Origin of the sequence: Streptomyces kanamyceticus, assembly GCF_008704495.1 — a bacterium.
GTDB classification, from domain to species: Bacteria; Actinomycetota; Actinomycetes; order Streptomycetales; family Streptomycetaceae; genus Streptomyces; species Streptomyces kanamyceticus.
This window is the reverse complement of record NZ_CP023699.1, coordinates 4,352,194-4,407,715: the sequence shown is the minus strand read 5'-3', so window position 1 is coordinate 4,407,715 and position 55,522 is coordinate 4,352,194. Positions and strand designations below refer to the sequence as shown.

The following is a 55,522-nucleotide window of genomic DNA, read 5'->3' as shown; positions in this document are numbered from 1 at the left end:
ACGCCACCGCGCTCGCGCTCCTCAAGGAGCGACGCTTCCGCGCGCACACCGCGGGCACGGACGCGGGGTCCGGCGCGGGCGCCTCGGTCGCCGCCGAGAAGGGCTATCTGCGCGAGACGGGCAACCTGCTCTTCCACGTCGCGCTGATCGTGATGCTGATCGCCTTCGCCGCCGGACAGCTCTTCAAGTCCGAGGGCGGCAAGCTGGTCATGGAGGGCGACGGCTTCGCCAACACGCTCTCGCAGTACGACGACTTCAAGTCCGGCAGCCTCTTCGACTCCGGTGAACTGGCGCCCTTCAGCTTCAAGCTCGACGACTTCGAGGGCACGTACCAGAAGTCAGGACCCAACCGCGGCACGCCCCGCACCTACCGGGCCAACGTCACCTACAGCGAGGGCGCCCACGGTCCTGAGAAGAAGAAGGCCATCGAGGTCAACAAGCCCCTCGAGGTCGACGGCTCGAAGGTCTACCTCATCGGCCACGGCTACGCCCCCACCGTCACGGTCCGCGACCCCAAGGGCAAGGTCGTCTACACGGCCTCCGTGCCGCTGCTCCCCATCGACCAGAACGGCACCGCGACCGGCGCCGTCAAGGTCCTGGACGGCTACAAGAACAAGAGCGGCAAGAAGGAACAGCTCGGCTTCAACGCCTTCTTCGTCCCGACCTTCGCGGGCGAGGGCAAGGGCCAGATGTTCTCCCAGTTCCCGGCCCCCGACTTCCCGGTGCTCGCGCTCTCCGCGTACCACGGCAGCCTGGGCGTCGACTCCGGCGTCCCGCAGAACGTGTACCAGCTGGACACCCGGAAGATGACCAAGTTCAAGGACTCCAAGGGCGAGCTGTTCAAGAAGCGGCTGCTGCCCGGCGAGACCATGAAGCTGCCGAACGGCGCGGGCTCGATCACCTTCGAGAAGGGCATGAAGGAGTGGGCGACCTTCCAGATCTCGCAGCAGCCCGGTTCCGGCTGGGCGCTCGGCGCCGCGATCGCCGCCATCGCGGGCCTCGCGGGATCCCTGTTCATCCAGCGCCGCCGCGTATGGGTGCGAGCGGTGCGGGGCGCCGACGGCGTGACCGTGGTGGAGATGGCGGGCCTCGGCCGCAGCGAGTCCGCCAAGGTGCCCGAGGAACTGTCCGACCTCGCCGCCCTGCTGCACGAGAAGGCGCCGACCGCGCCCGAGTCCGCGCCCGAGTCCGCCAAGGACACCGACCCGGAAGCCTCTTCGGCCTCCGACTCCGACCCCGATGTTGTTCCTGCCGAAGGGGCTGAGAAGTGAATCTCGCCACCACCCTGGCCGCCGAACCCAACGAGAACCTCGCGCACATCAGCAATGTGCTGATCTACTCCGCGATGGCCGTCTACCTCCTGGCCTTCTTCGCGCACATGGCGGAGTGGCTCTTCGGCAGCCGCAGCAAGGTCGCCCGCACCGCCGCCGCGCTCACCCCGAGCAAGACGGCCGCCGCCGCGCCCGCCGTCGCCGTCCAGGCCAAGGGCGGCACCGCGACGCTTGAGCGGCCGCAGGTCGTCACCCGGTCCGTCAGCGGATCCCGTGACGTGCCGGACGGGCCAGGCGCCGCGGCGGGCGACGAGAAGGGCGACCTCTACGGCCGCATCGCCGTCTCGCTCACCGTGCTCGCCTTCCTCCTGGAGTTCGGCGGCGTCCTCACCCGCGCCCTGTCGGTGCAGCGGGCGCCGTGGGGCAACATGTACGAGTTCAGCATCACCTTCTCCACGGTCGCGGTGGCCGTGTACCTGGTGCTGCTCGCGCTGAAGAAGAACATCGCCTGGCTCGGCCTCCCGCTGGTCACCACGGTCCTGCTCGACCTCGGTCTCGCCGTCACCGTCCTGTACACCTCCAGCGACCAGCTGGTCCCCGCCCTGCACTCGTACTGGCTGTGGATCCACGTCTCCACCGCGATCTTCTGCGGCGCGGTCTTCTACGTCGGCTTCGTCGCGACGCTGCTCTACCTCTTCCGGGACAGCTACGAGTCGAAGCTGATGCGCGGCGAGCAGCCCGGCAAGTTCGCCACCTCCGTCATGGAGCGGCTGCCCTCGGCGGCCTCCCTCGACAAGTTCTCCTACCGCGTGAACGCCGCCGTCTTCCCGCTGTGGACGTTCACGATCATCGCGGGCGCGATCTGGGCGGGCGACGCCTGGGGCCGCTACTGGGGCTGGGACCCCAAGGAGGTCTGGTCCTTCATCACCTGGGTCGCCTTCGCCTGCTACCTGCACGCCCGCGCGACCGCCGGATGGAAGGGCCGCAAGGCCGCCTACCTGGCGCTGATCGCCTTCGGCTGCTGGCTGTTCAACTACTACGGCGTGAACATCTTCGTCACCGGCAAGCACTCGTACGCCGGAGTCTGACCCGTCTTACCCCGGGGCCGCCTCCCCCGAACCGCGCGCAACGCGTGCGGAACGGGGCGTACCGGGCGAGGCTTGTGCCATGACCGCGACGATCGGACAGGGCACGAGCCGGACCGAGGGCCCCACGCAGCACCTCCACTTCGCGCTACGCCTTCCCCACCCGGTGGGGAAGGTCTGGGCGGCGGTGGCCACTCCCGGCGGGCTGCCGGGGTGGCTGGCCGCCGCCGACGTGTTCGAGCCGCGGCTCGGCGGAGCGGTGACGCTGCGCTGGCTCAACGGCGGGGACGCGGCGGTGCACTCCGGGCTCGTCACGGCCTGGGACCCCGACGTCGTCGCCGAGTACACGATCGACCTGCACGGCCGGTGCCGCTTCCACTTGGAGCCGGTGGGCGGGGCGGCGACCACGGTGCGGTTCACCAACGAGTTCGACGGGGACGACGCTCTGCGCCTGGACTGTCTGGCCGGGTGGCACGACCACTTCGAGCTTCTCGCGGACGTGCTCGACGGCCGCCCCAAGGACTGGTCGGCATGGAGCACGGACCGCTGGCAGGAGCTGCGGGACGCGTACGAGAGCGCTAAGAGCTGACCCGAAGCAGCAGCTTGCCCGTCGTCGTACGGCCGCCCATCAGGCGGTGCGCCTCGGCGGCCTCCGTGAGCGGGAACTCGGCGGTGACCGGCAGGGCGACCGTGCCGTCGGCGACCGTACGGAAGGCGCGCTCGGCGAGCGCGCGCAGCTCCCGGGGGGCGGCCTGCGCCAGCGTCAGGATCGAGAACCCGGAGACCGTGGTGGCCCCGGGGTAGAGCTCGGGCTGGCCCACCCGCCACGGCTCGGCGGCGCTCGCGTTGCCGAAGGAGACCAGGCGGCCGAAGACGGCGAGCGCGGCGAGTCCGGCGCGGAACGCGTCGCCGCCGACCGGGTCGAGCACGAGGTCGACGCCTCGGCCGCCGGTGGCGCGGCGGGCGTCGTCGGCGAAGGCGTCGCCCACGAAGACCTCGTCGTAGCCGTACTTGAGGGCGTACTCGGCCTTGGCCGCGCTCGACACGACGCCGAACACCCTGGCGCCCGCCGCCTTCGCCAACTGGCCGACGACGGTGCCGACGCCGCCCGCGGCGCCCTGCACGAGCACGGTCTCGCCCGCCTGGAGGCGGCCCACCTCGTGGACCAGGGCGTGGGCGGTCGGCAGCACGGTGGGGAGGGTGGCCGCGGTGCGCAGGTCGACGCCTTCGGGGAGTGCGAACACGGTGTCGGCGCTCGCGACGGCGACGTCCGCGTAGGCGCCGCCCGCGGTGAGCGCGGCGACCTCCTGGCCGGGGGCGAGCCCCTCGACGCCCGCGCCGAGCGCGCGGACGCGGCCGGAGACCTCAAGGCCCGGTACGTACGGCAGCGCGGGCACGCGGTACCCCTCGGCGCGGGCCTTGAGGTCGGCGAAATTGACGCCCGCGTAGGCGACGTCGACGGTGACCTGGCCGGGGCCAGGGTCGGGGACGGCCGTGTCCACGACGTGGAGGACCTCGGGTCCACCGGTCTGCTCGAACCGCACTGCGCGCATGGCTGTGCCACCTCACCCATCGACTGTTCAACGAAAAGCGAACACTCGGGAGTGTATGGTTTTCATCGAACACTCGGCAAGACGGAGGCACGGAGCATGGTCAGTCACCGCGCGGCGCCGGTGCACACGCACCCCGACGAGGTCTCCGTGCAGACGGCGCTCGCCACGCTCGCCGATCCCGTACGCCTGTACCTGGTAAGGGAGTTGGCCTCGTCCGACGACTGGACGAGGTCCTGCGGCAGCTTCGACGTCTCCGTCGGCAAGGCCGCCCTGAGCCACCACTTCACCGCGTTGCGCGCCGCGGGTCTGGTCGAACAGCGCGACGAGGGGCCTCGCCGCGTCAACCGCCTGCGCCGCACGGAGTTCGAGACCCGCTTCCCGGGCCTCCTGGCACTGGTCCTGCGCGACGACTGACCCGCACCGGCGCCGACCCGCCCCTACTCCGCGGCCCCCGGCACCGTGATCGCGTCCAGCTGCCCCCGCAAGTACACGTGCGAGTCGACCCCACGGACGTCCGTCCCCGGGTCGCACTCGTAGAAGTAGACGAGCGACATCAGCTCCTCGGCGGGCAGCTCGGCGGGTGGCGGCAGTACCCGGTGGCGCCCCGACCGCCACCGTCCGCCGGTCCAACGCGCCATCAGATCCCCGATGTTGACCGTGAACGCGTCCGGGTCGAACGGCGCGTCCTCCCAGCCGCCCTCCTCCGTGAACACCTGCAACCCGCCCCGGCCCGCCTGCCGGTCGAGGACCGTGACCGTGCCGAAGTCGGTGTGCGGACCGATGCGGAACTGCCCCGGCTCCGGCGGTCCGACGACCTCGGTGCCCGGGTACCAGTTGATGTTGAAGCCCCACGTGGGGTGCCCCGTATGGCGGGTGAAGAAGTCCTCCTCCTCGCCGAGCGCGACACCGAGGAGTTCGAGGAGAAAGCCGGAGAGTGACCGCATCTGCGCCAGATAGGTCTCCACCAGGGCCCGCAGCCCAGGCGTCTCCGACGGCCACGTGTTCGGCGCGAACCACTCCGCGTCCACCACCGCGTCACCCGTCGGCTCGTCCGCGGCGAAGGACAGCGACTCCTTCAGGTCGGGCGGCGCGGCCGTACCCTCCGCGTAGCTGTTGGCCTCCGCCCCGGGCCCGAGCCACCCGCGCCCGCCCACCTTCACCGCGTACGCCCGCTTCGCGTCGTCGGGCAGACGGAAGAACCCACGGGCCGACTCCCTGATCGCCGAGCGCAGAGCCGGATCGACCCCGTGCCCGGTCACCAGGAGGAACCCGGCGGTGCGCAGGGCCCCGTCGACGGTCCGCGCCGTCCGCGCGCGGGCCTCGGGATCGCCGGAAAGCCAGGGCCGCAGGTCGACCGTGGGGATGCGGGATGCGCTGCTCATGCCTGACATGGTGCCCACACGAACCCCCTGTCAGGCCTTATCGACAGCGCCGATCGGTCCATCGGCAGGACGCCCCACTGGCCCGTGGACCAGCACATACGTCCGCTCGTACGTTCCTGCCATGACCACAAGGAACGCCCTGGAGAACCGGGGCACAGCCCAGCTCACCGCCGCCATGATGCTCTCCGGCACCCTCGGGATCTTCGTCGTCGAGTCCGGCGCGAGCGCCTTCAACGTCGTGTTCTTCCGCGTCCTGTTCGGCGCCCTCGCCCTGGGGTCGTACGCCTTCGCCCGCGGCTACTTCCGCGACCACGGACTCACCCTCAAGAAGCTCGGACTCGCCGCGCTCGGCGGGGTGTTCATCGTCTTCAACTGGGTGTTCCTCTTCAAGGCGTACGAGGCCACCTCGATCTCCCTGGCCACCGTCGTCTACCACACGCAGCCGTTCTTCCTCGTGCTGCTCAGCGCCCTCGTCCTGCGTGAACGCCTGACCCGCGCCCAACTGGGCTGGCTGGCCACCGCGTTCGCCGGTCTGCTCCTGGTCTCGGGGGTGCGCCCCGGTGACGCGGGCTCGCTCGCGGGCATCGGCCTCGCGCTGCTCGCGGCCGTCCTCTACGCCCTCTCCACCCTGGTGACCAAGCGCATCACCGGCGTACGCCCCCACCTCATCGCCCTGGTCCAAGTCCTCGTCGGCATCCCGCTGTTGCTCCCCTTCACCGACTTCGGCGCGATGAGCGGCACCGGCACCGGATGGGCCTGGCTCGCGGGGCTCGGTGTGATCCACACCGGCTTGATGTACGTCCTGATGTACGCGGCGTACGCGAAGCTGCCCACCGCCAAGATCGCGGTGCTCGCCTTCACCTACCCGGCCGTCGCGATGGTCGCCGACTGGGCGGTCTACGGCCACCACATCGGCCTGGTCCAGGCGCTCGGCGTACCGCTGATCGTCCTGGCGAGCCTCAGGGTGACGCTTGCTCCCGCACGAGCCGCACGGCCTGCTCCACGAACAGCCGTACGTGGGAAGGAAGCCGCTTCCCCGACCGCCACGCGAGCTGCGTCCACAGTGTGAACGGCGGGTCCCACGGCAGCCGCACCAACGTGCCGTCCGCCAGCTCCCGCGCCACCGCGGCGGCGGGCAGCAGCGCCACCCCGAGCCCGCCCGCCACACCTTGCTTGGTCGCCTCGATCGTGCCGAACTCCATGAAGGAGACCCCGTGCGAACCCCAGCATCCGAGCTCCCGCTCGAACAGGTCGCGGTACGCGCAGCCCGGCTCGGTCGCGAGCAGCGACACCTCGGTCAGCTCGGCCGTGGTCACCGCGGAGCGGGCGGCCAGCGGGTGCGCGGGCGCGGCGACCAGGGTCAGCGGCTCCTCGGCGAGCACCTCGCTCTCCAGGCCCGGGTGGACGCGCTCGGGCTCCATGAGGAAGCCCACGTCGTAGGTGCCCTGCCGCAGCGCCTCCTTCGTGGCATCACCGATGGTCGTACGCAGCGAGAGCCGCACGCCGGGGTAGCGGTGGTGGAAGAGTTCGAGGAGCGGCGGAAGGCGGTAGGAGGTCAGCGACTCCATGGTGCCGACCGCGATGGTGCCGGACGGTTCGTCGGCGCCGACGACCGCGGCCCGTGCCTCGTCGGCGAGTTCGATGATCTGCCGGGCGTAGGGCAGCAGCCGCTCGCCCGCCTCGGTCAGCCGGATCCGGCTGCCGAGCCGGTCGAAGAGTTCGGTGCCGAGGGAGGTCTCCAGGGCGCGGATCTGGCTGGTGACGCTGGACTGGGCGTACTTCAGCTCGGCGGCGGCGCGGGTGAAGCTGAGGACGGTGGCGACCTTCTCGAAGGTCGCGAGCAGCCGGAGCTCCATCAGCTCTCGCTGCCCTTGTCCCGCTTCTTCTTCTCGTCGTCGCCGTCGTCGCCGTCGTCGCCGTCGTCGTTCTTGTCGGGGTTCTTGCTGGGGTTCTCGTCCCTGAGGGACTTCAGGAACTCCGGGTTGTCGTCGGGCGCCACCCACTGGGTGCGGCCCCTTCCGGCGCCGCCCGCGCCGGGTGCCCGGCGCTTCTTGCCCGTGACGAACCAGGCGATCGGGCCGAGGAGGACCTCGCCGAAGAGCAGCACGAGGATGACCCACACCACCTTGGGGAAGTGCCTGACTTCCTTCTCCGGGGTGTTCAGGACATCGATGAAGGCATAGATCCACACCGCCAGGACCAGCAGGAACGGCAGATACCTGAGCATGGTGGTGCGATCCCCCAAGCGGTGGTGGCTGGAGGCGGTGCGAGCCCCCGGTGACGGGGCCAGGGTAGCCGGTGCCGGATACTGGAGCGCATGGCTTATGACGATCTTCGCTCCCTGCTCCGTGCACTGGAGCGCGAGGGCGATCTCAAGCGCATCAAGGCCGAGGTCGACCCGTACCTGGAGGTCGGTGAGATCACCGACCGCGTCCAGAAGGCCGGCGGCCCCGCGCTCCTCTTCGAGAACGTGCGCGGCTCGGCGATGCCCCTCGCGATGAACGTGTACGGGACGGACCGGCGCCTGCTGAAGGCGCTCGGCCTGAAGTCGTACGGCGAGATCAGCGAGAAGATCGGCGGCCTGCTCAAGCCGGAGCTGCCGCACGGCTTCGTCGGGGTGCGCGAGGCGTTCGGGAAGCTCGGCGCGATGACGCACGTACCGCCGAAGAAGGTGAAGTCCGACAGCGCGCCCGTCCAGGAGGTCGTCCTCACCGGCGACGACGTGGACCTGGAGCAGCTGCCCGCGCTCTTCACCTGGCCCGAGGACGGCGGCTCCTTCTTCAACCTCGGCCTGACCCACACCAAGGACCCGGACTCCGGGGTGCGCAACCTCGGGCTCTACCGGCTGCAGCGCCACGACAAGCGCACCATCGGCATGCACTGGCAGATCCACAAGGACAGCCGCAACCACTACCAGGTGGCCGCGCGGCGCGGCGAGAAGCTCCCCGTCGCCATCGCCTTCGGCTGTCCGCCCGCCGTGACGTACGCCTCCACGGCGCCGCTGCCCGGTGACATGGACGAGTACATGCTGGCCGGGTTCATCCAGGGCAAGCGCGTCGAGATGGTCGACTGCAAGACGGTCCCGCTCCAGGTCCCGGCGCACGCCGAGGTCGTCATCGAGGGCTGGCTGGAGCCGGGCGAGATGCTTCCGGAGGGTCCCTTCGGCGACCACACCGGCTTCTACACGCCGCAGGAACCGTTCCCCGCGCTGAAGATCGACTGCGTGACGATGCGGCGGCGCCCGCTGCTCCAGTCGATCGTGGTCGGCCGCCCGCCGACGGAGGACGGCCCCCTCGGCCGCGCGACCGAGCGCTTCTTCCTCCCCCTCCTCAAGGTGATCGTCCCGGACATCGTCGACTACCACCTGCCGGAGTCGGGCGGCTTCCACAACTGCGCGATCGTCTCGATCGACAAGAAGTACCCGAAGCACGCGCAGAAGGTGATGCACGCCATCTGGGGCGCGCACATGATGTCCCTGACGAAGCTGATCATCGTGGTGGACAAGGACTGCGACGTGCACAACCTGCACGAGGTGTCCTGGCGCGCGCTCGGCAACACCGACTACGCCCGCGACCTCACCGTCGTCGAGGGCCCGGTCGACCACCTCGACCACGCCTCCTACCAGCAGTTCTGGGGTGGCAAGGCGGGCATCGACGCGACGAAGAAGCTGCCTGAAGAGGGCTACGTACGGGACGGGGGCTGGCCGAACATGGTCGAGTCCGACCCGGAGACGGCGTCGATGGTCGACCGCCGTTGGAAGGAGTACGGACTCTCGTGAGTTCAGCATCAGCCGCGATCCCGCAGCCGGGACGTACCAAAGCGTTCCTTCGCCTGGTCATGATCGAGCACTCGGTCTTCGCGCTGCCCTTCGCCTACATCGCCGCGCTCACCGCGATGTTCCAGCTGGACGAGAACATCCACTGGGGGCGGCTGCTCCTGGTCACCATCTGCATGGTGGGCCTGCGCACGTTCGCCATGGCGGCGAACCGGATCATCGACCGCGAGATCGACGCCCGCAATCCGCGCACCGCGCACCGCGAGCTCGTCACGGGCGCGGTCTCGGTGAAGTCCGCCTGGACCGGCGCGCTGATCGCGCTCGTGATCTTCCTCGGCTCGGCCGCGCTGCTCAATCCGCTCTGCCTGGCGCTCGCGCCGGTCGCGGTGGTCCCGATGGTCGTCTATCCGTACGGCAAGCGGTTCACGAACTTCCCGCAGGCGATCCTCGGCATCGCGCAGGCGATGGGCCCGGTCGGCGCGTGGATCGCGATCACCGGCGAGTGGTCGGGGCAGGCGGTGATCCTCGGCCTCGCGGTCGGCGTGTGGATCGGCGGCTTCGACCTGATCTACGCCTGTCAGGACGTGGAGACGGACCGCGAGGTCGGCGTGATGTCGGTGCCCGCGCGGTTCGGCATCCCGGCCTCCATCTGGGGCGCGCGCGCCTGCCACCTGGTGACCACGGCGCTGCTCGTCTGGTACGCGGCGGCCAGCGACGCGGGCGGGTTCTTCTGGTTCGGGCTCGCGATCGTCGCGGGTGCCTTCGTGTACGAGCACTCGATCGTGAAGCCGAACGACCTGTCCCGGCTCAACCGCGCCTTCTTCCAGGTGAACGGTTTCATCGGAATCGCCCTGTTCGTCTGCGCGCTGCTCGATCTGCTCGTACGCGGGCTCACCGTCTGAACGGCCCGGGGATAGGCTTCACAGCGTGAACCCAGGAGATACGCAGCGTAGGCCTTGGATCGTGGGGGTGTCGGGTGCCTCGGGTACCCCGTACGCCGCCGCCGTGCTGCGTGCGCTGCTCGCGGCGGGGGAGAGCGTGGACCTCGTCGTCTCGCGCGCCTCACGGCTCACGCTGCTCGACGAGACCGGCATCTCCTTCCGGGACGCGCACTGGCGCGACGACCTGGCGGCGTGGCTCGCGCGCGGCGCGGACGGGAAGCCGGGGACGTTCGACGTACGTCCCGAGTCGCTGGACGGGGTGCGGTACTGGGCCGCGGGGGATCTGGCGGCGGGGCCTTCGTCGGGGTCGTACGCGACGAAGGGGATGCTGATCGTCCCGGCGTCCACGGCGTGTGTGGCCGGGGTGGCGCTCGGACTCTCGAAGGATCTGCTGCAGCGGTCGGCGAGCGTGACGCTGAAGGAAGGCCGACGTCTGGTGGTCTGCGTACGCGAGACGCCGCTGAACGGGCAGACGCTGAAGCACTTGGTGAGCCTGGACGAGGCGGGCGCGATCGTGCTGCCCGCCTCTCCGGCGTTCTACGCGGGGGCGACGCACATCCAGGACTTGGTGGACTTCGTCGCCGGGCGGGTGCTCGACGCGGCAGGGGTGCCGCACGGCCTGTACCGCCGTTGGGAGGGCGAGCTCGGCTCCGGTTCCGGAGGCGGCTCGGGCTCCCGGGGTGATTAGCGCTTCTTGGCGGCGCGCTTCTTGAGGGCGCCGGCCTTGCGCGCGGTGGGCTGGTGGGCACGCGAGCGGTTGGCCAGGTCCTGAAGCTCGCGCATGCGGGCGTAGGCCATCTCGATCGAGTACACGGTGACACGCTCCTGAAGGATCGTCGTTGATCGGCTGAAATTGAGAAAGATTCACAGGGCGTGAACCCTTCTACGCCTTAGATTCTACACATAGACTCGCGGTATCGCTGAATAATGAAAGGCATCGCACCTATGGACGCCGTGGACAGGCAGCTCATCCAGGCCCTGCGGGAGAACGGCAGGGCCTCGTACGCGGAACTCGGGCGGCTCGTGGGCCTCTCAGGCCCCAGCGTCACGGACCGGATCAACCGCCTCGAAGCGGCCGGTGTCATCACCGGCTACCGCGCCACCGTCGACTCCGCCTCGCTCGGTCTCGGTGTCATCGCCCTCATCGGTATCTCGCTCTCCGACGCCGCCGACCACGAGGACGTGGCGCGGCGCCTGAAGGACCTGCACGAGATCGAGGACTGCTGGTTCATCGCGGGCGACGACTCGTACATGCTCAAGGTCAGGGCCAGTGACGTGGACGGCCTGGAGAAGACGATCCGCAGACTCAGCGGCACCCGCGGGGTCTCGCGCACGCGGACCACGATCGTGCTCTCCACCAAGTGGGAGAACCGGGTCGGGGAGCTTCCCGAAGAGGTGTAGGCCGCACCGCCCGCCCGGAGGGCGGGGGAGTACGGTTGGCGGAGTTTGTGGCAGGGCGCGCAGGTCGCGGTGAGAGGTAAGGGCGAAGGCATGGACGCAGGTCTCAAGCGCGATCTTGAGCAGAAGGTCCGCGACGGCGAGCGGCTGTCCCGCGAGGACGGCATCGCGCTCTACGAGTCGGACGACCTGGCCTGGCTCGGCGGCCTCGCCCACGAGGTGCGCACGCGCAAGAACGGCGACGTCGTGCACTTCAACGTCAACCGCCACCTCAACATGACGAACGTGTGCACCGCGTCCTGCGCGTACTGCTCGTTCCAGCGCAAGCCGGGCGAGAAGGACGCGTACACGATGCGCATCGAGGAGGCCGTCCGCCTCGCCAAGGCGATGGAGGGCGAGAACCTCACCGAGCTGCACATCGTCAACGGTCTGCACCCGAACCTGCCGTGGCGCTACTACCCGCGTTCGCTCAGCGAGCTGAAGAAGGCGCTGCCGAACGTCTCCCTGAAGGCGTTCACGGCCACCGAGATCCACCACTTCGAGACGATCTCCGGCATGTCGGCCTCCGACATCCTGGACGAGCTCATCGAGGCGGGTCTCGAATCGCTGACCGGCGGTGGCGCGGAGATCTTCGACTGGGAAGTGCGCCAGCACATCGTCGACCACCGCACCCACTGGGAGGACTGGTCGCGCATCCACCGGCTCGCGCACGAGAAGGGTCTGAAGACCCCGTGCACGATGCTGTACGGCCACATCGAGGAGCCCCGCCACCGGGTCGACCACGTGCTGCGCCTGCGTGAACTCCAGGACGAGACCGGCGGTTTCCAGGTCTTCATCCCGCTGCGCTACCAGCACGACTTCGTGGACATGCAGGACGGCAAGGTCCGCAACAAGCTCCAGGCGCGCACCACCATGGCGTCCGGCGCGGAGGCCCTGAAGACCTTCGCGGTCTCCCGCCTCCTCTTCGACAACGTCCCGCACGTCAAGGTCTTCTGGGTGATGCACGGCCTGCAGACCACGCAGCTCGCGCTGCAGCACGGCGCGGACGACATGGACGGCTCGGTCGTCGAGTACAAGATCACGCATGACGCGGACAACTTCGGTACGCCGAACAAGCTGACCCGCGAGGACCTGCTCGACCTGATCCGCGAGGCGGGCTTCCGCCCGATCGAGCGGAACACGCGCTACGAGGCGATCCGTGAGTACGAGGGTCCTGACCTCACGCTGCGGGACACGCCGCAGGCGATGCGGGTCTGACCCGCTGCCCGTCCCCTGTTCGAGCCCCGGCCCCTAGCGGCCGGGGCTCGTTGCGTTGTCCGGGATGCGGGATACGGTTGAGGCGCCGCACGAGTAATAGTTACTCTGGCTCTATGGCACTTACATTTCAGCTGGACCCCGAGGTCGACCCGGCGCTGCGCGACGGCGTCCTCGCGCTCTGGGCCGACGTGTCCAACGCGGGCGGGGCCGTCGGCTTCGTCCCGCCCGTGACCGTCGACGAGATACGCCCGGAGTGGATCAAGCGCCTGGCTGAGCTGAGCGAGGGCCGCACCCGGCTGCTCGTGGGGTACGACGAAGAGGGCGCCGTCGCCGCGACCGCCTTCCTCGCGTACAACCAGCACCGCCTGATGGCGCACTGGATCTGGCTGTACGTCGTGATGGTGCACCCGCGCCACCAGGGCAAGGGGTACGGGCGCGACCTGATGGCCGCCGCGGCGGACGCCGCCCGTGGTCTGGAGGGCGTCGAGGCGATCCGGCTCACCTGCCGGGGCGGCACCGGCGTCGACCGCTTCTACGCCTCCTGCGGATACAAGGAGGTCGGGCGGGTGCCCGGCGCGATCCGGGTCGGTCCTGGCGACGACCGCGACGACATCACGATGCTGCTTCCGCTGCCGTAGGACTGCCGCGGGACGGGGCACCCCCTTGCCGGACGCGGGCCCTCCCATGCTTCACTGGATAGGCTCGTCCAGCTCGGGCCCATTTCGGAACGGAAGAGTGGATTGACATGCTCCGCTACACGCTGATGCGCCTCGGGATCTTCGTGGGTTGCTTCTTGGTCGTCTGGGGCCTCGTCTACTCCGAGATCCTGCCGCGCGGGCTCGGCGACTCGAACATGCTGTGGGTGCTCCTGCTCTCGCTGGTCATCTCCGCGCCCATCAGCTTCGTCGCGCTGCGCAAGGAGCGGGACCGCGCGTCGGCCACCGTCGTCGCGCGCGTGGACCGCACCAAGGCCAACCTGGAGGCCAACCGCACCCAGGAGGACGAGGCCGACGACGTCGCCCGCGCGCGGACGCAGGGCTGATGACGCGGCGCTGACCGAGCGGGGCTCGTAAGCTTCGTCACACACTTCTCAGGACCCCGGTCCCGGAGCGCATCGCTCCAGGGCCGGGGTTCCGTGCGTCGCGGGGCAGTTGGGGCCCCCGGGGGACGGGTCAAGCGGGGTGGGCCCCTCCGCTTACCTCAAACAAGACCTTTGATGTTCTCAAAGTACAAGTGTTAACGTGTTCGACATGAAGACAGCAGCAGCGCACCGCCACGCCATGAGCGTCCCGCTCGTGGCGCGCCTGCATGTCGATCTCTGCCGCTGCATGTCCGCGGCCTGTCACGTCTGATCGTGACCCCCGCTGCAGTGGCGCCGCTGACCCTTCGCGGTCGCCGCTCCCGTACGTCCCCAACCCCCTGACTTTCCTCACCGGAGTGTGTCCGTGTCCGCGAATTCCGCGTCCCCCGCCGACCAGGTCGGGCAGCCCGAGAAGCCCCAGTCCGGCTTCCGGATACCCAAGTTCCTCAAGATCCCCTTCTGGGCGCAGATCCTCGGCGGCCTGGTCCTGGGTGTCCTGCTCGGCTGGATCGCCCGCAACCAGGACGTCGACTGGCTCGTCACCACCCTCTCCAAGGTCGGCGACACCTTCATCGGGCTCCTGAAGCTCGCGGTCGCCCCGCTCGTCTTCTTCGCGATCCTCGTGTCGATCACCAACCTGCGGAAGGTCAACAACGCCGCGCGCCTGGCCACCCGCACCCTGCTCTGGTTCATGATCACGTCGCTGATCGCGGTGGCCATCGGCCTCGCCATCGGCCTGATCACCAACCCGGGCTCCGGCACGGGCCTCACCCCCAAGGACGGCAAGGCGCCCGACCACGCGGGCTCCTGGATCGACTTCCTGACCGGGATCATCCCGACGGACGTCATCACGCCCTTCACGCAGCTCAACGTCCTGCAGATCGTCTTCATGGCCGCCGTCGCCGGCATCGCCGTGCTGAAGATCGGTGACAAGGCCCAGCCGATCCTGGAGCTGAGCGAGTCCGTCCTCGCCCTCCTCCAGAAGGCCCTGTGGTGGGTCATCAAGCTCTCCCCGATCGGCACCATCGGCCTCATCGGCTTCGCCATCGCGGACTACGGCTGGAACCTCATCAGCAAGTACGCGACGTTCACCGCGGACATCTACATCGGCTGCGCCCTGGTGATGTTCGGCGTCTACCCGCTGCTGCTCGCCTTCGTCGCCAAGGTCAACCCGCTCCAGTTCTTCAAGGGCGCCTGGCCCGCGATCCAGCTGGCCTTCGTCTCGCGCTCCTCGGTCGGCACCATGCCGATCACCCAGAAGGTCACCGAGCGCCTCGGCGTCCCGAAGGAGTACACGTCCTTCGCGGTTCCCTTCGGCGCCACGACGAAGATGGACGGCTGCGCCGCGATCTACCCGTCGATCGCCGCGATCTTCGTCGCGCAGATCTTCGACGTGAACCTGGGCATCAAGGAGTACCTGCTCATCGCGTTCGTCTCGGTCGTCGGCTCCGCCGCCACCGCCGGTCTCACCGGCGCCACGGTCATGCTGACGCTGACCCTGTCGACGCTCGGCCTGCCGATGGAGGGCGTGGGCCTGCTGCTCGCCATCGACCCGGTCCTGGACATGATGCGCACCGCCACCAACGTGGCAGGACAGGCGCTGGTCCCGGTGATCGTCGCGGCCCGCGAGAAGATCCTCGACCACGAGGCGTACGAAAGCGCTTCGGCGTCCCCGCTGGACGACTTCGACGAGTCGCCCTCGTCGCGCGCGGTGCCTGTGGCCGCCTGAGTCGGCCTGAGTCCCCGGGTCTCCTCGTGACCCCTGGAGCCCCGCCCCGGAACCCTTCCGGAGCGGGGCTCCGTCGTTTGTGTGCACGGCCTTGACGGTTTCATGGGCGGGTTTAATATGACCCTCAAACAGCGGCTCGGATCAGTTCTGAGGGGCAGTTTCCCAGGAACACCAGCGGGGTTCGCCTCGCCATTTATCCGGCATGTGACAGAAGAGGCGTAATGACGTCTTCCGACATCGAGGTCGAGGCAAAACAGAAAGTCACGGACGCGCTCCAGTTCATTGAGAACCTGGAACTCGATCAGCCCGAAATGCGCTATGTGCCACCCGGATTGGCGCTCCAGGAAGAGGAGTCCGCCGCGGTCGTCGCGGGCAGCATCGTCGCCTTCACCGACGGTCTGAACGGGCAGCAGAAGTCCGACGTGCTCAACGCGACGCTGATCGCCCAGCTCGCGGCCAACAAGAAGTACGACCGCGACGAGAACACCAAGAAGTGGTACGACTACTACCGCTCCGTCCTGGAACAGGTCGGCTGGGTCGTGCCGTCCTTCAGCTTCGCCAAGCTCACCGTCGCGGGGTCACGGTTCACCGTCGACCGCGCCGTCATCGCACTGCTCCAGGCCATCGCCTCACCCGGCGAGATCTCGGTGGCCAAGGCCGCGATCGGTTCCCTGAAGTCCCTGCCGGACAAGGACCGCAGCGTGGTGCTCTTCGAGAGCAACGCGCACAGCGACAAGCTGGGCAACTTCCAGATCGCGGCGTGCGGCGTCTCCTCGGGCGACACCGTGGTCATGAAGATCGGCATGTTCTACTTCACCACCACGGAACGCGTCACCAGGGTGCTGTTCTTCAGCTTCCCGCGCGCCAGTACGACGATGCAGCAGGCCCGCCAGACGATGACGCTCAACGAGGACGTGTACGCACAGGTCCGCGAGGCCGTCATCAAGAAGCTCGGCGACAAGGCGAGCCAGTTCATCGACGACCTGGAGATCTGAGGTCCCGGTGCCGCGGGGCGAGGGGCGCGTCGTCGTCGCCGCAGGCGGGCTCGTCGTCTTGACGGCGGGGGTTTCCGGGCGGCAGGGAAATGATGTGCTGCATTCGCTGCTCCTCGCGCAGCTCGTCGCCAACAGGAAGGTCAACCGGTTCACCGAGGCGGAGAATTGGTACGAGGTCTTCGGGGAAACTCTGGAATCGATCGGTTGGATCGTGGAGAGCCACGAGGGCTTCGTCCGGCACCGGGCCAGCGCCTTTCCCTACCGGGTCGACGCACCGGCCCTCGCGGCACTCGGCGGAATTTCTGACGGGCCTGCTCTCGGTCTGGCCGCCGCGGCGCTTCGGGAGCTGTCCGGGCTTTCCGCGGACGACCGGGCCTTACAACTCTTCGAGGAGTACGGGCAATTCGGGGGACGCGGAAATTTCCAGGTCGCGGTGGCTGAGGTCGATACCGAGGCCGCCGATGGTCTCCTTGCCGTACGGCTCGGGCGGTTCCGGTTCCGCGTCGAGGACCCGGCGACCGTGCTCGGGCGGCTCCTTCGGACCGATTTCCACGCCGGTGACGTGTTCTTCCGCGGGGCTCAGACGCTCCGTCTCAACGAGGAGGTGTACGGGCCGCTGCGGGACGGGATCGCCGCCAAGCTGGGGGCCAGGGTGGAGGCGCTGATCGCGGCGGTGGGCGGGGAGGTGGCGTGAGGGACGTCCCCGCCCTCCGTTAATCGTGGACGGGCCTCCGTTGACCGTACGCTGACCTCGGACGGGGCTGTGAGGGAAGACGGGGGCCGACGTGGTCGACAAGCAGCGGCAGAAGGACGTGTCGCGGCAGAAGGCCGCGCCGCGACAGAAGATCGTGTCGCGGCAGAAGCGGATGCCGCGTGCCGTGCGCGAGCAGCAGATGATGGACGCCGCGGTGCGGATCTTCGGGCAGCGGGGGTACCGGGCCGCCTCCATGGACGAGATAGCCGAACTCGCCGGTGTCTCCAAGCCGTTGGTCTACCTGTACCTGAACTCCAAGGAACAGCTCTTCACCGCCTGCATACGGCGGGAAGCCGCCGCGCTCGTCGCCGCGGTGCGCGAGGGGGTGTCGGCGACGGAGCCCGCCGACCGGCAACTCTGGTCCGGGCTCACGGCGTTCTTCGAGCACACCGCGGAGCGGCCCGACGGGTGGGCGGTGCTGCACGCGCAGGCGCGGACCAACGGGGCGCCGTTCGCCGCCGAGGTCGCCGGGATGCGGGAGGAGATCCTCGCCTTCGTGACGGTCCTCATCGCCGAGGCGGCGCGGGAGGCGCACCGTAACCCCGCGCTGCCCGACCGCGAGGTGGCCGGGCTCGCCCAGGCGCTGGTCGGGGCGGCGGAGTCGCTGGCCGACTGGGCCAACACGGACGCGTCCGTCTCCGCGAAGGAGGCTGCGGCGACCCTCATGAACTTCGCCTGGGCGGGGCTCGGTGACCTCATGGAAGGACGGCGCTGGACCCCGTGAGGTGCAGCCTGCCGGTGGCGGCGGCCCGTAGTTCGAAGGCGGGGCCGCGGGGCGTGTAGGTCACGGTGGAGGGGAGCAGTACGGGGGCCTTGAAGTCGACGTGGACGTGGAGCCGGGCGTCGGGGCCCGCGTCCCGTGTCGGCTCGTGCTCCGCGAGGCAGCGGGCGGCGGTCCACATGCCGTGGGCGATGGCGCGGGGGAAGCCGAAGGGGCGGGCGGCCAGTGGGTGCAGGTGGATGGGGTTGCGGTCGCCGCTGACGGAGGCGTAGCGACGGCCGAGGTCGGGTGCGAGGTGCCACTCGGTTCCGGGGGCGGGTTCGGGTTCGGGTTCGGCGGCCGGTGCTTCGGGGCGGGTTGTCGGTGCCTTGTGGCGGGCCAGGTACGTGCTGTGTGACTCCCAGCGGAGGGTGCCGTCGGTGTCGCGCGCCTCGGTGGTGAGGGTGGCTTCGGTGCCGCGCCTGTGCGGGGCCAACTGTGTTACGTGTACGTCGAGTTGGAGTGCCTCGGTGGGGTGCGGGGCGTGGTGCTGGGTGATGTCGATGGACGTGTGCACGAGGCCGAGGAGGGGGAGCGGGAAGTCTCGGGCGGACATCAGGCGCATGGCCAGGGGGAAGGCGAGGACGTGCGGGTAGGTGGGCGGGAGGGTGTGGGGGTCGTCGGTGAATCCGCAGAGGTGCTTGTAGGCGGCGAGGTGCGGGGGCTTGACGTGTACGACTTCGTGGAGGCGGGTGGTGGGGGGTTGGGCGTTGGGGTGGGGCGCTTGAAGGGGGAGGCGAGGGCGGCTCGGATGAGGGACATCTGGTCCTTTCGGAGTGGGGTTTCTGGCGGGGGCGCCTTGGGCTGGGGTCTGCGCCTTGGGTTCGTCTTGGGGGCGGGGCCGCGGGGGTATGTGCGTACTCGCCATCCCGGGGCGGGGGCTAGTAGGGCTTGCTTCCTTGCCCCGGTCTCCACTGTGCTCCGTTCGCACATACCCCCACGTCCCCTCGGGAGCGCGGGCGGCTGCGGGCCGGTGGGGGTTCCGTCCCCCCACCGGCGCCGTGGCTTGCGCTCCCGTCCTCGCTCCTCGGCGCCGGGGGCTGTGCCCACCCGTGCCGCCCAGCGGCACGATTGCCCACAGCAGCGCGGACCTGCCCACCGGGTCCGGCCCATCGGCGCGGTCGCCCACAGCGGTAGCCCACCCGCGCGCGGTCGCCCGCAGCGGGAGGCGGGGGCGGGGCGGGAGCGGCCCGCAGTCGCCGTCCGGTCTGAGGGGACGTGGCGGTATGTTCGCCCGGAGCACTGGGGGCCTCGTTCCGAGGTGCCCAAGCCGTGGCGGTGCGCCTGGGACGGCGAGGACGGACATACCGCCGCGGCCCCGCCCCACGGCAAGCGAGGCGGCTCCTACAGGAAGGGCCCGTCGCGGAGATACGGGTGGGCGGGTGGGGATAATCCGCCGCGAAGCGGCGGGGTAGTCGCTCCTACAGGAACAGCGCAGCGCTACGCGCCCAACAGGCTCTGGCCGCAGGTTCGGATCACCTGGGCGTTCATGCCCCCCGTCGCCAGCCAGGCGGCCGTCTCGGCGACATCGATGGGGAGCCCTCCCTGGGACAGGGAGTTCATGCGGCGGCCCGCCTCGCGGATCAGGAGGGGGACCGACGCCGTCATCCGAGTCTCGATGAAGCCGGGGGCCACCGCGTTCATCGTGACGCCGTGCTCCGCGAGCGCGCGAGGCGCGAGGGAGCGGGTGAGGCCGATGATCCCGGCCTTGCTGGCCGCGTAGTTGGTCTGGCCCGCGTTACCGGCGATCCCCGCGATCGAGGAGGTGGCGACGATCCGGCCGCCGGGTCGCAGCACCCCGGTGCGCAGGAGCGTGTCCGTCGTGGAGAGGACCGCGCCGAGGTTCACGTCGAGCACCGCGTTCCAGCGTTCGCGCTCCATGTTCGCCAGGGTGCGGTCGCGGGTGATGCCCGCGTTGTGGACGAGGACGTCCAAGCCGCCGTCGGTGGGCAGCGCCGCGACGATGCGGTCGCCCGCGTCGTCCGCCGTGATGTCCAGGGGCAGCGCCGTGCCGCCCAGGCGATCCGCCACGCGGACCAGGTCCTGTTGGGCCGAGGGCACGTCGAGGAGCACCACGCGCGCGCCGTCACGGACCAGGACGTCCGCCACCGCTTCGCCGATGCCGCGTGCGGCGCCGGTGACCAGTGCCGTACGTCCGGCCAGGGGGCGTTCCCAGTCGTCGGGGTCGCGCACCGCCGCGTCGGGGCCGGTCTCGATCAACTGGCCCGTGACGTAGGCGGACTTGGGGGAGAGGAGGAAGCGCAGGGTGGAGGAGGCGGAGCCGGTCGGGCCGGGGACGCGGACCAGGTTGGCGGTGCGGCCGCGGCCGAGTTCCTTGCCGAGGGAGCGTACGAACCCTTCGAGTGCCTGCTGGGCCGCCGCCTGGTGGTGGTCGTCGGGGTCGGGCGGGGAGCCGAGCACGACCACGCGGCCGTTGTCCGCCACCGAACGCACCACGGGATGCAGCGCGGTGTGCACCTCGGTGAGGTCGGCGACGCGGGCCGCGCCCGTCGCGTCGAGGACAACTGCCGCGGGCCGCCCGGAGGTTGTGGCGGGCGGCAGGCCCTGGGCCGTGAGGAGTTCCACGAGGGCGTCCGTGTGGCGGGAGCCGCCCGTGGTGAGGAGCAGCAACTCGCCGTCCAGGCGTGGATGTTCGGGGGACCAGCGGCGTAGTGGGACCGGTCGGGGCAGGCCCAGGCGGCGGGTGAGGAAGCGGCCGGGCGCCGTGGCGGTGAGGTTCAGATAGCGGTCGGCCATTGTCCAACTCCCAGCTGAGTCCTAAATTTACTTCTGAGTAAGGTTACTCAAGAGTCAGGAGTTGGTCGAGACATGAGCCTTCCTTCCGTACGACGCGTGGCCGTCATCGGCGGCAGCCGCATCCCCTTCGCGCGCTCCGACGGTCCGTACGCGACCGCGTCGAACCAGGACATGCTCACCGCGGCCGTCGACGGTCTCGTGGCGCGCCACGCCCTGCGAGAAGAGGGATCCGTGGGGGAATTGGTTGCCGGGGCGGTGCTCAAGCACAGCAGGGACTTCAACCTCGCGAGGGAGGTCGTCCTCGGGTCGACGCTCGATGCCCGGACGCCCGCGTACGACATCCAGCAGGCGTGCGGGACCGGCCTCCAGGCCGTCATGGCCGTCGCCAACAAGGTCATGCTCGGGCAGCTCGAGTCCGGCATCGCGGGCGGCGCCGACACCGCGAGCGACGCGCCGCTCGGCGTCAACGACGAGCTGCGCCGGATCCTGCTCGCGACCCGGCGCGCCACCTCCCTCGGCGGGCGGCTGCGCGCGCTCGGCCGGATACGGCCCCGGCACGTCGTGCCGGACGTCCCGCGCAACGCCGAGCCGCGCACCGGGCTCTCCATGGGCGAGCACGCCGCCGTGACCGCGCGGGCGTGGGACATCGCGCGCGAGGCGCAGGACGAGCTGGCCGCCGCCAGTCACCAGCGGCTCGCCGCCGCGTACGAGCGGGGGTTCTTCCAGGACCTCGTCGTACCGTTCCGTGGCCTTGCCAGGGACCAGAACCTGCGGCCCGCCTCCACGGTGGAGAAACTCGCCCGGCTTCAGCCGGTGTTCGGTCTCGACGGGCCCAACCCGACGATGACGGCGGGCAATTCGACGCCGCTGACCGACGGGGCCGCCGTGGCGCTGCTCGCCAGCGAGGAGTGGGCCGCGCGGCGCGGCGTCGAACCGCTCGCGTATCTCACCGCGTGCGAGACGGCCGCCGTGGACTTCGTGCGCGGCGACGTCGCGGGCGGCGGCGACGGGCTCCTGATGGCGCCCGCCCACGCGGTGCCCCGGATGCTGGAGCGGGCCGGGCTCGGGCTCGGCGACTTCGACTTCGTGGAGGTGCACGAGGCGTTCGCCTCGCAGGTCCTCGCGACGCTCGCCGCGTGGGAGAAGCGGGGCATCGGCACCGTACCCAGGGAGCGGCTCAACGTCGCCGGGTCCTCGCTCGCCACCGGGCATCCCTTCGCCGCCACCGGGGCGCGCATCGTCGCGACGCTCGCCCGGCTGCTCGCGGAGCGGGGGCGGCCGGGGCGCGGTCTCATCTCCGTCTGCGCGGCGGGCGGGCAGGGCGTCACCGCGATCCTGGAGCGGGACTGAGGGAGGGAGGGGCGAGCTTCCGTCGCGGAGGGTGATCGGCATGTGCGTACGGTGACGGGGCGCTGAACGGGCGGTGCCCGTGCCCGGCGCTTAGGGTGAGCGAGGGGAACACCCTGGGAGGTTGCCGTGCGCGGAGCCTGTGCTTTCGCCGGCGTCACCGTGCTGATCGTCGTGGGAGCGGGCGTGCCGGGGCTCTTCCCGGCCGCCGCGGCCGACGCGGACGGCGGGCGGCCCGATCTGTCGCGCTACTACACGCAGAAGATCAAGTGGTCCGCCTGCAAGGGCGCGACCGGGGACGTCGCGGAGGCCTCCGGCCACGCCAAGGACGTCCGGTGCGGGAAGGTGACCGTGCCGCTCGACTACGGGCGGCCGTCGAAGGGCACCGTCGACCTCGCGATGATCAAGCTGCGGTCGAGCGCGAGCGGCGAGCCGCGCGGCTCCCTGCTCCTGAACTTCGGCGGCCCCGGCGGTCCCGGTGTCTCCGCGCTCGCCGGTTCGCAGAAGGAGTTCGGATACCTCGGCAAGGGGTACGACGTGGTCTCCTTCGATCCGCGCGGGGTCGGCGAGAGCGCCCCCGTCAGCTGCGGCGACGCCGCGGACGCCACGGACGCCACGGACGACACCGGGACCGGCGAGGGGGGACAGGACGACCCGGGCGCCCTGCTCGCCGAGTTGCGCGAGGTCGCCGCGGAGTGCGCGGCCAAGTCAGGTCCCGTCCTGCCGTACATCGGGACGGTCAACGTCTCCCGCGACATGGACGTCATGCGCCAGGCGCTCGGCGACAAGAAGCTCAACTACCTCGGTTTCTCGTACGGGACGCGGCTCGGCGCCGTCTACGCGGCGCAGTTCCCCAAGAAGGTCGGGCGGATGGTGCTCGACGGAGTGGACACGCTGACCGAGCCGGTCGCCGAACAGTCCCTGGCCACCGCCGAGGGCAGGCAGACCGCCCTCGACAACTTCCTCGCCTGGTGCACGGGCAACGCGGGCTGTGTCTTCGGCACGGACGCGCGGGCCGCCCGGCAGGGCATGGTCCAGCTCATCAAGGACATGGACGCGATGCCCCTCCAGGCCGCGGACGGCGGGGAGTTCACCGGGCAGGACGTCGTCGCCGTGCTCAGCCAGGCGCTGTACAGCAGGCAGGCGTGGCCCGCGCTCTCGCAGGCGCTCGGCGGGCTCCTCGCGGACGGGGACCCGCGCGCGCTGATCCGGATGAGCGGTGGTCTCGGCAACGGGCCGGTCGGCATGTCCTGGCGTGCCGGGGGCGTGCCCGCCGAGGACGTGTCCGCCGGGGACGTGCCCGCCGACAACATGACCGCCGCGCTCATGGCCGTGAACTGCGCCGACGACCCCGACCGGCCCGACGCCGCCCGTATCGAGAAGGAGATCGGCACGCTCCAGGAGGAGTTCGACGAGGCGTCGCCGGTCTTCGGCAAGTCGATGCTGATGCCGGTGCTGCTCTGCTTCGGGCGCCCGGCGGGCACCGACTACATCCGTGCGGACGTACGGGACGTGAAGACGCCCAAGATGCTGCTCGTCGGCACGCGCGGCGACCCGGCCACCCCCTACCGGTGGACGGAGGAGACCGCGAAGCGCCTCGGTTCGCAGGCCGTCGTCCTGGACAACAAGGGGGACGGGCACACCGGTTACCTGGGCTCCACGTGCGTGCGGGACAAGGTCGACGGGTTCCTGCTGTACGGGGAGACGCCTATGGCGGGGACTTGTGCGGCGGAGTGAGCGCGGGAGGGTTGGGGGGCTGGAGGGCTGGGGGGGCTGGAGGGCTGCCCGTGTGGGTTACCCCTGCGGGGACAGGCGCAGCATCGCCGCCTCGTCGGGCGTGCCCTCCGGCGCCTGGTAGACCACCATGCGCTGGCCGCCCGTCCTGGCCAGCTGCATCACCTCGTACGTCAGGGTCATCGCGCCGACCTTCGGGTGGGCGAACGACTTGCTGCCGCCACCGCGCTCGCGGACGTCGTACCGCTCCCAGAGACGGGCGAAGTCCGGTGACTTGAGCAGGAGTTCACCGACCAGGACGGTCAGCTCGGGGGAGTCCGTGTCGGCGCCGCCGACCGCTCGCAGATGGGCCACGGACTGGGCGACGGTCTCCTCCCACGGCTGGTAGAGCTCCCGGCCCACCGGGTGCAGGAAGACGTAGCGGGTGACGTTGCGCTGCTCGGGGGGCCAGTCCCACAGGCCGGGCATCAGGGCCCTGCCGGGGGCGTTGGCGGCCAGCATGTAGCTGTGCCTGCTCACCACGTACGCGGGCAGCGGGCTCAGCGCCTCCAGCATCCTCAGGGTGGACGCGCGGACCGTCTGGTCGGTCGTGGGATGCGGCTCCGTGAGCCTGCCCGAGGCCAGCTCGGCCAGGTCGTGCAGGCGGTCGTGGGCGTCGCCCGTCAGGCGCAGGGCGCGGGCCAGCGCGTCGATGACGGCGGCCGACGGGTTCGTCTCGCGGCCGCGCTCCAGGCGCGTGTAGTAGTCGACGCTCACCCCGGAGAGCGTCGCGAGTTCCTCGCGGCGCAGGCCGGGCGTGCGGCGCAGGCCCGTGCCCGCGGGCAGGCCCGCCTCGGCGGGGGTGACGCGGGCGCGGCGGGCGCGGAGGTACCTGCCCAGTTCCGTGCCGGTGGTCGCCACCGTGGTGGGCGCGCTCCCTGTGCTTTCGGTCATCTGTCCATTGTCCCTGGTGCGGGAGGGGCGTGGGGGGTTGTGTCGTGGGGGGGTGCCTCTATGACTTCGGTCAAGGGGCAACGGGGGTTGGTGGTTGGTAGAAGGTCCCGTCGCGGAGCATCGCGAAGAGCACGTCGGCTCGGCGTCGGGCGAGGCAGAGGAGGGCCTGGGTGTGATGCTTGCCTTCCTTGATCTTCTTGTCGTAGTAGGTGCGGGAGGCGGGATCGGACAGGGCGGCGAACGCGGAGAGGAAGAAAGCCCGCTTGAGCTGCTTGTTCCCTCTCCTGGACTGCTGTTCGCCGCGGATCGAGGAGCCCGAGCTGCGGGTCGTCGGCGCGAGTCCCGCATAGGCGGCGAGGTGGGCGGCTGAGGGGAACCTGGTGCCGTCGCCGACGTCGATGAGGAGGCGGGCCGCGGTCCTGACGCCGACGCCGGGCATCGACGTCAGGACCTGGGAAAGAGGGTGTGTCTCCAGCAGCTCGTCGAGTCGTTTCTCCAGCAGACGGCGCTGGTCGAGCACGGCGGTCAGGGACCGGGCGAGGCTGGGAACGATCAGTGCGGCCGCCTCGGTGCCCGGGACGACGACGGTCTGTTCGTCGAGCGCGGTGAAGACGTCCTCGGTCAGACGGGCCGCCATCCGCGGAGCCTTGGGCCGCAGCAGGTGGGTGACCTTGCGGCGTCCGGTCTGGCGGATCTGGGCGGGCGAGCCCAACCTCTCCAGCAGGACCAGGACGGCCGGGTGCTGCATGCGCGGGCCGAGCACCCGCTCCAGGTGCGGGTGGACCTGCGTGAACAGGCCGCGGAGCCGGTTGGAGAGCCGGTTGGCCTCAGCGACCAGGTCGTCGTCGAACCCGACGAGCATCTCCAGCTCGGCGACGGTCTCGTCGTCCAGCTCGATGGAGCGAAGCGTGTGCGGCATCGCCCTGGCGGCGTCGGCGATGATGAACGCGTCGCGGGCATCGGTCTTGGCTTCGCCCGGATAGAGGTCGGCGATCCGCCGCATCGTCAGTCCGGGCAGATAGGCGACCTGGCAGCCGACGGCTCGGGCAACGGCCAGCGGCAGGGCTCCGATGGAGGCCGGCTGGTCGACGACCACAAGCACGATGCCGTGCTTGGCCTGGAGTTTCGTGAAGACCTCGCGGAGCTTGGGTTCGCTGTTGGGCAGGCGTTTGTCGAGGGCCTTCTTCCCGGCCGATGTGACAGCGGTGGCGTGGTGTTCGCCCTTGCCGACGTCCAGGCCGAGGAAGACGTCGATGTCGCTGATGTCGATCACGTCGTGGTTCCTTCGGTGCTGTTCACCCGGCCTCGCCACGGCACTGATCGCCACATCCACATTACGAAGAGCCTCCCGACCTGGGGAAAGGCCGGTGGTCATGCCTCTAATCAGCGGTCTGTCAGTGCCTTCGGAGCCGGTGACACCACCCCCCGGGCCATGCACTCGACAAGGGGAGGTAGTCATGCCAACTCCGAAGGCCGGTAGTCCCGTTGCGGGACTACGAGAACGGTAATGGGGGGGGTGTGTCAGGGCCTGGAACGCGGGGGCCCGGTGAAGTGCGGCCTGCCACTGCGTGGGGCTTGGGCGGAGAGTGGGGCTTGTTGCGGGCGGCTCGGGTGTCGGGGTCCAGGGGGTACGAGTTGCCGGGCCGCGGCCTTGACGTCTGTGCCGCCCGCACGTGGCTGGTGTTTCTTCGTCGCTCCGCGACGGGGTGCCCACCCGCCCACCCGTATCTCCGCGCCGAGCCCCGCCTGTAGGGGCCTTTCCCGCCCGCCCACCCGTATCTCCGCGCCGAGCCTCGCCTGTAGGGGCCTCTCCCGCCCGCCCACCCGTTTCTCCGCGTCGTGCCTCGCCTGTAGGGGCCCTGCCCGCACCGCCGTATCTCCGCGCCGAGCCCCGCCTGTAGGGGCCTTTCCCGCCCGCCCACCCGTATCTCCGCGCCGCGCCCTGCCTCTAGGAGCACCATGTCCGTCGTCCTTGATCCGCCCCGTGTCCGGTCCAGCCTCTCCGCCCCCTCCTCCCCCGTCGCCCTCATCGCCGCCCTGCTCGGGTTCACCGTCATCACCATCGACGTCACCGCCGTGAACATCGCGCTGCCCGACATCCGTGACTCCCTGCACGGTGGCATGGCCGGGCTGCAGTGGGTCGTCGACGCGTACACGTTGATGTTCGCGGCGCTGATGCTCTCCGCGGGGGCGCTCGCCGACCGGGCGGGGGCGCGGCGGGCGTACGCGTGGGGCGTGGGGCTCTTCACCGTCGCCTCGCTGGCCTGCGCCCTCGCGCCGGGCATCGGGTCGCTGATCGCGGCGCGCGTCGCGCAGGGCGGGGCCGCCGCGATCGTGATGCCCGCCTCGCTCGCGCTGATCCGGCAGGCGTACGACGACCCGCGCCGCAGGGCCCGCGCCATCGCCCTGTGGACGGTGGGCGGTTCGGTGGCCGTCGCGGTCGGGCCCGTGCTCGGCGGCGTCCTCACCGAGACCGCGGGGTGGCGTGCCGTCTTCCTGCTCAACCTGCCGGTGGGCGCGCTGATCCTGGCCCTCCTGACCCGTACCGCCGCCTCGCCCCGCAGGCCCGCGCCCCTGGACCTGGTGGGTCAGGTGACCGCCGTACTCGCCCTGGCGGGGCTCGCGTTCGCGGTCATCGAGGGCGGGCACCTGGGGTGGACGAGCGCGCCGGTGCTCGCCGCGTTCGCCGTCGCCGTCGGCGCCGGATTCGCCTTCCACGCCGCCGAGAAGCGGCACCGCGCGCCCATGGTGCCGCTGGAGCTGCTGCGCAGGCGGCCGGTCACCGTGGCCCTCGCGGTCGGCTTCGCCGTGAACGCCGGGTTCTACGGCGTGACCTTCCTCCTCGGCCTCTACTACCAGCAGTTGCGCGGCATGTCGGGCGTCGAGGCGGGCCTCATGTTCGTGCCGCTCGCCGTGCTCATCACCGCCACCAACCTGATGTCGCCGCGCGCCGCCGAGCGGTTCGGGCGGCGGCCCGTGATCGTCGTGGGGCAGGCCGTGCTCGCCCTCGCGATGTTCGCCCTGCTGCCGCTGGGCGCCGAGACGCCGCTCTGGCTCGTCCTGTTGCTCCTCGTGCCGACCGGACTCGGCGGTGCCTTCGCGGTCCCCGCGCTGACCGCGCAGCTCATGGACAGCGTGCCCGGCGAGCGCGCGGGTACGGCGTCGGGGCTGCTCAACTCCCTGCGCCAGACCGGCGGTGCGATGTCCGTCGCCCTGTTCGGCGCGCTCCTGGCGGGCGGCGGCTCCGGCTTCTCGCTCGCGGGCATGCACCTGGGGCTCCTCGTCGTCGGACTCCTCCTGTGCGTCACCACGGCCCTCGCGGCCTGGCTGCTGCCGCGCGGCTGAGGCGGGGCGCCCTTCCCCGGTACGGGACGGTCAGTGGGCCCAGGCGCGGGCCAGTTCGGCGAACGCGCGGGCCGCCGCCGTCTCGTACGCGTTCTCCCTGCGCAGCAGCGTGACCGTGCGGGGCGGCAGCGCGGGGGACAGCGGCACGGGGTGCAGGTGCGGGTGGTCGCGGGTCAGCGCGTCGGGCAGCACCGTGGCGAGCGGGGTGCGCCGGACGATCTCCGTCAGCGCGCTGATCGAGTCCGCCTGGACGGCGATGCGCGGCTGGACGCGGTGCCCGGCGAAGTGCGCGTCGATGTGGTCGCGGGTGGCGAACCCGGGGCTGAGCAGCGCGAGCGGGCAGTCGGCGAGTTCGCGGACCGGCAGCGGGCGCGTACGGCCCGCGTGCGGGTGGGCGTCGCCGACGACCAGGCCGAGCGTCTCGGTGAACAGGTCGGTGCCGGTGACGCCCGCCCGGTGCGGCCGCGGCCCGTCGAAGGCGATGCCCAGGTCGAGCTCGTCGGCGAGCAGGCCGCTCTCGATGTCGTCCTGGGACCTCTCCCTGACGTCGAGGGCGATCCCCGGATGCCGTTCGTGCAGCCGGGCGGCGAGCGGGCCGACCAGATAGGCGGTGAACGTCGGGGTCGTCGCCAGGCGGAGCGTGCCGCGCGAGAGGTCGGCGACCTCGCTCAGGGCGCGCTCGGCGGCGGCCAGGTCCTGCAGCGCGCGGCGGGCGTAGTGGGCGTAGGCGCTCCCCGCGTCGGTGAGCCGGACGGCGCGGCCCGTGCGGTCGAGCAGCTGCGCGCCGACGGCCCGTTCGAGCTGCTTGATCTGCTGCGACAGGGTCGGCTGCGAGACGCGCAGCTCCTCGGCGGCGTACGTGAAGCTGGCGTGTTCGGCGACGGCGAGCAGATAGCGCAGATGACGGAGTTCCGGGGCCATGCAGCAACTATAGATGTGGTCGATAGAAGTCATCCGTAGTACGTCTTGGACGCTATAGGCGCAGGTCATGCATGGTGGATCTCAGGCCGGTCCCGCACGGGAATCCCGGTTCGGCACGGAAACCCCTGTTCCGTGCGGAGCCCCCCGGCGGGCCCGGCCGCCACCGAAGGGAGTGACCACGTGACCATCCACGACCTCGGCGAGGGCGTCGCCCGATTCCAGCGCGACGTCTTCCCCGGCAAGGCGGACCTGTTCGCCCGCCTGGCGACCACGCACCGGCCCGGCACGCTGTTCATCAGCTGCTCCGACGCCCGCGTCGTGCCCGAGCTGATCACCCAGCGCGAGCCGGGCGAGCTGTTCGTCATCCGTACGGCGGGGAACCTCGTGCCCCCGTACGGCCCTGGCGCCGACGGGGTTGCCGCGAGCATCGAGTACGCCGTCGCGGTCCTCGGCGTCGACGACGTCGTGGTCTGCGGGCACTCGGGCTGCGGCGCGATGACCGCGCTCGCCGAGGGGCACGACCTGGGCGCGCTGCCCGCCGTCGCCGACTGGCTGCGGCACGTGGATGCCCTGCCGACGCACGACGTGGCCGCCCTGGTGCGTGCCAACGTCGGTGCGCAGCTGGCCAATCTGGCCACCCACCCCTCGGTGGCCCGCGCCCTCGTGGCGCGGACGCTCACGCTGCGCGGCTGGGTCTTCGACATCCCCACCGGATCGGTGGAGGACGTCGAATTCCCAAGTCGCGTCGCCGGTACGCCTGTTCACCAGTAGGCACCCACCAGTAGAACCACGAGATCCATCCCCCCCCGTAAACCCATGGAAGGAAACACCCTCATGCCGCACGCCCAGTTCGACCCCGCCGCCCGTCAGGCCCTCGCCATCGCCGCCGTCGATGCCAAGACCCGCAAGGACCTGTCCTGGCAGCAGATCGCCGACGTGACCGGCGGCCTCTCGGTCGCCTTCGTCACCGCCGCCGTGCTCGGCCAGCACGCCCTGCCGGACCACGCGGCCGACGCCGTCGCCGAGCTGCTCGGCCTGGACGCGGACGCGGCGATGCTGCTGCGGACCATCCCGACGCGCGGTTCGCTCGACGGCACCGTTCCCACCGACCCGACGATCTACCGCTTCTACGAGATGCTCCAGGTCTACGGCACCACCCTGAAGGCCCTGGTCCACGAGGAGTTCGGCGACGGCATCATCAGCGCCATCAACTTCAAGCTGGACGTGAAGAAGGTCGCCGACCCCGAGGGCGGCGAGCGCGCGGTCATCACGCTGGACGGCAAGTACCTGCCGACCAAGCCTTTCTGACCTCTCAGCCCGCGACCGTGAACGCCACCTCGTGCACCGAGTTGCGGGCTCCCGGCGGCGGCTGCACCCGGCCCGCACGGTCCCTCGCCCGCGAGCGGACCGTGTGCGGTCCCGGCGGCAGCGGGCGCATCAGGTGGAAGCCCTGCCAGGTCGGTTCGGAACCGAGCACGTCGAGGTGGGCCCGTTCCCACGGGCCTTCGTCGACGGAGACCTCGACCGAGACGACCTCCGTGCTGCTCCACGCCCGGCCCCTGAACACCTGGGTGCCCGGGCCGAGTTCGGCGGCGGGCGCGGGCGAGAGCAGCTTGCTGCTGACGTCGATCTCGCGCACCGGCTGCGGGGTGTCGTGGCCCGGCAGGACGCGCGTGTAGAACCGGGTGGTGAACGTGTGCTCGGGGCGGGTGTCCGTGAGGACGATCCGGGTCAGCCACTTCACCGAGTTGGTGCCGAACATCCGCGGTACGACGGCGCGCAGCGGATACCCGTGCCGGGGCGGCAACGGCTCACCGTTCATGCCGTGGGCCAGGAACACGTCGCGCCGCGCCGTGGCCAGGGGCAGGTCCTTCACGTACGAGACGCCGTCGTCGCCCTGGAACGAGCCGGTGTCCGCGCCCTCGAAGCGCACGTGCCGGGCCCCGGCGAGCGGCACCGCGCGGTCCAGGAGCGCGGCGAGCGGCAGGCCCGTCCACTCGATGTTCGCCACCGCGCGCGTCGGGGTGTCGGGGCGGAACGGGCTGCCGAAGCACTCGTGCACCGCCGTGAGCTGCTCGGCGGGCAGCGCGCGGAGCGCGGCCAGGTCGAGTCGGAAAGGCCGCTCGACCAGGCCCTCCACCGACAGGGTCCAGGTGCTCGCGTCGATCTCGGGCAGGCCCATGTGCGCGCGTACGAAGACGTTGGCCACCGGCGTCACGAAGTCGGGTCCCGGCGCGGGGTCCGCCAGCGAAGGGTCGCCGGGCGGGGGCGTGAGCGGCGCGGAGCGCACGGACGGTGCGGAGGGCGCGGAAGGTGTGGTCGGTGCGGACGGTGCGGACGGTGCGGTCATCGGGGTGTGGCTCCCCTTCCGGGTCCCTCCGGTTCCGCCGCCGGGTCCGCCGTGCGGCGCTGCGGCATCGCGTCGGACGCCTTCATCGCCAGGACGAACAGGGCCAGCATGGCCAGAGACAGTGCGGTCGGCGCTATGAGCATGACGAGTAGTTCCCCCCGGTCTCCAAGTCCTGCGAACCTCAAGATCCTATGAGGGGCGGGGCGGACCCGCACAGTCCTTTTCCGGGGCAAGGGCGCGGCAAGGGCGCGGCAAGGGCGCGTGGGAGCTGCCGGAGCAAGCCCCCACGCACCCCCACGCGCCCGCAGGTGAAACCCGTACCCAGCTCAGCAGTTGCCCCGCACCGGCTTCCCCGCGAAGCGGTCCGCCAGCCACTGCGCCGCGAACGGCGACTGCGTGATGACGCCGCTCACGTGCTCGCCGACCGGCACCGTGTGCCACTCCACGTTCGCCCCCTTCGCACACCAGTCCGTACGGACCTGCTTGCCCACGCCGTACGGAATGAGCTCGTCGAGGAGCGCGTGGTAGAGGTAGACCGGCGCGTCCGGCTTGTGCGTGCCGACCCCGGACTCCCGCAGGCGCTGCTGCCAGTCGGGCTGTTCGAGGGGGTTCTTCGTCGTCATCGACGCGATCGACTTGAACGAGCCGAGCACCGCGCCGTCCGCCACGCAGCTGTTCCGCATGGCGCCGATGAGCGCCTTGCCCGCCGGGTTCAGGTACGACTCCAGGTTCAGCTCGGGGAAGGCCGCGTTCTGGCCGATGGCCGCCATGAAGATCAGGCCCGAGCCGTACGAACCGTCGTTGAAGGCGGCGACCTTCTCCAGGTCGCCGGGGACGCCGCCGGTCGCCGTGCCCTTGACGTCGAGGTCGGGCGCGTAGGAGTCGTGCAGCTCGGCCGCCCACGACGAGGCCTGGCCGCCCTGCGAGTAGCCCATGATGCCGACCGGGGTGTCCTTGCCGAGGCCCGCCTGCGGCAGCCGGATCGCGGCGCGGGCGGCGTCCAGCACGGCCTGGCCCTCGGCGCGGCCCACCGTGTAGGTGTGGTCGCCGGGCGTGCCGAGCCCCTCGTAGTCGGTGACGGCCACCGCCCAGCCGCGCAGGGTGAGCTGCTGGATGAGGTTGGCCTCCAGGGTGGTGCCCTTGGGGAAGCCCGCGCTGGGCGCGCAGTGGTCGCCCACGCCGACGGTCCCCACGGCGTACGTGATGAGCGGGCGCGGCCCCTTCCTGCCGTCCTGCGGCACGATGACGGTGCCGGAGACGGTGTTCGGCTCGCCCTTCGCGGTGCTCGAACGGTAGTTGATCTTCCACGCCTTGGTGTTCGTCGGCTGTCCCGGCAGGGGGTGGAAGCTGCTCGGCTCGGAGCTCACGAGGTCGCCGGGGGACAGGCTGCCCCCGGCGCTCGCGCTCGCGCCCGTGCCCGGTTCGGCGTGGGCCGCGGTGAGCGGGGCGATGACCGAAAGGCCGAGTGCGACGGCCACGGCCAGGGCTCTGCGGCCGGTGCGGGTGTGCATGCGGCTCTCCCAACTGTCGTCGGTGGCTCTGCTGTTCCTTCTGGACTCTGCTGTTCCGTCGAAGAACGTAGTGACTCATGAGTAAGTAACGGGCTGACCGGGACGCTCACCTTCGTTGACCCCGGCACGCAGGTATCCAGGCGAGCGGCCCGGCGCTACGTTCACAGAGGGGGAGCCGCGGGCTCTGGAACGATGGGGGTGATGGCGGTGCTCGACGACGCCATGACAGCGCTGGCGGCCGCAGGAGGAACGGCGGTCGTACAGGCCGCGGGCACGGACGCCTGGACGGCCGTACGGGCCGCGGTGGCCCGCTGGTTCGGCCGCGGTGACGCCGCGCGCGAGCGGGCCGAACTGGCCAGGCTCGACCGGACGGGCACCGCGCTCTCCACCGCGGAGGGCGAACCCGGCAGGCGGCTGCGGGACGACGAACGGATCTCCTGGCGCACCCGCTTCGAGATCGCCCTCGACGACCTGGACGAGACCGTGCGCCAAGAGCTCGGCGACGAACTGCGTGTCCTGGTCGAGGAGTTACGGCAGACCATCGCCAAGCGGGCGCCGCACGTCACACAGGTCTCGGCGTCGGGGCCCGGCGCGCAGGCCGCCGGGCACCTGGTGACCTACGGCAACGCGGTCAACATCGACAAGATGTACGGAAACCTGGGCCTCGACCGCCCTTCGCCGCCGGATCCGACCGAGGGCTGAGCGGACCGGCGGGCCCGAGGCCGCTCACGCGGCGCAGCCCGCACATCGTCGGAGTGCTGCCCCAGGAGGCGCACTGTTTCCAGGACCGCGGCGCGGGCAGAACGCTCGCCCGGGAGATGGCAGGGGGCGGCACCGCCGTGCTCGGCCAGGTGCTCGCGGGCACCGGCGGGGTCGGCAAGACCCAGCTCGCCGCCCGCTACGCCCGTGACCTGCTGCACGACCGCGAGATCGACGTGCTGCTCTGGATCACCGCGGTCAAGCGCAAGGCCGTCGTCGACGCGTACGCGCAGGCCGCCGAGGAGCTCCTCGGCATCGTGCACGCCGACTCCGAACAGGCCGCCGCCCAGTTCCTCGCCTGGCTGCAGCCACGCGGGCCCGGATCCGATGGGGAGCGCGGGCCCGGCTGGATGGTGGTGCTCGACGATCTGGCCGACCCCGTCGACCTGCTCGCCGACCCCGCCCTGCCGCGCATCGGCCTGTGGCCGCCCGCGGGGCCGCACGGCAGGACGCTGGTCACCACGCGGCGCAGGGACGCGGTCCTCACCGGGCACGGGCACAGCTGCATCGACGTCGGCCTGTTCGCCAGGGAGGAGTCCGTCGGCTACCTCACCCAGGTGCTCTCCGGTGCCCGCCGCGGCCCCGGCGGTCGGCCCGCCCCGCGCGCCGCCGACCACGACGAGTGCGTCGCCCTGCTCGCGGGCGACCTCGGCGATCTGCCGCTCGCCCTCTCGCAGGCCGCCGCCTACCTCCTGGAGACCGACCTGAGCTGCGCCGAGTACCGCGCCCTGCTCTCCGGCCGCACCCGGAGCCTGGCCCGCCTGGTGCCCGAGCGCGGCATGCTGCCCGACACCCAGAGCGTCAGCGTCGCCGCGGCCTGGTCGCTGTCCCTGGACCGCGCCGACCGGATGCGGCCGTACGGACTCGCGTCGCCGATGTTCGAGCTCATCGCGCTGCTCGATCCCAGCGGCATCCCCGGGGCCGTCCTCACCGGCGACGTCGCCCGCGCCTATCTCGCCATGCGCCGCGAGGCGGCCGAGGACGCGGTCGGCGCCGACGAGGGCGAGGGCGTCGGCGAGGGCGAAGGCGCGGTGGCCGAGGTCGCGGTGGACGAGGAGGACGCCGTCGAAGCCCTGCGCGCCCTGCACCGCATGCACCTCATCGACTACACGCCGGGCGTGCCCCACCAGGCCGTCCGCGTCCACCAGTTGGTCCAGCGCAGCATCCGCGAGTCCCTCAAGCGCGAGCGTCTCGACGAGGCCGCGTGGGCGTCCGCCGCCGCGCTGGCGGACGCCTGGCCCGAGGTCGAGCGCGACACCGCGCTGAGCGGCGCGCTGCGCGCCAACGCCGACGCCCTGCGCCGCGTCGCCGAGTCCGCGCTGTGGGGCGACCGGGCCGGCAAGGTGCTCTTCGACGTCGGGAGCAGCCTGTCGGCGGCGGGCCGCTACAGCGACGCCAAGGACTACTTCCAGACGCTCGCCGAACAGGCCGCCCGGCGCCTCGGGCCCGACCACCGCGACACCTTGGAGGCCCGGCTCCACGTGGCCGACCTGTGGGCCCTCACGGGTCACCCGGGCGAGTCGCTCGCGGCGCTCCTCGAAGTGCTCGACGACTACGAGCGGGTCTGCGGGCCCGACGACGTCGACACCCTGCGGGCCCGCCACGAAGTCGCCCACTCGCGCGGTCTGATCGGGGACGTGTCCGGTGCCCTGATGGGCTTCGAGCAGCTGCTCGTCGACCTCCAGCGCGAGGTGGGCGACGACCGGCCCGAGACGCTGAGCGCCCGCGGCTTCCTCGCGCTGTGGTGGGGCGAGGCGGGCGACACGGCGGGGGCGATCGCCGCTCTCGAACAGCTCGTCGCCGACCGCGAGCGCGTGATGGGCCGCGACCATCCCGAGCCGTTCAGGGCCCGCCACAACCTCGCCCGCTACCGGGGGCAGGCGGGCGACGCGAGGGGTGCCGTCGCCGCGTACGAGGAGCTGCTCGCCGACCGGGAGCGGGTGCTCGGCCCCGACCACACGGAGACGCTCGACACCCGGGGTGAACTCGCCTACTGGATAGGGGAGTCGGGTGACCGCAACCGCGGGATCATCGCCAGCGAACAGCTCCTCGTCGACATGGGCCGGGTGTTCGGCCCCGACCACATCGAGTCGCTCGCGTGCCGCAGCGGCCTGGCGTACGAATGGGAGCGCGCGGGCGATGTGGCGGGCGCCGTCCTCGCCTACCGGCAGCTCCACGACGACCTGCTCCGCCTGTTCGGACCGCACCACAGCCAGACGGCGACCGGTGCCGTGAATCTGACGTCCGTGCTGATCACGCGAGGGCGCCAGCACCTGCGCGAGGGCCGGGCGAGGGCGGGCGACGGCACAGTGCCGAGCGATCAGCAGAGTCCACCGACACCCGACGCCGAACGGAGAACTCCCATGCCGGAAGAGACAAGCAAGGCGCGCCCCGCCAGGTTCGAGCAGGCGCTCGCCTGTTTCCACGAGGCCCGCGACCTCACCGATCCCGAGGAGTCGCCCGGTGTCTACGGTGTCGTCCTGCACGACATCGCGGACACCTACCGCGACGCACGCGACCTCAAGGAGGCCGTCGAGTACTTCCGGCAGGCCGAATCGTACAAACGGCGCGCCAACAACCCGAGCGACCTCGCCACCACCATGACCGCGCTCGCCAACACCCTGCTCGCGATGGGCGAACCGACCGAGTCGCGCGACGTCCTTGAGCGGCTCCTCGTCGAGACCCCCAAGATCGAAGATCTGGAGCGGCAGGCCGCCGTCCTGCACAACGTGGCTCTCACCTATGAGGAGTTGGGCCGCATGGGGATGGAGGGTGCCTACCAGGACGCTGTCGCGTCCTACCGTGCGGTGCTCGACCTGGTCGACGGCGAAGCCGACCCCGGCTGGTACGCCACCGTCCTCAAGGACATCGGCGACGCCTACGAGGCGCAGGAACTCCTGGTCCAGGCGCACGCCTCGTACGAGGACGCCGTGCGGTACACACGGCGCATCGAGGGGACGTCCGCCTCGCTGATCACCGTCCTGATCGCGCTCGGCCGGGTCAGCAGGCGGCTCGGCAAACTGGAGGGCGAGTCGGCGGTGAACGGCGCCGGGGCCTCGATCGGCGGCGCCGCGCCGGTCGTCAACGGCATGGTGATCGAGGACGCGGGGGCCAGGCCCGACGGCGCGCCCCCGGCGGACGCGGTGCCGCCTTCGGGCCTGCCGGACGGGCGGGTTCAGAAGGATGAGCGGGTTCAGGAGGATGAGCGGGCTCAGGAGGGCGAGCGGGCTCAGGAAGACGCGCCGCCGCCACCGGACGGCATCCCGCCGCTGCCGGACTCGCCGCCGGGCGAGGGTTCGTAGGCGGGGACGGGAGCGGGCGCGCCGGTCGGGGTGCGTAGGGGCCGTCCCGTCCGGTAGGCGCCCGGCGTCGTGCCCGTCCAGCGCCGGAACGCCCGGTGGAAGGCGGTGTCCTCGGAGAACCCGAGCCGCGCCGCGAGCACGGCGATCGGCTCCCCGCCCTCCACCAGGCCCGCGATGGCCGCGTCGCGCCGCACCGCGTCCTTCAACCGCTGGTACGACGTGGCCTCCTGGGCGAGCCTGCGGCGCAGCGTCGCCGGGCTCACGGCGAGCCGCGCGGCGATCTCGCCGAGCGAGGGCAGCCGGGGCGAGGTGCGCAGGGCGCGGGCGAGCACCCGGCCCACCTGCTCGGCGACCGTCGTGCCGTACTCGCGCCGGGTGAGCAGTTCGAAGGGCGCGCGGCGCAGCATCTCGTCGAGCGCCGCCTCGTCCCTGACCAGCGGCGCGGTCAGCCAGTGCGGGTCGAATCCGGCGCCGGTCCGCTCGGCACCGAACCGTACGGGGCAGCCGAAGAGCAGCTCGTACTCGTCCTTGTGCGGGGGCGGCGGATGCCCGAACTCGGCCCAGCGCAGCGGGATGCGGCGGCCGATCAGCCAGCTGCACAGCCGGTGCCAGATGATGACGAGGCACTCCGCGAGGAAGTAGTCCTGTTCGAGGTCGTTGCGGACGCCGAAGACGGCGTCGTCGCCGCGGCGTTCCAGGACGAGGTCGGGGCCGCCGGGGAACAGTCCGTAGAAGGCGACGCCCCGGCGTACGGCGGCGTCCAGGTCGCGGCAGCCGAGCGAGGCCCGGCACATCATCGCGAACGTCCCCGGCCTGCTCGCCGCGGACCCGAGGCCGAGGAACTCGTCCTGGGTCGCGCTGTACAACTCCCGGAACAGGCGGGTGAATTGCGGGGCGGTGACCCGGGCCCTGTCGTCGCCGAGGAGCAGCGGCGGGATCTCCGCGCCCCGCAGCAGCGGCACGGTGTCCACGCCGCGCCGCTCGGCGCCGCGCAGCACGGCCCGCACATGGTGCACGGTGATCGTCCGCCTGGCCATGTCACGACGTTAGCGCCGGGAGGGGTGACCCGACACACCGCGTCGCTGAGCGCCCCGGTCAGCGGTGCTGACGTTTCCCGTCATCCCGGTGGTCGGGCGCGCTCCCTACCGTCGTACGCATGCAGCTGACGCGGAAGGAATCACCCGAGCCGTCCGAAGTGCCGCCCAACCTCGCACTGTTGGCGGAATGGGCGGCCGACCGCCACGGCGAGCTGTCCGCCCTGCGGTTCCGTCGCGACGAGGCATGGGCCGACCTTTCGTACGTCGGGCTGCGGGATGCCGTACGCCGGGTGGGCCGCGCCCTGATCGCGCGTGGCGTGCGGCCCGACGACCGCGTGGCGATCCTCGCCGAGACCCGCCCGGAGTGGACCCGCACGCACTTCGGCGTCCTGGCGGCGGGCGCGGTCGTCGTCCCGGTCTATCCGACGGCGGGCGACGAGGAGGTCGCCTGGGTCCTCGGGGACTCCGGCGCGACGGTGGTGATCTGCGAGGACGCCGCGCAGGCGGCGAAGGTGGAGCGGCTGCGGGAGCGGCTGCCCGGCCTGCGGCACCTGGTCCTCATGGGCGAGGAGCCCGGCGAACTGGCGGCTGAGGAAGCCCTGTTGGCCCGTGCGGCGGCGCGGCGACCCGGCGACCTGGCCACCATCATCTACACCTCGGGCACCACGGGCCTGCCCAAGGGGTGCCTGCTCACCCACGGGAACCTGCTCGCCGTGCAGGGCGCCACGCTGCCGCTGATCGACGGGGGGCCCGGCGACTCGACGTACCTCTATCTGCCGCTGGCCCATCTCCTCGCCCAGCTCATCGAGTTCACCACCCTCATCGAGGGCGGGGTGCTCACGTTCTACGGCGGGCGCATCGAGAACGTCGTCGCCGAGCTGGCCGAGGCGCGCCCCACCCATCTCCCTTCCGTGCCCCGCCTGTTCGAGAAGGTGCGGTCCGTCGTGCTGTCCCTCGCCGAGGCGGAGGAGGGCGGCCGCGAGCGGTTCGACGAGGCCGTACGCATCGGGGTCCTGGCCGCCGACGGCGTCCTGCCGCCCGAGCTCAGGGATGCCCACGAGGCCGCGGACAAAGCCCTCTACGGCCTGGTCAGGCAGGCGCTCGGCGGCCGCGTCCGGTGGGCGCTGACCGGCGGCGCGCCCATCGCCCCCGACACCATCGACTTCCTGCGGGCCTGCGGGATCGCGGTCTACGAGGGGTACGGCATGACGGAGTCGGCCGGGGTGCTCACCCTCAACCACCCGGGCGCCGTGCGGTACGGGACCGTCGGCCGCCCCGTCGACGGCGTCGAGCTGCGGATCGCGGACGACGGGGAGGTGCTCGCCAGGGGCGCCATGGTCTTCCCCGGCTACCACCACGACCCCGAGGCCACCCGCGAGGCCGTCGACGCCGACGGCTGGCTGCACACCGGCGACCTGGGGGAGCTCGACGCGGACGGATTCCTCACCATCACGGGGCGCAAGAAGGACCTCATCATCACGTCCGCGGGCAAGAACCTCACGCCGTCGCTGACCGAACTCGCCCTGCAGAACTCGCGGTTCGTGTCGCGCGCGGTGATGGTGGGGGACCGGCGACCCCATCCGGTGGCGCTGATCACGCTGGACGCGGAGGAGGTCACCGGGTGGGCAGCGCGGAGCGGCGTGCGGCTCGGGGAAGGGCCGCCGTCCCGCGACCCGCGGGTGCGCGCCCTGGTCCAGGAGGCCGTGGACGCCGCCAACGCCACCGTTTCGCGCCCCGCCCGCATCCGTGACTTCGCCGTACTCGACGAGGACTTCACGGTGGCGGACGGGCTGCTCACGCCGAGCCTGAAGGTGCGCAGGCAGGCGGTGACGGAGCGGTACGCGGAGGTGGTGGAGGGGTTGTACGGGGAGCGGGTGGAGGGGTCGTACGGGGAGCGGGGCGCGGCCGACCCGGCTAGTGGACCCCGGCCAGACGCAGCAGCGCCGTAGCCCCGGCCGCGCCCACCACGACCACCGCGAACGGCGCCCTGCACCAGGCGAGGACCCCGCCGACGAGCACACCGGCGGGCCTGGCCCACCCGGCGAACCCCTGCCCCTCGGTGAACGCCCCCGTGGCGAGCAGCGCGACGAGCAGGACGGTGGCGCCCACCGTCAGCAACTCCTGTACGCGGGCGGGCAGTTCGACCCGCCCGTGCAGTGCGGGACCGGCCAGACGGAAGACGTAGGTGCCCGCGGCGAGGGCGAGGACGCAGGCGAGCGTGGCGTTCACGAGGCGCTCCCGGGGGCGGTGGTGTGGTCGGTGCGATCGGTGCGATCGGTGCGATCGGTGCGGGGACGGCGGGGACGGCGGGGACGGCGGGGACGGCGGGGATGGCGGGGTCCGCGGCGTGCCGCGAGCAGGCCGAGCAGCGCGAGCAGCACGGGGACGCCCGCGGGCAGCAGCGGCGCCGCCACGACCGCGATCACCGCACCGGCCGCCGATGCCCGCCGGGCCGCGCTGTCGGCGCGCAGCGCGGGAAGTACCAGGGCGAGCAGCACGGCGGGGAACGCCGCGTCGAGCCCGAACCGGTCCGTGTCACCGAGCGCGGACCCGGCGAGCGCGCCCGCGAGCACGCTGAGGTTCCACGCCACGAACAGGCCGATGCCGGATATCCAGAAGGCGGCCTTGCGCTGCTTGCCGCCGTTCTGGGCGAGCACGAACGCGGCCGTCTCGTCCGTGATGAGGTGCGCGCCGATGAGCCGCGCCGTCCAGGAGCGGCCCAGGTCGTCGGCGAGGGCCAGACTGAACGCCGCCGTACGGGAGTTGAGGAGCAGCCCTGTCGCCGCGGCGGCCACCGGGCCGCCGCCCGCGGTGAGGATGCCGACGGCGCTGAACTGGGCGGAGCCCGCGTACACGAGCAGCGACATGAGCACGGGGACCCAGACGGGAAGCCCGCCCGCGACGGCGATGGCGCCGAAGGAGACACCGACGACGGCGTCGGCGAGCCAGACGAGCGCGATGTCGCGCAGGACGCCGGGGGGCAGGTGGGCGAGGCGGACGAGACCGGGGCGGGAGCCCTCGTCCATTCGTCGTGTCGGGTCATCTGTTCGGTGTGGCGAACGCATGCGTCGTAGGATGGGCGGAGCGGGGAGCGTTCGTCAAGCCGAACGATCGGTCCCCTTTAGCGAACGCACGGGGAGAATCAGGAGCGAACGACGTGACGACCGACGGGTCCCGCATGCCCCGCGAGTGGGTCGCGGCCGCACTGCGCCGCGAGCGGACCAAGGCAGGCCTCTCCCTCTCCGAACTGGCCAAACGGGCGGGCATCGCCAAGTCCACCCTGTCCCAGCTGGAGGCCGCCACCGGCAACCCAGGCATCGAGACGCTCTGGTCCCTCGCGGTGGCGCTCGGCGTCCCGTTCAGCGTGCTCGTGGAGTCCCCGGCCCCGGCGGTCACGGTGATCCGCGCGGGCGAGGGCCCCTCCATGCGCGCGGAGAACTCCTCGTACGTGGGCACGCTGCTCTCCGGCGGCCCGACGGGGGTCCGCCGTGACATCTACCACGGAGCGCTGGAGCCCGGCCCCGCCCGCGAGTCGGACCCCCACATCCCCGGCTCCGTCGAGCACATCGTCATCAGCACGGGCCGCCTCCTTGCGGGGCCGCGGGGCGAATCGGTGGAACTGTCCCCCGGCGACTACATGTCCTACCGGGGTGACGTCCCCCATGCCTACGAGGCGCTGGCCCCTGGTACGACGTTCGTCCTGGTGATGCAACACGTGTGACCCCCCCGCGGGCGGGTGGGGGCTGGCCGCGCAGTTCCCCGCGCCCCTTACGGGGCACCCCGGGGCGCGGCCGTTAAGGGGCGCGGGGAACTGCGCAAATCTTTAAGGCGCGCGAGCGAGCGGGCGGCCAGGAACACGGGTGTAAGGGGCGCGGGGAACGGCGCAATCTTTTAGGGGCGCGGGGAACTGCGCGACCAGCCCCCACCCACCCGCAGACGCAAACGAACCGAGCTCACCCCTTCCGAGGCCTAGAGGCCAGCAACTGCTCGCGCAGCGCAGTGAGTTGATGCGAAGTATCAACAGCGCGCCCCTCATCCAGCGTGGTCAGCGCCAGCAACACCGCATCGGCGACGACCAACGCCGTAAGCGCCTCCGTGGTAATCCCCGTAGGCGTATGCGGAGCAGTAAGCACCGCATCGACCCGCCCCCCGTACAACTCGGCAAGTTCATCCGTCACCAGCACGACCCGCGCCCCCACCGCCCGAGCCCGCTCGACGAGCACGGAGATCTCGGCGAGCGCCCGCCCCGGCTGGAAGATCACCACCGCGTCCCCCTGTCGGATCCCGAGCAGGTGGTCGGCGAGCGCGAAGCCGGTCGCGCCGACGTACCGAGCGCGGCGCCCGATCCGGCCCAGTGCCAACGCCATGTGCCGCGCCGCGAGTTCGGACGCCGCGACCCCGTAGCAGTGGATCTCGGCGGCGTCGGCGAGCACCCCCACCGCGTCCCGCAGTGCGTCGTCCGGGGTGAGGCGCCGCGCGTGCTCGATGCGTTCCTGCGCCTCGTCGAAGACGTCGTCCCAGATGTCGCCGAGGTCCCTGCCCACATGGGCGATGCGCTGCTTGAGGCGCACCTCGGGGGCCACCGCCGAGGTGAAGTCCGACGCCAACTCCCGCTTGAGGGCGGGGAGTCCGGTGTATCCGAGGCGCTGCAGCGCGCGCACGACCGTGGCGTTGCTCGTGCCGCTCGCCGTGCCGAGTTCCTGCGCGCTGGCGAAGAGCAGCGACTCGGGCGGCGCGCTCGCCAGGTACTGGGCGACCGCGCGCTCGGAGGCGGACAGGGCTTCCCACTGGTCGCGCACGGCGGCCCTGAGCCGCTCCACACCCTCTGAAATTTCCATTACGGCTATTGACTCTCGTGTGACGGCGGTTACTCTCCTGGGCAACGCATTCCAAAGGGAGAGCTTCTTGTAACCGACGTTACAGGCTCCCCGTCGCTAGGAGAACCATGGCACCCCGCACGCTCCCCGTGATCGAGATCTCCGGAACGCCCACCGAGCGCGGCCGCCAGTACGGCGAGGCCGTCCGCCCCCAGCTGCACGCCGCGCTCGGCTACTACGAGGAGGCCTTCGGCCACTCCGCCGGGCTGACCTGGGACCGCGTCACCGCGCGGGCCGCCCGCTGGCTGGAGCCCGTCCGCGACTACGCCCCCGACCTGGTCGAGGAGATGGAGGGCATAGCCGAAGGGGCGGGGGTGACCCTCCTCGACGTCCTCGCGCTCAACGCCCGGGGCGAGGTCATCTACGACAAGTCGTTCGCCGAGATGGCGCCGGACGAGGAACCCGCCGACGGCTGCACCTCCTTCGCCGCCTACGACGAGGCCAGCGGCGACGGCCACGTCTGGGCGGGCCAGAACTGGGACTGGCGCGCGGGCGTCGCCGACACCGTCGTCATGCTGCGGATCGTGCAGCCCCCGAAGCCCACCCTGATCATGCAGGTCGAGGCGGGCCAGATCGGCCGCCAGGGCGCGAGCTCCGCCGGGATCGCGCTCAACGCCAACGGCCTCGGCGGCCGCTTCGACGACGCGGTGGGCCTGCCGCAGACCGTCGTACGCCGCAGCGTCCTGGACCAGCCCACCATCACCGACGCCCTCGACGTGCTCTGCCGCGCCCGCGCCCACATCGCCAGCAACGCCCTGCTCACCTGCCGCGAGGGCTTCGCCATCGACCTGGAGACGACGCCCGCCGGGCACGGCTGGATGTACCCGACCGACGGCCTCCTCGTGCACGGCAACCACTACCAGGCGGGCATCCCCGCCGCCCTCGCCGACGGCTACCGCCCCATGTCGTCCGACTCCCTCGTCCGCGTCCCCCGCGCCGAACAGGGACTGCGGGCGCTGCGCGACGCCACCGGGCCCGACGAGTCCCGCAAGCTGATCAAGCAGGCCATGTCCGACCACCTCGGTCTTCCCGAGTCGCTGTGCACCCACCCGGATCCGCGCCAGGAGCCGGTCCGGCACTGGGCCACGCTCGTCTCCTCCTGTGTGGACCTGACCAGCGGCGACTACCACGTCACCGCGGGCACCCCGTGCGACCGCGACTACCAGCACCTGCCCTGGAACCTCTACGAAGGACCGTACGGAGACCACTCATGAGAACGTCCCAGCGCGGTCGGCACGCGGTCGCCGCGGGCCTCGCCGCCACCGCCCTGCTCGCCACCGCCTCGTGCAGCGGCGCCGACACGGCCGCCACCGGCGGCGCCCCCGCCGACGCGGCGAAGCTCAAGCTGACCGCGTCGACCCCGGCCGCCAAGGGGCACCAGGACAAGGCCAACTGGCTCCTTGAGGACGAGCCCGACTCGCTCGACCTCGACACCCAGGGCTCCAGCGCGGGTCGCGTCGTCCTCACCAACGTCTGCGAACGGCTCTACCAGCTCCAGCCCGACAATACGGTCAAGCCCTTCCTCGCCGAGAAGGCCCACGCGCCCGACGACAGGACCCTCGTCCTGACCGTGCGCGACGGCGTCACCTTCCACGACGGCTCGAAGCTCACCGCCGACGACGTCCTGTGGAGCCTGAAGCGGCACGCCGATCCCGACATGGAGCAGGCCGACGAATTCGGCAACGTCCGCTCCATGAAGAAGAGCGGCGCCCGCGAGATCACCATCCGCTTCAAGGCCCCCGACGCCCTCTTCACCAAGGCGCTCGCGGGCGACGCGGGCATCGTCTGGAACGAGAAGCAAGTCACCGCCGCCGGAAAGGACTTCGGCACCCCGGGGCAGGGCGACGCCTGCTCGGGCCCGTACACCCTGGGCAGCTGGAAGTCCGGCGACTCCCTCACCATCGAGGCGTACGACAAGTACTGGGGCGCCAAGCCGCTCACCGACCGCGTGACCTTCCGCTGGGCCTCCGACAGCGCCCTGGTCAACGCGCTGAAGACGGGCGCGGCCGACGGGGCGTACGCCGAATCGCCCAACACCGCCTCCGCGTTGCGCGGCACCAAGGGCATCGACCAGTACTACGGCCCCTCCACGGCATCCCTCGTCCTCATCCCGACCGCCCGCGGCGGTCTGAAGGACCCGCAGATCCGCCGCGCCCTCTCCCTCGCCATCGACCGCACCGGCATCGCGCGGTCCGGCTACGGAGGGCTCGTCCAGCCCTGGGCGACACCCGTCGGATCCGGCGCCTGGGGCTACGAGAAGCAGCGGTTCGCCGCCGCCCAGGACGAGTTGGACGACGTCGCGCCCGCCTCGCCCACCGCCGACGACCTCGCCGAGGCCAAGCGTCTGGTGAAGTCCGCGGGCGCCCCCGCCGACCCCGTCGTCATCGGCACCGACAGCAGCCAGGGCCGCACGGTCGTCGCCAACGCGGCGCGCGCCGCCCTCCAGCGCATCGGCCTCAAGGGACAGATCAAGACCGTCCCCACCGCCCAGTTCGAGGAGTTCTACAGCGACCCGGGGGCCCGCGCCGACATCGACGTGCTGGTCGGCGACTGGTACATCTCCAAGGCCGACCCCATGGGCTTCTACGACAACGGCCTCTCCGACTCCTCCAACAACTGGGTCGGCTTCAAGGACAAGACGTACGACAAGCTCGTCCACCGGGCGCTCGGCACCCTCGACGACAAGCGCCGCGCCTCTCTCGCCCTCGACGTGCAGCGCCGCTTCTCCGACGCGGCCGTCTGGATCCCGCTCGCCCAGGTGCCCTCCGCGCTGGTCATCGACGACCGCATGACGGGCCCGCCCGCTTCCCAGTCCTACCTCTACTACCCGTGGGCCGCCCGACTCGGCCTGAAGAAGGGCTAGGTGAGCCACATGACGTCACTCGTCTCCCGGGTGTCCCGCCGCCTGCTCGGCCTCCTCGCCACGCTCTTCGCCGCGTCGTTCGTCATCTTCGCCGCCGTGTACGCGGCGCCCGGCGACCCCGCCGTCTTCCTCGCGGGCGGCCGCGACAAGCTGACCCCCGAGCGGCTCGCCACCGTCCGCGCCCAGTACCACCTGGACGAACCCCTCGTCGTCCAGTACGGGCGGTGGCTGTGGGACTGCGTCCACTTCGACCTGGGCCGCTCCTTCAAGTACAGCGACCAGGTCTCCGATCTGGTCGCGGCCCGCTTCCCCACCACGCTCCAACTCGTCGCGTACGCCACGGTCCTGTTCGTCGTCCTCGGCGTCGGCGCGGGCATCCTCGCGGCCGTGAAGCGGTCCACCTGGGTCGACTCCCTGGTCGTGGGCGGCACGACGCTCGCCGCCTCCGTACCGTCCTTCGTCGCCGCCATCGCGCTCGTCTCGCTCTTCGGCGTCCAGCTCGGCTGGTTCCCGGTCACCGGCAGCGGCGAGGGAGTCACCGGCACCCTGCGCCATCTGACCCTGCCCGCCCTGTCGTTGGCGCTCGGCGCCCTCGCGATCATCAGCCGCGTCACCCGCCAGGCCATGGCCGACGCGGCGGCCTCCGACCACGTGGAGGTGGCCCGCGCCTCCGGCGTCCCCGAGCGCGACATCATCCGCCGCCACGTGCTGCGCAACGCCCTCGGACCCATCGTCACGATGTGCGGCCTCGTCATGGCCGGGATGCTCGCGGGCACCGTCGTCGTCGAGACCGCCTTCGGCATCAGCGGCATCGGCTCGCTCCTCGTCGGCGCCATCAACACCCACGACTTCCCCGTCGCCCAGGCCGTCCTGCTCCTCATGGTCACCGGCTACATCGTGGTGACGACGCTGGTGGACGTCGTCCATCCGCTGCTCGACCCGCGCGTGAAGGAGGCCACCTCATGACGGCGCCCGCGCTCGCCCTCGCGCCTTCGGCCGTACGCCGCCGACGCCCCGTCGGCGTCATGATCGCCGGAGCGTTCCTCGCCCTGGTGGTCCTGGCCGCCGTGTTCGCACCGCTGCTCGCGCCCTACGCGCCCGACACCATCGACCTGTCCGCCTCCCTGGTCGGCACGGGCGGCGACCACCTCCTCGGCACCGACTCCTCCGGGCAGGACCTGCTCTCCCGCGCCCTGCACGGGGCCCGCACCAGCCTGATCGCACCGGTGCTCCTCCTCGCGGTGGCGGCGGTCCTCGGCGTCACGCTCGGCGTGCTCGCCGCGTGGCGCGGCGGCTGGGTCGACGCCCTGGTCTCCCGCCTCACGGACGTGATGTACGCCTTCCCCGGCCTCCTCTTCACCGTCCTGATCATCGCCGTCTTCGGCGCGGGCATGACGACGTCCGTCCTCGCGCTCGGCCTCGCCTTCACCCCGACCATCGCCAAGTACACGCGCTCACTGGCCCTTTCGGAGGCCCGCAAGCCCTACGTCGACGCGTACCGCGTCCTGGGCATGGGCGGCGCCCGCATCTGCGCGGCCCACGTCGTACCGAACCTGGCCCGCGCGGTCCTGGGCTACCTGGTCGTGCTCTTCGGCGAAGCACTGATGTCCCTCGCGACCCTCTCCTACCTCGGATTCGGCGCCCAACCCCCCTCCTCCGACTGGGGCTTGATGGTGCAGGAGGGCCAGGCCGCCGTCGTCCAGGGCGCCCTGCTGCCCGCGATGGTGCCCGGCACGGCCATCGCCCTCGTCGTCGTGTCCTTCAACGTGGTCGGGGTCTGGGCCGCCGACCGGCTAGGGAGGCAGTGACCATGACGCTGCTCGACATCAAGGACCTCACCGTCCGCATCCCCGGGGCCGCGCGCCCCGTCCTCGACTCGGTCTCGCTGCACGTCGCCCCCGGCGAAGTCGTGGGTCTGGTGGGCGAATCGGGCTCGGGCAAGTCGACGACGGCGAAGGCGGCGATCGGCCTGCTGCCGTCCGGCGCGACGGCGACCGGCTCGGTCCGCTTCTCCTCCGACACCGACGTACTCGCCCTCACCGGCGAACGCCTGCGCGCCCACCGGGCCGGCCCCGTCGCCATGGTCCACCAGGACCCGCGCGCCGCCCTCAACCCGGTGCGCCGCATCGGCGACTTCCTCCAGGAACGCGGCGCGGACCGCGCTCGCGCGGTGGAACTCCTGGAAGCGGTGGGCCTGTCCTCCCCTGCCCGCCGCCTGCGCCAGCGCCCGCACGAACTCTCCGGCGGCATGCTCCAACGCGTGGTCATCGCGGGCGCCCTGGCCGCCGAACCGCGCCTGCTCCTCGCCGACGAGGCGACCAGCGCCCTGGACGTGACGACCCAGGCGGAGATCCTCGCCCTCCTGCGCACCCTGCGCGCCGACCGCGACCTCGGCCTGCTCCTCATCACGCACGACCTGCACCTGGCGGCGGCGTACTGCGACCGCGTGTACGTCATGTACGCGGGCCGAGTGGTCGAATCCCGCTCGGCCAAGGCCCTGTTCACCACCCCGGCCCACCCCTACACCCGAGGCCTCCTCGCCTGCTCCCCGACCCTGGGCACCACCCAGACCCTCCACCCGATCCCGGGCCGCCCTCCATCCCTCTCGGACACGTTCACGGGCTGCCCGTTCGTGTCGAGGTGCGGGGAGTCGGAGGAGAGCTGCGAGACGTGGACGCCACAGCGATCGCCGCTGGAAGACGGCGGGACAGCCGAGTGCGCTGTTGTGGGCAGGCGTTCCGCCCGGCGGAACGGGTGGGCACAACCCCCGGTGCCGAGTACCGCTACGACGAAGGCAAGCCACTCATGACGACAGACGGCCTGCTGCAAGCAGAGAACCTCACCAAGACGTACCCCCTCCCCGGAGGGGAGCGCCACACCGCCGCAGAGGCGGTGACCTTCACAGTCCCCCGGGGCGGAGCCCTTGGCATAGTGGGCGAATCCGGCTCCGGCAAAACCACCGTGGCAAGGATGCTCGTGGGCCTGGTCCGCCCGGACAGGGGAACCATCAGCGTCGAGGGCAAGCCACGCGAACCCCGTACGCCCAGAGGGAAGGCCGCCCGCCTGGCCCGCGCCCGCGAGATCCAGATGGTCTTCCAGGACCCGTACATCTCCCTGGACCCAAGGCTCACGGCAGCCCAGTGCGTACGAACGGCCCTGCGCCTGCACGACAAGGACGAAAGCGGCGCCGAGGCCCTCCTGGACCAGGTGGGCCTGGGCACCAGAGAGGCGGGCGCCCGCCCGAGGGAACTCTCCGGCGGCCAACGCCAACGCCTGGCCATCGCGAGATCACTGGCCGTGGACCCCCGGATCCTCGTACTGGACGAGGCCGTAGCCGCCCTGGACGTATCGATCCAGGCCCAGATCCTGAAGCTGCTCGACGAGATCCGCGGGGAGACGGGCGTGGCCCTGGTCTTCGTCAGCCACGACCTGGCGGTGGTGCGGCACGTCACGGACGAGGTGCTGGTGATGCGCAGGGGCAGGGTGGTGGAACGGGGCCCGACGGACGGCGTCCTGACGGCCCCCGAGGACCCGTACACGAAGCTGCTCCTGGCCTCGGTCCCCGGCGAGAACTGGGACCCGGCGAACGCGGCGCGGGCAAGAGCGGCACTACCCACCTGAGACAGGCCCCGGATGGCTGATCCCCAGGCCCCGACCCGGAGCCCCACGGGCCCGCCTGAGCCCCACGAACCCGGCCGAGGCCAGGACCCCACCCAAGGCCCACGGGCCTGCCTGAAGTCAGGGTCCTGCCCGAGTTCCAGGGGCTTGCCTGAGCCAGGGGCTCGGCTGAGGCCCAGGGCCCTGGTTGAGGTCAACGGGCCCGCCCGAGTCCCAGCGGGTCCGGCCGAGGTCCAGGTCCCCGCCCGAGGCAGGGGCCTGCCTGAGGCCAACGGGCCCGCCCGAGTTCAATGGCCCGCCCGAATTCCAGGCGCCCGCCCGAGGCTCAAGCGCCCCGGCTGAGGCCTACGAACCGGGCTGAGGCCAGGGGCCTGCCTGAGCCAGGGACCACGGACTCGCCTGGGGCTCACGGTCCTGCCTGAGCCCCAGGGCCCCGCCCAAGGCCCACGGCACCCGAGCCCCCGGACGGGGGGGGCTGAGCCCCGGCCCCCCGCCCAAGGCCCAGGGGCCAGAAAAAGGCAGGAGCCCCGCTTCCCCCGCCGAAACGGAGGAGCAGGGCTCCTTGGGTACTGCATCCATGTCCGGATCAAGTCACCGGAGGAATCACACGCTCCACTTGCGTGGAGCGTCCGATTACATCGGGGTGACGTTCTCCGCCTGCGGGCCCTTCGGACCCTGCGTCACGTCGAAGGAAACGGCCTGGTTCTCCTCAAGGGAGCGGAAGCCGTTCGCGTTGATCGCGGAGTAGTGGACGAAGACGTCCGGGCCGCCGCCTTCCTGGGCAATGAAGCCAAAGCCCTTTTCAGCGTTGAACCACTTCACGGTTCCGGTAGCCATAAGCCCTCCTTGGGCCAAAGGGTTGCCCTGCTCCAGAACCAGCGATTGTTTAAACAACTGCATAAGTCTGAAAACGACGAGAGCCCACGGAGTTACATGCTCCGCAGGCTCTGTACTGCAAGGGAAACCAAACTGCAACTTGCGGCGAGCTTAGCACGCAGGCAGCTGAATGCAATAGGGGGCAAGATCACGTCACCCGGAGGTTTGATGTGGCCCCCAGGAGGGTTGACACAGAGGCCTCGGGAGGGTTGTCGCGACACCCTCCGGCGGGTCCCGCGCAAGGCTCCCGATGGACGCGGCGAGCCGCACGAGGGGCCCGGCGCCCGCACCGTACCGCACGGGGGCTAGCCTCGCCGATGTGGACAATTCTCCCCTGGACGACCTCGCGGGGGCAGGCGCCGAACAGCTGCCCAGTCCCCGTCGCACCCCTCGGCCGCGCGTCGGCCACATCCAGTTCCTGAACTGCCTGCCCCTGTACTGGGGCCTCGCGCGGACCGGGACGCTCCTCGACTTCGAGCTGACGAAGGACACCCCTGAGAAGCTCAGCGAGCAGCTGGTGCGGGGCGAACTCGACATCGCGCCCGTCACGCTGGTCGAGTTCCTCAAGAACGCCGACGACCTCGTCGCCTTCCCCGACCTCGCGGTCGGCTGCGACGGCCCGGTGATGTCCTGCGTGATCGTCTCGCAGGTGCCGCTCGACCAGCTGGACGGCGCCCGCGTCGCCCTCGGCTCGACCTCTCGTACGTCTGTACGCCTCGCCCAGCTGCTGCTCGCCGAGCGGCACGGGGTGCGCCCGGACTACTACACGTGCCCGCCCGACCTCGGCCTGATGATGCGGGAGGCGGACGCCGCCGTGCTCATCGGCGACGCGGCGCTGCGCGCGAACCTGATCGACGCCCCCAAGCTCGGCCTGGACGTCTACGACCTGGGCGCGATGTGGAAGGAGTGGACGGGCCTGCCGTTCGTCTTCGCCGTCTGGGCGGCCCGGCGCGACTACGCGCTGCGCGAGCCCGAGGTGGTGCGCGAGGTGCACAAGGCGTTCCTGTCCTCCCGCGACCTCTCCCTGGAGGAGGTCGGCAAGGTCGCCGAGCAGGCCGCGCGCTGGGAGTCCTTCGACGCCGGAGTCCTGGAGCGGTACTTCACGACGCTCGACTTCCGCTTCGGCGGCGAGCAGCTGGAGGGAGTCACCGAGTTCGCCCGCCGGGTCGGTCCGACGACGGGCTTCCCGGCGGACGTACGGGTGGAGCTGCTGGGGTCGTAGCGCCCTCAGCTGCTCGGGATCGGCGCCTGCATGTGCTGGCTGATCCACTGGATGGGGCCGTCGGCCATGGCGGGGACGTAGCTGCGCGCGTTGTGGCCGCCGCCCTGGATGACGTTGAGGCGCGTCTTCACGGGGCCCTTCCCGTACGTCTTCATGAAGGACCGCAGGTTCGCCTGGCCCGACTCCTTGGTGCCGATCTGGAAGGCGATGTCGACCTCGGGGCCGTTGCGGTCGATGAGGTGCCGGGCCAGCCGCTCCGGGTTGTTGGCCTGGCGCTCCTTCTCGTGTCCCGCCCAGAGCGGGGAGTCGGGGACGGTGTCGGGGCCGCTCGCGATGACGGCCCGGAACTCCTCCGGGCGCTGCAGGACCGACTTCAGGCCCACGAAGCCGCCGGAGGACGAACCCATGAAGGCCCAGCCGTCCCGTGACTTGAAGGTGCGGAAATTGGCCTTGACGAAATCGGGGACGTCGTCCGTCATCCAGGTGCCCATTTTCGGCTGGCCCGGAATATCGCTGCCGTCGTAATAGTTCTTTGCGTCCGGATTGAGTACCGGCATCACCACGATGAACGGCAGGCTCTTGCCTTCCTTCGACCACTTGGCGATGGAGCTCTCCAGCTTGAGGTCGGTTCCCATCCAGTAATTGTTCGGGTAGCCGGGGCCGCCGGGCAGGGCTATCAGAACGGGAAAGCCGCTATGCGCGTACTTCGGGTCGAAGTACTGCTTCGGGGCCCAGACCCATACCTTGCCGGTGAATCCGGACTTCTTCCCCTTGAGTGTCGTCACGCCGATCTTCGTGCCGTCCTCCAGGGTGTTCTCGGTCGTGAACTGGGACCGGGGCCCGGTGGGCAGCCGCGTCTTGTCGGCCGCGGGGCCCTTCGCCTGGCGCGCGGTGTCCGACGACGTCGGGCTGTCGAAGGTGACGGGGGCGCCCTCGTCGGACGAGCAGGCCGACAGGAGCAGCGCCGAGGTCAGGGCCGCGGCGGTCGCGGCGAGAGCGGTGGGGGACGGGCGGCGGCGGTTCATGGGGACCTCGGGGCGGGGACGGGGCAGGCGGCGATGTGGGCATTTACTCCCCTGTAGAGGTAAATGCGGGACCCGGCGTTCCCTCTGCGGCCCGGCGCGGGCCTTCCTTTCCCCTTTCGTTGCCCGGGCCGGGGCGGCCCGGGCCCGCACTACGCTGATCCGCAGTGGCAAGGTGCGCGAGGTGTCCGGCGGCGTGCCTGGGGGAGGCCAACGTCATGCAACCGCTCGAAGCCGACGAACCCACCGTGATCGGTCCCTACCGGCTGCTCGGCCGGCTGGGTTCGGGCGGGATGGGCCGGGTCTATCTGGGACGCAGCACGGGCGGCCGCACCGTCGCCGTCAAGGTCGTCCATCCGCACTTCGCGCTCGACGAGGAGTTCCGCGCCCGCTTCCGCCGCGAGGTGGACGCGGCGCGGCGGGTCGGCGGCGACTGGACGGCCCCCGTCCTGGACGCCGACCCGGACGCGTCCGTGCCCTGGGTCGCCACCGGGTACGCGGCGGGGCCCTCGCTCACGGAGGCGGTGCGGGACGGGGCGCCGCTGCCCGACCACTCGGTACGCGTCCTGGGCGCGGGCCTCGCCGAGGCGCTCGCGCACGTCCACGGCCTCGGCCTGGTCCACCGCGACGTGAAGCCGTCGAACGTACTGCTCACCCTCGACGGGCCGCGCCTGATCGACTTCGGCATCGCGCGGGCCACGGACGGCACGGCCTCGCTGACCTCGACCGGCGTCTCCATCGGCTCGCCCGGCTACATGTCGCCCGAGCAGATCCTCGGCAAGGGCGTCACCGGGGCGGCGGACGTCTTCTCGCTGGGCGCCGTCCTGGTCTACGCGGCGACGGGGGAGTCACCCTTTCCCGGCGACTCGTCGGCCGCGCTGCTCTACAAGGTCGTGCACGAGCAGCCCGAACTGGGCGCCCTGAGCGGCGATGTGCGGGACATCGCCGCCGCCTGCCTCGCCAAGGAACCGGGCGTCAGACCCACTCCCGCTGAGGTCGCGACGCGGCTCGCCCCGGAGGGCGCGGCGCCGTTGGTGGCCGCGGGCTGGCTGCCGGGGCCTGTGGTCGAGCGGGTGAGCCGCAGTGCGGTGCGGATCCTGGACATGGATACGGGGGCGGGGGCGGGTGCGGGGGTGGCCTCGGTGGACGCTCCCTCGGGGCCCGTGGCGTTCAACTCGCCTTCGGTGGAGGGTGGGTTCGGCCCGGCGGACCCGACGTATGCCCCCTCGTACGACCCGTCGCACAGCCCCACGTACGCCCCCGCGCATGACCCTTCGTACGCCGAGCTGCCCCAGCAGCGGGACGCGCGGCCCTCACCGCCCATGGAGGCCACGCACCCCACCGACGCCCGGCCGCCCGGCAAGCTCTCCGTCTCCGTGGCCGCGGCCTCCGTGCCCGAAGGGCCGAACGGGCGCGGTCGCAAGGTGAGTTGTACCGTCGCGCTCGCCGTGGCGGGGGCGCTGGCAGCCGTCACGGTCGGTTCGGTGTTCGTCTTCGGGCTGCTGCCGAAGGACGACGATTCCTCGCAGGACTCGGGGTCGGCCCAGCCCCCGGCGGCGACCGGCGCGCCGGGCACGGGGCAGGTCCCCGAGGCCTACCTCGGCACCTGGCGCGGCAAGGCCGAAGCCAACGGCGGCGCGGTCCCGCTCGGCACGTTCACGGTCACCGTGAAGCAGGCGAAGAAGCCGGGCGCCCGGATCGGCACGGTCGTGCAGGACGACCCGATCGGCAACACCTGTACGGACGTACTCACCTTGAAGTCGGCCACGGCGAAGGAGCTCGTGGCGACCGGCAAGGGCGCCGAGGGCAACGGCGGCCAGTGCGCGCAGACCGTCCACACGGTCTCTTTGCGCCCGGACGGCAAGGCCCTCGTCTACACGTCCGACGACCCGGCGGCGGGAGATCCTAGGGCGCGGCTTTCGCCGGTGGAGTGAGCGCGGCGCGGCGCGGCGCCTCTTGACGTACGCGTGCGCGAGCCAGCCGCCCGCCGCCGCGCAGAGCAGGGCCGCCGCGATGCCCGCAAGCCACAGGTAGGGGTACTGCTCGTGCACCCAGCAGGGTTCGCCGTGCGCGAAGCACTCCGGGCCCCTGCGTCGGCGCTTGGGCCTGGTCGCTCCGAAGCAGAGCAGCAGGAGGAGGCAGGTCAGCGCCGTGCCGGGCAGTGCCGCCGCCGCACGGCCGAGTGAACGGACGGTCTCCCGCCGCCAGTCGGCGCCCTTCAGCGGGACGACGATCGCGGCGACGGCGGGCGGCGCGAGCAGGCCGATGGTGACCGCGAAGCCGTAGCCCCCGCCCGGCCGGCCGGGGGCGACGTCGCCCCACAGCGTCGCGCCCCAGGCCAGGTCGGCCAGGCCGAACAGGACCACCGCGCCGAGCACGGCGAGGGACACGGCGGTGCCGAAGAGCCAGCCGCCCCGCTCGCCCCTCCTGGCCCGCCTCCCCTTCTCCGGCCGGTTCGAGGCCCGCACCCCCGGCACGTGCTCGTACCGCAGCGCGGGCCCGGCGGCGCGCGGCCGGGCCTTGCGTGTCTATCCCCCCATGGCGCGACCCTTACAACGGAGTGGTCAGCGTGGCCAGTTCGCCGGTGCCCAGGTGCAGCATGCCCTTGCCGGGCGCGACGGGTCCGCCGACCATGCTGCGCGAGATGCGCAGGCCGATGAGGTCGCCGCTCGAACTGTCCTGCGGGGAGAGGAGAATGCCGCGGCGGCCCTTCTTGGCGTCGACCTGCCAGCCCGAGAAGCCGCTGCAGACGTCCTCCTCGTCACCGGCGAGCACAAGGGCGAGGCCCAGGTCGGCGCCGCGCTGGATGATCCGCTTGAACTGGCTCGCGGCGTCCGCGTCTTCGTAGATCTCGGCGTCGTCGATCAGTACGACGACCGGGTTCTCCGGCGACGCGTCGGCCTCGTCGATGAGCTCCTCGAACTCGTCCTCGTCGATGTCGTCCTCGGTGAACACCTTCAACACGCCTTCGGTGCCCTCCAGTTGGCGCACCGGCGACTGGCGCGGGGCCGCGATCACCATGCGTACGCCCTGGGCGTGGAAGGAGCGGGCCATGTTCATCAGGACC

The 55,522-nt window shown here is 71.5% G+C and carries 53 protein-coding genes and 1 pseudogene (2 of these 54 running past the window's edge); 34 read left to right on the top strand and 20 right to left on the bottom strand.

From position 1 onward, the window contains the following. The 3 genes from resB to CP970_RS18355 all read left to right on the top strand — a co-directional run. Nucleotides 1–1,271, top strand: partial view of a cytochrome c biogenesis protein ResB gene (gene resB, locus CP970_RS18365; RefSeq protein WP_055549616.1) — the 3' portion only. Its footprint begins 508 nt before the window's first position; 1,271 of the gene's 1,779 nt are visible here — the last part of the coding sequence; its start codon lies off the left edge, out of view; its stop codon occupies nt 1,269–1,271. After that, complete coding sequence (ccsB, locus tag CP970_RS18360; protein WP_055549614.1) at nt 1,268–2,359, top strand: c-type cytochrome biogenesis protein CcsB; 1,092 nt, start codon at nt 1,268–1,270, stop codon at nt 2,357–2,359. The genes resB and ccsB overlap by 4 nt, the downstream gene beginning before the upstream one ends. Before the next feature lie 79 nt (nt 2,360–2,438). Beyond that, on the top strand, nt 2,439–2,945 hold the full coding sequence (locus CP970_RS18355) for an SRPBCC domain-containing protein (protein ID WP_055549612.1): 507 nt from the start codon (nt 2,439–2,441) through the stop codon (nt 2,943–2,945). Here CP970_RS18355 and CP970_RS18350 read toward each other — a convergent pair. Beyond that, nucleotides 2,935–3,909, bottom strand: coding sequence for a quinone oxidoreductase family protein (locus tag CP970_RS18350; protein ID WP_055549610.1), 975 nt, complete (start codon nt 3,907–3,909; stop codon nt 2,935–2,937). The genes CP970_RS18355 and CP970_RS18350 overlap by 11 nt on opposite strands. Nucleotides 3,910–4,005: 96 nt before the next feature. Here CP970_RS18350 and CP970_RS18345 point away from each other — a divergent pair, with 96 nt between their 5' ends. After that, entirely contained in the window at nt 4,006–4,323 is a 318-nt protein-coding gene (locus tag CP970_RS18345) for an ArsR/SmtB family transcription factor (protein ID WP_055549608.1), read from the top strand. A gap of 23 nt (nt 4,324–4,346) precedes the next feature. Here the strand turns inward: CP970_RS18345 and CP970_RS18340 are convergent, their stop codons facing one another. Then, entirely contained in the window at nt 4,347–5,291 is a 945-nt protein-coding gene (locus CP970_RS18340) for an isopenicillin N synthase family dioxygenase (protein WP_055549606.1), read from the bottom strand. A gap of 121 nt (nt 5,292–5,412) precedes the next feature. Here CP970_RS18340 and CP970_RS18335 point away from each other — a divergent pair, with 121 nt between their 5' ends. Then, the gene (locus CP970_RS18335; RefSeq protein WP_079043652.1) at nt 5,413–6,360 is read left to right on the top strand and encodes a DMT family transporter; all 948 of its coding nucleotides are present in this window, start codon (nt 5,413–5,415) and stop codon (nt 6,358–6,360) included. Here the strand turns inward: CP970_RS18335 and CP970_RS18330 are convergent. Beyond that, on the bottom strand, nt 6,251–7,147 hold the full coding sequence (locus CP970_RS18330) for a LysR family transcriptional regulator (RefSeq protein ID WP_055549600.1): 897 nt from the start codon (nt 7,145–7,147) through the stop codon (nt 6,251–6,253). The genes CP970_RS18335 and CP970_RS18330 overlap by 110 nt on opposite strands. Then, entirely contained in the window at nt 7,147–7,518 is a 372-nt protein-coding gene (locus CP970_RS18325) for a PLDc N-terminal domain-containing protein (protein WP_055549598.1), read from the bottom strand. Before CP970_RS18325 ends, CP970_RS18330 begins: the two co-directional genes overlap by 1 nt. A 90-nt stretch (nt 7,519–7,608) precedes the next feature. Between CP970_RS18325 and CP970_RS18320 the strand changes: the two genes are divergently transcribed. From CP970_RS18320 to CP970_RS18310, 3 genes are read left to right on the top strand one after another with little or no spacing between them, the layout of a single operon-like run. Beyond that, nucleotides 7,609–9,069, top strand: coding sequence for a menaquinone biosynthesis decarboxylase (locus tag CP970_RS18320; RefSeq protein WP_055549596.1), 1,461 nt, complete (start codon nt 7,609–7,611; stop codon nt 9,067–9,069). Then, a complete protein-coding gene (gene mqnP, locus CP970_RS18315) occupies nt 9,066–9,968 on the top strand; it encodes a menaquinone biosynthesis prenyltransferase MqnP (protein ID WP_055549594.1) in 903 nt (300 codons plus the stop codon). The genes CP970_RS18320 and mqnP overlap by 4 nt, the downstream gene beginning before the upstream one ends. A gap of 25 nt (nt 9,969–9,993) precedes the next feature. Then, on the top strand, nt 9,994–10,695 hold the full coding sequence (locus CP970_RS18310) for a UbiX family flavin prenyltransferase (RefSeq protein ID WP_055549592.1): 702 nt from the start codon (nt 9,994–9,996) through the stop codon (nt 10,693–10,695). Here CP970_RS18310 and CP970_RS45535 read toward each other — a convergent pair. Further along, complete coding sequence (locus CP970_RS45535) at nt 10,692–10,820, bottom strand: hypothetical protein (protein ID WP_263406824.1); 129 nt, start codon at nt 10,818–10,820, stop codon at nt 10,692–10,694. The two genes, CP970_RS18310 and CP970_RS45535, sit on opposite strands and share 4 nt — an antisense overlap. Before the next feature lie 132 nt (nt 10,821–10,952). Here CP970_RS45535 and CP970_RS18305 point away from each other — a divergent pair, with 132 nt between their 5' ends. The 8 genes from CP970_RS18305 to CP970_RS18270 all read left to right on the top strand — a co-directional run bounded on the left by CP970_RS18305 (nt 10,953) and on the right by CP970_RS18270 (nt 17,945). Next, a complete protein-coding gene (locus tag CP970_RS18305; protein ID WP_055549590.1) occupies nt 10,953–11,408 on the top strand; it encodes an Lrp/AsnC family transcriptional regulator in 456 nt (151 codons plus the stop codon). A gap of 90 nt (nt 11,409–11,498) precedes the next feature. Further along, nucleotides 11,499–12,662 carry an aminofutalosine synthase MqnE gene (mqnE, locus tag CP970_RS18300; protein WP_055549587.1) on the top strand — a complete coding sequence of 388 codons (1,164 nt, stop codon included), beginning with the start codon at nt 11,499–11,501 and terminating at the stop codon, nt 12,660–12,662. A 113-nt stretch (nt 12,663–12,775) separates the two neighbouring features. Beyond that, a complete protein-coding gene (locus tag CP970_RS18295) occupies nt 12,776–13,300 on the top strand; it encodes a GNAT family N-acetyltransferase (protein WP_055549585.1) in 525 nt (174 codons plus the stop codon). A gap of 107 nt (nt 13,301–13,407) precedes the next feature. Next, nucleotides 13,408–13,704, top strand: coding sequence for a DUF4229 domain-containing protein (locus tag CP970_RS18290; protein WP_055549583.1), 297 nt, complete (start codon nt 13,408–13,410; stop codon nt 13,702–13,704). Nucleotides 13,705–14,107: 403 nt separating this feature from the next. Beyond that, a complete protein-coding gene (locus CP970_RS18285) occupies nt 14,108–15,472 on the top strand; it encodes a dicarboxylate/amino acid:cation symporter (protein ID WP_055549580.1) in 1,365 nt (454 codons plus the stop codon). 221 nt (nt 15,473–15,693) lie between these two features. Further along, nucleotides 15,694–16,467: a hypothetical protein gene (locus CP970_RS18280; protein WP_055549578.1), complete on the top strand. Its 774-nt coding sequence runs from the start codon at nt 15,694–15,696 to the stop codon at nt 16,465–16,467. A 94-nt stretch (nt 16,468–16,561) separates the two neighbouring features. Further along, the gene (locus CP970_RS18275) at nt 16,562–17,161 is read left to right on the top strand and encodes a hypothetical protein (protein WP_150493547.1); all 600 of its coding nucleotides are present in this window, start codon (nt 16,562–16,564) and stop codon (nt 17,159–17,161) included. Between the two features lie 172 nt (nt 17,162–17,333). Then, nucleotides 17,334–17,945 carry a TetR/AcrR family transcriptional regulator gene (locus tag CP970_RS18270; protein ID WP_150494812.1) on the top strand — a complete coding sequence of 204 codons (612 nt, stop codon included), beginning with the start codon at nt 17,334–17,336 and terminating at the stop codon, nt 17,943–17,945. Here the strand turns inward: CP970_RS18270 and CP970_RS18265 are convergent. Together CP970_RS18265 and CP970_RS18260 are read right to left on the bottom strand one after the other, a co-directional pair. Continuing rightward, nucleotides 17,917–18,743 (bottom strand): annotated as a pseudogene (locus tag CP970_RS18265) (MaoC family dehydratase). The gene CP970_RS18270 and the pseudogene CP970_RS18265 sit on opposite strands and share 29 nt — an antisense overlap. Nucleotides 18,744–19,421: 678 nt before the next feature. Further along, nucleotides 19,422–20,738 carry a 3-oxoacyl-ACP reductase gene (locus CP970_RS18260; protein ID WP_055556682.1) on the bottom strand — a complete coding sequence of 439 codons (1,317 nt, stop codon included), beginning with the start codon at nt 20,736–20,738 and terminating at the stop codon, nt 19,422–19,424. A gap of 72 nt (nt 20,739–20,810) precedes the next feature. On the opposite strand from CP970_RS18260, the gene CP970_RS18255 reads away from it, so the two are divergent. After that, nucleotides 20,811–22,088 (top strand): acetyl-CoA C-acetyltransferase, encoded by a 1,278-nt coding sequence (locus CP970_RS18255; protein ID WP_055556683.1) that lies wholly within the window; start codon nt 20,811–20,813, stop codon nt 22,086–22,088. A 126-nt stretch (nt 22,089–22,214) separates the two neighbouring features. After that, nucleotides 22,215–23,822, top strand: a complete 1,608-nt coding sequence (locus tag CP970_RS18250; RefSeq protein ID WP_150493543.1) for an alpha/beta hydrolase — start codon at nt 22,215–22,217, stop codon at nt 23,820–23,822. 57 nt (nt 23,823–23,879) lie between these two features. Here the strand turns inward: CP970_RS18250 and CP970_RS18245 are convergent, their stop codons facing one another. Further along, nucleotides 23,880–24,752 (bottom strand): helix-turn-helix transcriptional regulator, encoded by an 873-nt coding sequence (locus tag CP970_RS18245; RefSeq protein WP_150493541.1) that lies wholly within the window; start codon nt 24,750–24,752, stop codon nt 23,880–23,882. A 70-nt stretch (nt 24,753–24,822) separates the two neighbouring features. After that, nucleotides 24,823–26,025 (bottom strand): IS110 family RNA-guided transposase, encoded by a 1,203-nt coding sequence (locus CP970_RS18240; RefSeq protein ID WP_107099142.1) that lies wholly within the window; start codon nt 26,023–26,025, stop codon nt 24,823–24,825. Between the two features lie 686 nt (nt 26,026–26,711). Here CP970_RS18240 and CP970_RS18235 point away from each other — a divergent pair. After that, nucleotides 26,712–28,097: an MFS transporter gene (locus CP970_RS18235; protein ID WP_063806267.1), complete on the top strand. Its 1,386-nt coding sequence runs from the start codon at nt 26,712–26,714 to the stop codon at nt 28,095–28,097. 30 nt (nt 28,098–28,127) lie between these two features. Here the strand turns inward: CP970_RS18235 and cynR are convergent, their stop codons facing one another. Beyond that, nucleotides 28,128–29,018 (bottom strand): transcriptional regulator CynR, encoded by an 891-nt coding sequence (cynR, locus tag CP970_RS18230; protein WP_055556151.1) that lies wholly within the window; start codon nt 29,016–29,018, stop codon nt 28,128–28,130. A 186-nt stretch (nt 29,019–29,204) separates the two neighbouring features. On the opposite strand from cynR, the gene CP970_RS18225 reads away from it, so the two are divergent. Beyond that, on the top strand, nt 29,205–29,789 hold the full coding sequence (locus CP970_RS18225) for a carbonic anhydrase (RefSeq protein ID WP_055556153.1): 585 nt from the start codon (nt 29,205–29,207) through the stop codon (nt 29,787–29,789). Nucleotides 29,790–29,852: 63 nt separating this feature from the next. Then, nucleotides 29,853–30,326 (top strand): cyanase, encoded by a 474-nt coding sequence (gene cynS / locus CP970_RS18220; protein WP_055556149.1) that lies wholly within the window; start codon nt 29,853–29,855, stop codon nt 30,324–30,326. Between the two features lie 4 nt (nt 30,327–30,330). On the opposite strand, the gene CP970_RS18215 is transcribed toward cynS, so the two are convergent. The 3 genes from CP970_RS18215 to CP970_RS18210 all read right to left on the bottom strand — a co-directional run bounded on the left by CP970_RS18215 (nt 30,331) and on the right by CP970_RS18210 (nt 32,879). Beyond that, nucleotides 30,331–31,368, bottom strand: coding sequence for a molybdopterin-dependent oxidoreductase (locus tag CP970_RS18215; RefSeq protein ID WP_055556147.1), 1,038 nt, complete (start codon nt 31,366–31,368; stop codon nt 30,331–30,333). Next, nucleotides 31,365–31,511, bottom strand: coding sequence for a hypothetical protein (locus CP970_RS44210; RefSeq protein WP_157877855.1), 147 nt, complete (start codon nt 31,509–31,511; stop codon nt 31,365–31,367). Before CP970_RS44210 ends, CP970_RS18215 begins: the two co-directional genes overlap by 4 nt. 183 nt (nt 31,512–31,694) lie before the next feature. After that, nucleotides 31,695–32,879 (bottom strand): lipase family protein, encoded by a 1,185-nt coding sequence (locus tag CP970_RS18210; RefSeq protein ID WP_055556145.1) that lies wholly within the window; start codon nt 32,877–32,879, stop codon nt 31,695–31,697. A 201-nt stretch (nt 32,880–33,080) separates the two neighbouring features. On the opposite strand from CP970_RS18210, the gene CP970_RS18205 reads away from it, so the two are divergent. Further along, the gene (locus CP970_RS18205) at nt 33,081–33,581 is read left to right on the top strand and encodes a hypothetical protein (RefSeq protein WP_055556143.1); all 501 of its coding nucleotides are present in this window, start codon (nt 33,081–33,083) and stop codon (nt 33,579–33,581) included. A 53-nt stretch (nt 33,582–33,634) separates the two neighbouring features. Then, a complete protein-coding gene (locus CP970_RS18195; protein WP_055556141.1) occupies nt 33,635–36,940 on the top strand; it encodes a tetratricopeptide repeat protein in 3,306 nt (1,101 codons plus the stop codon). On the opposite strand, the gene CP970_RS18190 is transcribed toward CP970_RS18195, so the two are convergent. Further along, on the bottom strand, nt 36,868–37,977 hold the full coding sequence (locus CP970_RS18190) for an AraC family transcriptional regulator (protein ID WP_079044033.1): 1,110 nt from the start codon (nt 37,975–37,977) through the stop codon (nt 36,868–36,870). The two genes, CP970_RS18195 and CP970_RS18190, sit on opposite strands and share 73 nt — an antisense overlap. A 119-nt stretch (nt 37,978–38,096) precedes the next feature. Between CP970_RS18190 and CP970_RS18185 the strand changes: the two genes are divergently transcribed. Continuing rightward, nucleotides 38,097–39,926, top strand: a complete 1,830-nt coding sequence (locus tag CP970_RS18185; protein WP_055556138.1) for an AMP-dependent synthetase/ligase — start codon at nt 38,097–38,099, stop codon at nt 39,924–39,926. Here the strand turns inward: CP970_RS18185 and CP970_RS18180 are convergent. Then, complete coding sequence (locus CP970_RS18180; protein WP_055556136.1) at nt 39,892–40,206, bottom strand: AzlD domain-containing protein; 315 nt, start codon at nt 40,204–40,206, stop codon at nt 39,892–39,894. The two genes, CP970_RS18185 and CP970_RS18180, sit on opposite strands and share 35 nt — an antisense overlap. After that, nucleotides 40,203–41,003: an AzlC family ABC transporter permease gene (locus CP970_RS18175; protein ID WP_224058504.1), complete on the bottom strand. Its 801-nt coding sequence runs from the start codon at nt 41,001–41,003 to the stop codon at nt 40,203–40,205. Before CP970_RS18175 ends, CP970_RS18180 begins: the two co-directional genes overlap by 4 nt. Before the next feature lie 152 nt (nt 41,004–41,155). Between CP970_RS18175 and CP970_RS18170 the strand changes: the two genes are divergently transcribed. Next, complete coding sequence (locus CP970_RS18170; RefSeq protein ID WP_150494810.1) at nt 41,156–41,698, top strand: helix-turn-helix domain-containing protein; 543 nt, start codon at nt 41,156–41,158, stop codon at nt 41,696–41,698. Between the two features lie 232 nt (nt 41,699–41,930). Here the strand turns inward: CP970_RS18170 and CP970_RS18165 are convergent, their stop codons facing one another. After that, entirely contained in the window at nt 41,931–42,815 is an 885-nt protein-coding gene (locus CP970_RS18165; protein ID WP_055555447.1) for a MurR/RpiR family transcriptional regulator, read from the bottom strand. A gap of 107 nt (nt 42,816–42,922) precedes the next feature. Between CP970_RS18165 and CP970_RS18160 the strand changes: the two genes are divergently transcribed. The 6 genes from CP970_RS18160 to CP970_RS18135 are packed head-to-tail and all read left to right on the top strand — an operon-like array spanning nt 42,923 to nt 49,338. Continuing rightward, the gene (locus CP970_RS18160) at nt 42,923–44,068 is read left to right on the top strand and encodes a C45 family autoproteolytic acyltransferase/hydolase (RefSeq protein WP_055555449.1); all 1,146 of its coding nucleotides are present in this window, start codon (nt 42,923–42,925) and stop codon (nt 44,066–44,068) included. Beyond that, nucleotides 44,065–45,717, top strand: a complete 1,653-nt coding sequence (locus tag CP970_RS18155; protein WP_055555451.1) for an ABC transporter substrate-binding protein — start codon at nt 44,065–44,067, stop codon at nt 45,715–45,717. The genes CP970_RS18160 and CP970_RS18155 overlap by 4 nt, the downstream gene beginning before the upstream one ends. A gap of 9 nt (nt 45,718–45,726) precedes the next feature. After that, nucleotides 45,727–46,683: an ABC transporter permease gene (locus tag CP970_RS18150; protein ID WP_055555457.1), complete on the top strand. Its 957-nt coding sequence runs from the start codon at nt 45,727–45,729 to the stop codon at nt 46,681–46,683. Next, nucleotides 46,680–47,525 (top strand): ABC transporter permease, encoded by an 846-nt coding sequence (locus CP970_RS18145; protein ID WP_055555453.1) that lies wholly within the window; start codon nt 46,680–46,682, stop codon nt 47,523–47,525. Before CP970_RS18150 ends, CP970_RS18145 begins: the two co-directional genes overlap by 4 nt. Before the next feature lie 2 nt (nt 47,526–47,527). Next, complete coding sequence (locus tag CP970_RS18140) at nt 47,528–48,526, top strand: ABC transporter ATP-binding protein (RefSeq protein WP_079043993.1); 999 nt, start codon at nt 47,528–47,530, stop codon at nt 48,524–48,526. Continuing rightward, nucleotides 48,523–49,338 carry an ABC transporter ATP-binding protein gene (locus tag CP970_RS18135; protein ID WP_055555455.1) on the top strand — a complete coding sequence of 272 codons (816 nt, stop codon included), beginning with the start codon at nt 48,523–48,525 and terminating at the stop codon, nt 49,336–49,338. The genes CP970_RS18140 and CP970_RS18135 overlap by 4 nt, the downstream gene beginning before the upstream one ends. 630 nt (nt 49,339–49,968) lie before the next feature. Here CP970_RS18135 and CP970_RS18130 read toward each other — a convergent pair. Further along, entirely contained in the window at nt 49,969–50,172 is a 204-nt protein-coding gene (locus CP970_RS18130) for a cold-shock protein (RefSeq protein ID WP_006138897.1), read from the bottom strand. Nucleotides 50,173–50,530: 358 nt separating this feature from the next. Here CP970_RS18130 and CP970_RS18125 point away from each other — a divergent pair, with 358 nt between their 5' ends. After that, nucleotides 50,531–51,433 (top strand): menaquinone biosynthetic enzyme MqnA/MqnD family protein, encoded by a 903-nt coding sequence (locus tag CP970_RS18125; RefSeq protein ID WP_398655318.1) that lies wholly within the window; start codon nt 50,531–50,533, stop codon nt 51,431–51,433. A 5-nt stretch (nt 51,434–51,438) separates the two neighbouring features. Here CP970_RS18125 and CP970_RS18120 read toward each other — a convergent pair whose 3' ends face one another. After that, a complete protein-coding gene (locus CP970_RS18120; protein WP_055555823.1) occupies nt 51,439–52,458 on the bottom strand; it encodes an alpha/beta hydrolase in 1,020 nt (339 codons plus the stop codon). 215 nt (nt 52,459–52,673) lie between these two features. On the opposite strand from CP970_RS18120, the gene CP970_RS18115 reads away from it, so the two are divergent. Beyond that, nucleotides 52,674–54,389, top strand: a complete 1,716-nt coding sequence (locus CP970_RS18115) for a serine/threonine-protein kinase (protein ID WP_150493537.1) — start codon at nt 52,674–52,676, stop codon at nt 54,387–54,389. 217 nt (nt 54,390–54,606) lie between these two features. Then, nucleotides 54,607–54,741: a hypothetical protein gene (locus tag CP970_RS45530; RefSeq protein WP_263406797.1), complete on the top strand. Its 135-nt coding sequence runs from the start codon at nt 54,607–54,609 to the stop codon at nt 54,739–54,741. Between the two features lie 264 nt (nt 54,742–55,005). Here CP970_RS45530 and CP970_RS18110 read toward each other — a convergent pair whose 3' ends face one another. After that, nucleotides 55,006–55,522, bottom strand: partial view of an FtsK/SpoIIIE domain-containing protein gene (locus CP970_RS18110; RefSeq protein ID WP_055551202.1) — the 3' end only. 4,226 nt of this gene lie beyond the right edge of the window; only the last 517 of its 4,743 coding nucleotides appear in the window; its start codon lies beyond the right edge, outside the window; its stop codon occupies nt 55,006–55,008.

Excerpts from the sequence above, each read along its gene's own strand:
- CP970_RS18355 (WP_055549612.1), top strand. The coding sequence starts at position 2,439 with ATGACCGCGACGATCGGACAGGGCACGAGCCGGACCGAGGGCCCCACG.
- CP970_RS18350 (WP_055549610.1), bottom strand. The coding sequence starts at position 3,909 with ATGCGCGCAGTGCGGTTCGAGCAGACCGGTGGACCCGAGGTCCTCCAC.
- CP970_RS18345 (WP_055549608.1), top strand. The coding sequence starts at position 4,006 with ATGGTCAGTCACCGCGCGGCGCCGGTGCACACGCACCCCGACGAGGTC.
- CP970_RS18340 (WP_055549606.1), bottom strand. The coding sequence starts at position 5,291 with ATGAGCAGCGCATCCCGCATCCCCACGGTCGACCTGCGGCCCTGGCTT.
- CP970_RS18335 (WP_079043652.1), top strand. The coding sequence starts at position 5,413 with ATGACCACAAGGAACGCCCTGGAGAACCGGGGCACAGCCCAGCTCACC.
- CP970_RS18330 (WP_055549600.1), bottom strand. The coding sequence starts at position 7,147 with ATGGAGCTCCGGCTGCTCGCGACCTTCGAGAAGGTCGCCACCGTCCTC.
- CP970_RS18325 (WP_055549598.1), bottom strand. The coding sequence starts at position 7,518 with ATGCTCAGGTATCTGCCGTTCCTGCTGGTCCTGGCGGTGTGGATCTAT.
- CP970_RS18320 (WP_055549596.1), top strand. The coding sequence starts at position 7,609 with ATGGCTTATGACGATCTTCGCTCCCTGCTCCGTGCACTGGAGCGCGAG.
- CP970_RS18305 (WP_055549590.1), top strand. The coding sequence starts at position 10,953 with ATGGACGCCGTGGACAGGCAGCTCATCCAGGCCCTGCGGGAGAACGGC.
- mqnE (WP_055549587.1), top strand. The coding sequence starts at position 11,499 with ATGGACGCAGGTCTCAAGCGCGATCTTGAGCAGAAGGTCCGCGACGGC.
- CP970_RS18295 (WP_055549585.1), top strand. The coding sequence starts at position 12,776 with ATGGCACTTACATTTCAGCTGGACCCCGAGGTCGACCCGGCGCTGCGC.
- CP970_RS18290 (WP_055549583.1), top strand. The coding sequence starts at position 13,408 with ATGCTCCGCTACACGCTGATGCGCCTCGGGATCTTCGTGGGTTGCTTC.
- CP970_RS18280 (WP_055549578.1), top strand. The coding sequence starts at position 15,694 with ATGACGTCTTCCGACATCGAGGTCGAGGCAAAACAGAAAGTCACGGAC.
- CP970_RS18270 (WP_150494812.1), top strand. The coding sequence starts at position 17,334 with ATGCCGCGTGCCGTGCGCGAGCAGCAGATGATGGACGCCGCGGTGCGG.
- CP970_RS18260 (WP_055556682.1), bottom strand. The coding sequence starts at position 20,738 with ATGGCCGACCGCTATCTGAACCTCACCGCCACGGCGCCCGGCCGCTTC.
- CP970_RS18255 (WP_055556683.1), top strand. The coding sequence starts at position 20,811 with ATGAGCCTTCCTTCCGTACGACGCGTGGCCGTCATCGGCGGCAGCCGC.
- CP970_RS18245 (WP_150493541.1), bottom strand. The coding sequence starts at position 24,752 with ATGACCGAAAGCACAGGGAGCGCGCCCACCACGGTGGCGACCACCGGC.
- CP970_RS18235 (WP_063806267.1), top strand. The coding sequence starts at position 26,712 with ATGTCCGTCGTCCTTGATCCGCCCCGTGTCCGGTCCAGCCTCTCCGCC.
- cynR (WP_055556151.1), bottom strand. The coding sequence starts at position 29,018 with ATGGCCCCGGAACTCCGTCATCTGCGCTATCTGCTCGCCGTCGCCGAA.
- cynS (WP_055556149.1), top strand. The coding sequence starts at position 29,853 with ATGCCGCACGCCCAGTTCGACCCCGCCGCCCGTCAGGCCCTCGCCATC.
- CP970_RS18215 (WP_055556147.1), bottom strand. The coding sequence starts at position 31,368 with ATGACCGCACCGTCCGCACCGTCCGCACCGACCACACCTTCCGCGCCC.
- CP970_RS44210 (WP_157877855.1), bottom strand. The coding sequence starts at position 31,511 with ATGCTCATAGCGCCGACCGCACTGTCTCTGGCCATGCTGGCCCTGTTC.
- CP970_RS18210 (WP_055556145.1), bottom strand. The coding sequence starts at position 32,879 with ATGCACACCCGCACCGGCCGCAGAGCCCTGGCCGTGGCCGTCGCACTC.
- CP970_RS18205 (WP_055556143.1), top strand. The coding sequence starts at position 33,081 with ATGGCGGTGCTCGACGACGCCATGACAGCGCTGGCGGCCGCAGGAGGA.
- CP970_RS18190 (WP_079044033.1), bottom strand. The coding sequence starts at position 37,977 with ATGGCCAGGCGGACGATCACCGTGCACCATGTGCGGGCCGTGCTGCGC.
- CP970_RS18185 (WP_055556138.1), top strand. The coding sequence starts at position 38,097 with ATGCAGCTGACGCGGAAGGAATCACCCGAGCCGTCCGAAGTGCCGCCC.
- CP970_RS18175 (WP_224058504.1), bottom strand. The coding sequence starts at position 41,003 with ATGGACGAGGGCTCCCGCCCCGGTCTCGTCCGCCTCGCCCACCTGCCC.
- CP970_RS18170 (WP_150494810.1), top strand. The coding sequence starts at position 41,156 with ATGCCCCGCGAGTGGGTCGCGGCCGCACTGCGCCGCGAGCGGACCAAG.
- CP970_RS18165 (WP_055555447.1), bottom strand. The coding sequence starts at position 42,815 with ATGGAAATTTCAGAGGGTGTGGAGCGGCTCAGGGCCGCCGTGCGCGAC.
- CP970_RS18160 (WP_055555449.1), top strand. The coding sequence starts at position 42,923 with ATGGCACCCCGCACGCTCCCCGTGATCGAGATCTCCGGAACGCCCACC.
- CP970_RS18155 (WP_055555451.1), top strand. The coding sequence starts at position 44,065 with ATGAGAACGTCCCAGCGCGGTCGGCACGCGGTCGCCGCGGGCCTCGCC.
- CP970_RS18150 (WP_055555457.1), top strand. The coding sequence starts at position 45,727 with ATGACGTCACTCGTCTCCCGGGTGTCCCGCCGCCTGCTCGGCCTCCTC.
- CP970_RS18145 (WP_055555453.1), top strand. The coding sequence starts at position 46,680 with ATGACGGCGCCCGCGCTCGCCCTCGCGCCTTCGGCCGTACGCCGCCGA.
- CP970_RS18140 (WP_079043993.1), top strand. The coding sequence starts at position 47,528 with ATGACGCTGCTCGACATCAAGGACCTCACCGTCCGCATCCCCGGGGCC.
- CP970_RS18135 (WP_055555455.1), top strand. The coding sequence starts at position 48,523 with ATGACGACAGACGGCCTGCTGCAAGCAGAGAACCTCACCAAGACGTAC.
- CP970_RS18130 (WP_006138897.1), bottom strand. The coding sequence starts at position 50,172 with ATGGCTACCGGAACCGTGAAGTGGTTCAACGCTGAAAAGGGCTTTGGC.
- CP970_RS18120 (WP_055555823.1), bottom strand. The coding sequence starts at position 52,458 with ATGAACCGCCGCCGCCCGTCCCCCACCGCTCTCGCCGCGACCGCCGCG.
- CP970_RS18115 (WP_150493537.1), top strand. The coding sequence starts at position 52,674 with ATGCAACCGCTCGAAGCCGACGAACCCACCGTGATCGGTCCCTACCGG.